This is a genomic window from Streptomyces sp. NPDC046831 (assembly GCF_040645305.1).
In the GTDB taxonomy this organism is placed as follows: Bacteria; Actinomycetota; Actinomycetes; order Streptomycetales; family Streptomycetaceae; genus Streptomyces.
The window spans coordinates 63,356-111,631 of record NZ_JBEYXZ010000025.1 but is presented as its reverse complement, the minus strand read 5'-3'; the positions used below and the strand labels follow the sequence as shown (position 1 = coordinate 111,631).

The 48,276-nt window shown below is 71.3% G+C and carries 36 protein-coding genes, 1 tRNA gene and 4 pseudogenes (1 of these 41 running past the window's edge); 14 read left to right on the top strand and 27 right to left on the bottom strand.

Features of this window, described 5'->3' with window-relative positions; all coding sequences use genetic code 11:
* Positions 1 to 83: 83 nt before the first annotated feature.
* Positions 84 to 182, bottom strand: a pseudogene (locus ABZ920_RS21435) (WXG100 family type VII secretion target); the annotation flags it as partial.
* A 295-nt stretch (positions 183 to 477) separates the two neighbouring features.
* Positions 478 to 1,638: a S1 family peptidase gene (locus ABZ920_RS21430; RefSeq protein ID WP_361507165.1), complete on the bottom strand. Its 1,161-nt coding sequence runs from the start codon at positions 1,636 to 1,638 to the stop codon at positions 478 to 480.
* 555 nt (positions 1,639 to 2,193) lie between these two features.
* On the opposite strand from ABZ920_RS21430, the gene ABZ920_RS21425 reads away from it, so the two are divergent.
* Entirely contained in the window at positions 2,194 to 3,435 is a 1,242-nt protein-coding gene (locus ABZ920_RS21425; RefSeq protein WP_361507183.1) for a serine/threonine-protein kinase, read from the top strand.
* A 190-nt stretch (positions 3,436 to 3,625) separates the two neighbouring features.
* On the opposite strand, the gene ABZ920_RS21420 is transcribed toward ABZ920_RS21425, so the two are convergent.
* On the bottom strand, positions 3,626 to 4,867 hold the full coding sequence (locus ABZ920_RS21420) for an Ig-like domain-containing protein (protein WP_361507162.1): 1,242 nt from the start codon (positions 4,865 to 4,867) through the stop codon (positions 3,626 to 3,628).
* Between the two features lie 1,284 nt (positions 4,868 to 6,151).
* Here ABZ920_RS21420 and ABZ920_RS21415 point away from each other — a divergent pair.
* The 3 genes from ABZ920_RS21415 to ABZ920_RS21405 are packed head-to-tail and all read left to right on the top strand — an operon-like array spanning position 6,152 to position 9,562.
* Entirely contained in the window at positions 6,152 to 6,661 is a 510-nt protein-coding gene (locus tag ABZ920_RS21415) for a hypothetical protein (protein WP_361507159.1), read from the top strand.
* A 22-nt stretch (positions 6,662 to 6,683) separates the two neighbouring features.
* Positions 6,684 to 8,972, top strand: a complete 2,289-nt coding sequence (locus ABZ920_RS21410; RefSeq protein ID WP_361507157.1) for a DUF6571 family protein — start codon at positions 6,684 to 6,686, stop codon at positions 8,970 to 8,972.
* The gene (locus ABZ920_RS21405; RefSeq protein WP_361507154.1) at positions 8,969 to 9,562 is read left to right on the top strand and encodes a hypothetical protein; all 594 of its coding nucleotides are present in this window, start codon (positions 8,969 to 8,971) and stop codon (positions 9,560 to 9,562) included. Before ABZ920_RS21410 ends, ABZ920_RS21405 begins: the two co-directional genes overlap by 4 nt.
* 29 nt (positions 9,563 to 9,591) lie before the next feature.
* On the opposite strand, the gene ABZ920_RS21400 is transcribed toward ABZ920_RS21405, so the two are convergent.
* From ABZ920_RS21400 to ABZ920_RS21390, 3 genes are all read right to left on the bottom strand, one after another.
* On the bottom strand, positions 9,592 to 10,035 hold the full coding sequence (locus ABZ920_RS21400; protein WP_361507151.1) for a hypothetical protein: 444 nt from the start codon (positions 10,033 to 10,035) through the stop codon (positions 9,592 to 9,594).
* Between the two features lie 486 nt (positions 10,036 to 10,521).
* A complete protein-coding gene (locus ABZ920_RS21395; protein ID WP_361507180.1) occupies positions 10,522 to 10,707 on the bottom strand; it encodes a DUF397 domain-containing protein in 186 nt (61 codons plus the stop codon).
* A gap of 17 nt (positions 10,708 to 10,724) precedes the next feature.
* Positions 10,725 to 11,579: a helix-turn-helix transcriptional regulator gene (locus ABZ920_RS21390; protein WP_361507177.1), complete on the bottom strand. Its 855-nt coding sequence runs from the start codon at positions 11,577 to 11,579 to the stop codon at positions 10,725 to 10,727.
* A 119-nt stretch (positions 11,580 to 11,698) separates the two neighbouring features.
* Between ABZ920_RS21390 and ABZ920_RS21385 the strand changes: the two genes are divergently transcribed.
* The 3 genes and pseudogenes from ABZ920_RS21385 to ABZ920_RS21375 all read left to right on the top strand — a co-directional run bounded on the left by ABZ920_RS21385 (position 11,699) and on the right by ABZ920_RS21375 (position 14,439).
* Positions 11,699 to 12,169, top strand: a complete 471-nt coding sequence (locus ABZ920_RS21385) for an ATP-binding protein (RefSeq protein ID WP_361507149.1) — start codon at positions 11,699 to 11,701, stop codon at positions 12,167 to 12,169.
* Positions 12,170 to 12,422: 253 nt separating this feature from the next.
* The gene (locus ABZ920_RS21380) at positions 12,423 to 13,409 is read left to right on the top strand and encodes an NAD-dependent epimerase/dehydratase family protein (protein WP_361507146.1); all 987 of its coding nucleotides are present in this window, start codon (positions 12,423 to 12,425) and stop codon (positions 13,407 to 13,409) included.
* 100 nt (positions 13,410 to 13,509) lie between these two features.
* A pseudogene (locus tag ABZ920_RS21375) lies at positions 13,510 to 14,439 on the top strand (tetratricopeptide repeat-containing protein kinase family protein).
* A 78-nt stretch (positions 14,440 to 14,517) separates the two neighbouring features.
* On the opposite strand, the gene ABZ920_RS21370 reads toward ABZ920_RS21375, so the two are convergent.
* Complete coding sequence (locus tag ABZ920_RS21370) at positions 14,518 to 14,916, bottom strand: hypothetical protein (protein WP_361507143.1); 399 nt, start codon at positions 14,914 to 14,916, stop codon at positions 14,518 to 14,520.
* 361 nt (positions 14,917 to 15,277) lie between these two features.
* On the opposite strand from ABZ920_RS21370, the pseudogene ABZ920_RS21365 reads away from it, so the two are divergent.
* Positions 15,278 to 16,190 (top strand): annotated as a pseudogene (locus tag ABZ920_RS21365) (DNA helicase UvrD); the annotation flags it as partial.
* A gap of 202 nt (positions 16,191 to 16,392) precedes the next feature.
* On the opposite strand, the gene ABZ920_RS21360 reads toward ABZ920_RS21365, so the two are convergent.
* The 5 genes from ABZ920_RS21360 to ABZ920_RS21340 all read right to left on the bottom strand — a co-directional run bounded on the left by ABZ920_RS21360 (position 16,393) and on the right by ABZ920_RS21340 (position 19,897).
* Complete coding sequence (locus ABZ920_RS21360) at positions 16,393 to 17,007, bottom strand: GAF domain-containing protein (RefSeq protein ID WP_361507140.1); 615 nt, start codon at positions 17,005 to 17,007, stop codon at positions 16,393 to 16,395.
* Positions 16,970 to 17,593 (bottom strand): ATP/GTP-binding protein, encoded by a 624-nt coding sequence (locus ABZ920_RS21355; protein WP_361507137.1) that lies wholly within the window; start codon positions 17,591 to 17,593, stop codon positions 16,970 to 16,972. Before ABZ920_RS21355 ends, ABZ920_RS21360 begins: the two co-directional genes overlap by 38 nt.
* Entirely contained in the window at positions 17,571 to 17,957 is a 387-nt protein-coding gene (locus ABZ920_RS21350) for a DUF742 domain-containing protein (protein WP_361507134.1), read from the bottom strand. Before ABZ920_RS21350 ends, ABZ920_RS21355 begins: the two co-directional genes overlap by 23 nt.
* A gap of 3 nt (positions 17,958 to 17,960) precedes the next feature.
* Positions 17,961 to 18,353, bottom strand: coding sequence for a roadblock/LC7 domain-containing protein (locus tag ABZ920_RS21345; RefSeq protein ID WP_361507131.1), 393 nt, complete (start codon positions 18,351 to 18,353; stop codon positions 17,961 to 17,963).
* A 77-nt stretch (positions 18,354 to 18,430) separates the two neighbouring features.
* On the bottom strand, positions 18,431 to 19,897 hold the full coding sequence (locus tag ABZ920_RS21340; RefSeq protein WP_361507128.1) for an ATP-binding protein: 1,467 nt from the start codon (positions 19,895 to 19,897) through the stop codon (positions 18,431 to 18,433).
* A gap of 591 nt (positions 19,898 to 20,488) precedes the next feature.
* Here ABZ920_RS21340 and ABZ920_RS21335 point away from each other — a divergent pair.
* From ABZ920_RS21335 to ABZ920_RS21310, 6 genes are all read left to right on the top strand, one after another.
* Positions 20,489 to 21,586 (top strand): vWA domain-containing protein, encoded by a 1,098-nt coding sequence (locus ABZ920_RS21335; protein WP_361507125.1) that lies wholly within the window; start codon positions 20,489 to 20,491, stop codon positions 21,584 to 21,586.
* 320 nt (positions 21,587 to 21,906) lie between these two features.
* Positions 21,907 to 23,277, top strand: coding sequence for an SMI1/KNR4 family protein (locus ABZ920_RS21330; protein ID WP_361507122.1), 1,371 nt, complete (start codon positions 21,907 to 21,909; stop codon positions 23,275 to 23,277).
* A 263-nt stretch (positions 23,278 to 23,540) separates the two neighbouring features.
* Positions 23,541 to 23,960, top strand: a complete 420-nt coding sequence (locus tag ABZ920_RS21325) for an SseB family protein (protein ID WP_361507119.1) — start codon at positions 23,541 to 23,543, stop codon at positions 23,958 to 23,960.
* Positions 23,950 to 24,606, top strand: coding sequence for a hypothetical protein (locus ABZ920_RS21320; protein ID WP_361507116.1), 657 nt, complete (start codon positions 23,950 to 23,952; stop codon positions 24,604 to 24,606). Before ABZ920_RS21325 ends, ABZ920_RS21320 begins: the two co-directional genes overlap by 11 nt.
* A 2-nt stretch (positions 24,607 to 24,608) precedes the next feature.
* Positions 24,609 to 29,321 carry a putative T7SS-secreted protein gene (locus tag ABZ920_RS21315; RefSeq protein ID WP_361507113.1) on the top strand — a complete coding sequence of 1,571 codons (4,713 nt, stop codon included), beginning with the start codon at positions 24,609 to 24,611 and terminating at the stop codon, positions 29,319 to 29,321.
* Positions 29,322 to 29,427: 106 nt separating this feature from the next.
* Positions 29,428 to 29,763, top strand: coding sequence for a hypothetical protein (locus ABZ920_RS21310; protein ID WP_361507110.1), 336 nt, complete (start codon positions 29,428 to 29,430; stop codon positions 29,761 to 29,763).
* A gap of 229 nt (positions 29,764 to 29,992) precedes the next feature.
* Here the strand turns inward: ABZ920_RS21310 and ABZ920_RS21305 are convergent.
* The 15 genes and pseudogenes from ABZ920_RS21305 to ABZ920_RS21235 form a co-directional block, all read right to left on the bottom strand.
* A tRNA-Leu gene (locus ABZ920_RS21305) sits at positions 29,993 to 30,077 on the bottom strand.
* Positions 30,078 to 30,214: 137 nt separating this feature from the next.
* Positions 30,215 to 30,408 (bottom strand): annotated as a pseudogene (locus ABZ920_RS21300) (aldehyde dehydrogenase); the annotation flags it as partial.
* A gap of 69 nt (positions 30,409 to 30,477) precedes the next feature.
* Entirely contained in the window at positions 30,478 to 31,677 is a 1,200-nt protein-coding gene (locus ABZ920_RS21295; RefSeq protein ID WP_361507107.1) for a sugar phosphate isomerase/epimerase family protein, read from the bottom strand.
* A 114-nt stretch (positions 31,678 to 31,791) separates the two neighbouring features.
* Entirely contained in the window at positions 31,792 to 33,204 is a 1,413-nt protein-coding gene (locus ABZ920_RS21290; protein WP_361507104.1) for a nucleotide pyrophosphatase/phosphodiesterase family protein, read from the bottom strand.
* On the bottom strand, positions 33,201 to 34,370 hold the full coding sequence (gene eboE / locus ABZ920_RS21285; protein WP_361507101.1) for a metabolite traffic protein EboE: 1,170 nt from the start codon (positions 34,368 to 34,370) through the stop codon (positions 33,201 to 33,203). Before eboE ends, ABZ920_RS21290 begins: the two co-directional genes overlap by 4 nt.
* A gap of 3 nt (positions 34,371 to 34,373) precedes the next feature.
* A complete protein-coding gene (locus ABZ920_RS21280) occupies positions 34,374 to 35,357 on the bottom strand; it encodes a TatD family hydrolase (protein WP_361507099.1) in 984 nt (327 codons plus the stop codon).
* Positions 35,357 to 36,091, bottom strand: coding sequence for an EboA domain-containing protein (locus ABZ920_RS21275; RefSeq protein WP_361507097.1), 735 nt, complete (start codon positions 36,089 to 36,091; stop codon positions 35,357 to 35,359). The genes ABZ920_RS21280 and ABZ920_RS21275 overlap by 1 nt, the downstream gene beginning before the upstream one ends.
* Entirely contained in the window at positions 36,088 to 37,299 is a 1,212-nt protein-coding gene (locus ABZ920_RS21270) for a sugar phosphate isomerase/epimerase family protein (RefSeq protein ID WP_361507094.1), read from the bottom strand. The genes ABZ920_RS21275 and ABZ920_RS21270 overlap by 4 nt, the downstream gene beginning before the upstream one ends.
* Positions 37,296 to 38,429: an SCO3242 family prenyltransferase gene (locus ABZ920_RS21265; protein ID WP_361507091.1), complete on the bottom strand. Its 1,134-nt coding sequence runs from the start codon at positions 38,427 to 38,429 to the stop codon at positions 37,296 to 37,298. The genes ABZ920_RS21270 and ABZ920_RS21265 overlap by 4 nt, the downstream gene beginning before the upstream one ends.
* Positions 38,426 to 39,589, bottom strand: coding sequence for an inositol-3-phosphate synthase (locus ABZ920_RS21260; protein WP_361507088.1), 1,164 nt, complete (start codon positions 39,587 to 39,589; stop codon positions 38,426 to 38,428). Before ABZ920_RS21260 ends, ABZ920_RS21265 begins: the two co-directional genes overlap by 4 nt.
* Positions 39,590 to 39,973: 384 nt before the next feature.
* Positions 39,974 to 43,690: a ThuA domain-containing protein gene (locus tag ABZ920_RS21255; protein ID WP_361507085.1), complete on the bottom strand. Its 3,717-nt coding sequence runs from the start codon at positions 43,688 to 43,690 to the stop codon at positions 39,974 to 39,976.
* A 278-nt stretch (positions 43,691 to 43,968) separates the two neighbouring features.
* Positions 43,969 to 44,967 carry a sugar phosphate isomerase/epimerase family protein gene (locus ABZ920_RS21250; RefSeq protein WP_361507082.1) on the bottom strand — a complete coding sequence of 333 codons (999 nt, stop codon included), beginning with the start codon at positions 44,965 to 44,967 and terminating at the stop codon, positions 43,969 to 43,971.
* Between the two features lie 14 nt (positions 44,968 to 44,981).
* Positions 44,982 to 46,235: a Gfo/Idh/MocA family oxidoreductase gene (locus ABZ920_RS21245; protein WP_361507079.1), complete on the bottom strand. Its 1,254-nt coding sequence runs from the start codon at positions 46,233 to 46,235 to the stop codon at positions 44,982 to 44,984.
* Between the two features lie 71 nt (positions 46,236 to 46,306).
* Positions 46,307 to 47,356, bottom strand: a complete 1,050-nt coding sequence (locus ABZ920_RS21240; protein WP_361507076.1) for a substrate-binding domain-containing protein — start codon at positions 47,354 to 47,356, stop codon at positions 46,307 to 46,309.
* A 17-nt stretch (positions 47,357 to 47,373) separates the two neighbouring features.
* On the bottom strand, positions 47,374 to 48,276 hold the 3' portion of the coding sequence (locus ABZ920_RS21235; protein WP_361507073.1) for an ABC transporter permease. Its footprint extends 117 nt past the window's final position; the window shows 903 of its 1,020 coding nt (coding positions 118-1,020); the start codon falls outside the window, past its right edge; it ends in the stop codon at positions 47,374 to 47,376.

Sequence of the window (48,276 nt, the reverse complement as noted above, 5' to 3'; positions counted from 1 at the left end):
CATCAGCGTCCTGTTCGCCATGCTCCGCGACGGAACCTTCTACGAACCCAGAACCCCACAGCCTGCTTGACGAAAGACATAGAGGCACCCCCCCAGCCGCGCAGCACGGCCTGGTGCGTCGCCGCGTAGTTGATGTGGCTCTCGGTCACGCACTCGCGCAGCCACTTCTGGGCCGCCTGGAGCATCGGGTCCGGCAAGACCGAGTCGTTCCCGATCCCCGTGCTCGGCGAGGAGAAGTCAACCAGCCTCGCACACCGGGGAGCTCCGCACTGAGCAGGCACCCTCGCCGACCCGACACGACAGAACCCACGTCGTCGCGGTGGGTCACAGGACGCTTGGGTACCGTATCGATCATCCTGAGCGCGCTCGCCCGGCTCTCTCCTACCGGTGGTCAGTCAGGCACGAACGGGCGAGCGGAACGTAGTACCGGCGCAGCTGCGCCGGTACTACGGGTCACCGCCGGGCAGGACGTCCGCGTCAGGCCGTGTGCAGCGTCAGCCCGTAGCGGCTGAGGATCTCGTTCACCGGCTGGTACCACGTCTCGCCGCCGGAGCTGCAGTTCCCCCAGCCCCCCGAGGTGACGCCCTGGGCCTGGTCGCCGCTGATGAAGGAGCCTCCGGAGTCGCCGGGTTCGGCGCAGACGCTGGTCTTCGTCATCTGGTGCACCGCGCCCTGGCTGTAGTTGACGGTCTCGTTCTTGGCGAGCACCGTTCCGCAGTGCCAGTGGGACGTCGACCCCGAGCGGCAGATCGACGCGCCGATCGGTGCCTCGGCCGAGCCGCGCACCAGTTGGTCGGAGACGGTGCCCCAGCCGAGTACGACGGGCACGGTCCACCAGCCGCTGCTGACGTTGACCCAGGCGTAGTCGTTGTCGGGGAACGAGGAGCCCTGGAAGTTGCCGATGTAGGAGCGGTCCCAGCCGCTCACGCCCATGCCCGGCTGCCCGCAGTGCCCGGCGGTGACGAATCCGCCGTAGACGGAGAAGCCGATGGAACAGCGGACGTTGCCCGTGTAGTACGGGTCGCCGCCCACCGTTCCCGCGGCGAACGTGCGCGGCGCCTGCGGTGCTTCGGTCACCGTCACCGGGCCGGCCTTGCGCGCCCGGGCGAGGAACTCGCTGACATCGTTGTCGTCCTTGCTGGACGCCACCACGGTGATGGCGACCGAGCTGGACCGGGGATCCACGTGCCAGCCGCTGACACCGCTCGGCGCCCGCATCGCGTCCAGTTTCGCCTTCGTCGCGTTCAACTGCCGCTCGGTGTGGGCCACGCGCGCGATCTCGGCTCCGGTGGCCTCGACGGCCGCGCGGTGCGATGCGTCGGCGAGGGCGACGACGAGCGCGCCGCGTTCCGCGTCGAACCACGCGCCGCCGTACGACGCCCCGGCGGCCTTACGAGCGGCGCCCTCCACCTCACGCGCCGCGCTCTCCGCCGCGAGGCGGGCGGTGGCCTGCGACTTCGTCAGGTGCAGGTCGCGTTGCATGGCTGCGATCAGGGCCGCCGACGCCGGGGCCTCGGCGGCGGACGCCGAGCCGGACGGGACCGGCGCAGCGGACGCCTGTCCGCTCAGGCCTGCGACGGCGGAGGCGAGCAGCAGTGCCGCGGACAGGCCGGCACGCAGAACTGTGGTGCGTCTCATGGGGGTTGCCTTTCTTCGTTCCGGTCACGGTGGGGGTGGAGCGGAAGGGCATACGTACTGAGAGCGCTCTCATGAGTGCCGCGAGAAAACGGTAGCGGCGTCTTCACGGTCAGGTCCATGCCAATGCAGGGTCTTTTCGCGTCGGGGCGCGGCTCCGGGAGGAGGCCAACCGGAAAGCGGTGAACGTCATTTGAGAACCTGCAGCCCGGAGCGCCGGCGCGGACGTGGACCGCCGTCCGTTCTCCCGGGCGGCGGACCACGGGCGCCTGGACGACGAGGACAGCGCCGTTCATCGCCTCCGCCGCGTGCCCAACAGGGCGCAGGGGCCCGGCCTTGACGCCCCGTCCGGGCGGGGGACGATCCGAGGAGCGGGATCGGTGCCGGGACCGGGACCGGCACCGGGACCGGGCCGAAATCGGGGCCGAGGACCAGGACCGGGACCGGGCGGGCCGGGCCGAAAGGACACCGGCTGCCCACCCGCCTCCCGAGCTGCTCTAGGGTGGCGTGGAGGGAAGCACAGGGGGAGGAATCGGCGTGCAGCAGATCGGCGCCTACATGGTCGAGCGGGTGCTCGGCGAAGGCGGCATGGGCACCGTCTATCTGGCGAGATCGCGCGGCGGTCGGAGTGTGGCCGTGAAGGTCGCCAAACCGGAACTGGCCCGGGACCCGGAGTTCCGCGAGCGCTTCCGCGCCGAGATCACCGCCGCCCGCGCGGTGGGCGGTTTCCACACGGCACCGGTCGTGGACGCGGACCCGGACGCTCCCGCGCCCTGGCTCGCCACCGCGTACGTGCCCGGTCCCACCCTCGCCGGCCTCCTCACCGCCCGGGGGCCGATGGACGAGGGGTCGCTGCGCCGGCTGGGCCTGGCGCTGGCAGAGGCACTGCAGGCCATTCACGCCTGCGGCCTGGTCCACCGCGACCTGAAACCCGGCAACATCATCATGGCCGACGACGGGCCCAGGGTCGTCGACTTCGGCATCGCCCGTGCGCTCGAAGAATCACGGCTCACGGTCACGGGAGCGGCGCTCGGCACCCCGGGGTTCCTCGCGCCGGAGCAGGCGGAGGGACTGCCCGTCACCGCCGCCGCGGACATCTTCGCGCTGGGCGCCGTCCTCGTCGCAGCGGCCGGCGGCAGCGCCTTCGGCGAAGGCACGCCGATGATGCTGATGTACCGCTCGGTCCACCACGAGGCCGACATGACGGCGGTGCCCGCGGGACTGCGGCCGACGGTGGCCGCGTGCATGGCCAAGGAGCCGGAACAGCGCCCCACCGCCGGGCAGTTGCTCGACCTGCTGGCCCCCGCGCAGACCAGTGTCCCGCCCGCCGCCTACACCCCGACCATGTTCGCTCCGCCTTCCTCCCCCACGGCGCCGCCCGTCGCGCCCTCCCCCACGGCGCCGCCGGTCGCACAGCTGCCGACGGTCTCCGCGGCTTCCCCGTACCCGCCGGTGCCCGCTGTTCCGCCGCCGTCCACGCCGCCAGGCGGTTTCGGCCCGCCCGAGCCGGTGGCGGCGGCCGAGGAGCACGAGTTCCTCGCCATGGACCGCAAGAACGCCGTCGTCGCCGACGCGCACGGCATCTCCCTTGGTATCAACGGCCGCCCCTTCGATGTCCCCTGGCACGCCGTCCGCGCCCTCACCCACACCGAGTCCGGACGCGGCCTCACCGTCACCGTCTACCTCCACGACGGCACCTCGCAGTCGTGCCGGGTCACCACCCGCGACCAGGGCGAACTCGGCGACTGGATCACCCAGCTGACCGCCGTGCTGGGGCGGTTCCTGCCACCACGTTTCTGAGACCGGCCCGCCTCATCGACCAACTCGACGGTGAAGGCGTGGAGAGGGGGCTCGGGAAGGAAACGGACGACGGGGACGTCCCGGTCCGGAGGCTGCTCGAGCGCCCTGACGCGGCAGGCGGCGGCCGACATGGTGTCGGCCGCCGCCTGGCGGAAGGGACTCACGTTCAGGTGTGGGACACGACCTGGCGTCAGCCGGTCGCGCTGCCCGCGACCCACTCGCTCCACGGCATGTTCCAGTCGCTGAGACCGTTGTCCGGGGCCAGCTTCGTGGCGTCCTGGGAGTTCTTGACGATCACGACGTCACCGATCATCGAGTGGTCGAAGAACCACGCGGCGGGCTGCTCGGCGTCGCCGCCGCCCTTGACGTCCTTCAGGCCCACGCAGCCGTGGCTGGTGTTGACCTTGCCGAAGACCGAGTCCGCACCCCAGTAGTTGCCGTGGAGGAACGTGCCCGAGTCGGACAGGCGCATGGCGTGCGGTACGGCCGCGATGTTGTACGAGGGCTTGCCGTCCTTCTCCGTGAGGTCGACGCTCGCAGCGTTCATACGAATGTGCCGGAACTTCTCGGAGATGACCATCTGACCGTTGTACGTCGGGTGCTCGGGGCTGCCGGACGAGATCGGGATGGTCCTGATCGTCTTGCCGTTCCGTACGACGGTCATCTGCTTCGTCTTGGCGTCGACCGTGCTGATCTGGCTCCGGCCGATCTTGAAGGTGACCGTCTTCTGGATGCCATGGGGGTCGAGCCTGACGGTGACGGTGGAGCCGGGCTTCCAGTAGTTCTCGGGGCGGAAGTCCAGGCGGGCGTCGTTGAGCCAGTGACCGACGACCCGCTGGCCACTGCTGGAGCTGACCTGGATCTTCGACTGCACGGCGGCCTTGTCGGCGATCGCCTTGTCGAAGTTGACCGTCACCGGCATGCCCACGCCGACGGTCGAGCCGTCCTCGGGTGAGAGGTGCCCGATGAAGTCGCTGGCCGGGGAGACCGTGGCGATCGTGGCGTCTTCGGTGGTGGAGCGCCCCTTGGCGTCCTCGGCCTCTGCGGCGACCTGGTACTTGGTGGCCCGATCCAGCGGGCCGTCCGGCTTCCAGGACGTGCCGTCCGCGGACAGGGTGCCCCGAATCTCAGCGCCGGTCGCGACGGCGGTCATGGTCACCTTGGTGAGGTTTCCGTTACTGACCGTGACCTCGACGGGGGCGTTGATCGCGACGCCGTGGGCGCCTTGCCCGGGCGTGATCTTTATTCGGGCATCGGAAGCGTCCTGGGCGGCCGCCGGACCCGCTGAAGCCGGCGTTTTCGGGGGGTTCCCGGCGTCATTGCCGCCGGTGGCGGCCTTGCTGGTGCCACCGAAGGCCGTGACTGCGAGCACGCCGCCGAGTACGCCGGTCGCGGCCGCCAGCCTGGTGCGTCGTTTGCGTGCCGTGATCAAACGCCTCTCCCTGCCCTTGGTCCCTGCATCTCTGGTCGCTGGTTGCCTGAGGAGCGCAACCACCTTTCACATCACTTATACGCACTCATCCGCTGCAAATGGACACTTTGTGGCGAATCCCACCCACTGTCGGGCATGCTGTCGAGGCTCTCCCCGAGGCCGGACGGCTCCTAGCGGTCTGCACTTTCCGCCCGATGCCGGCCAGCCGCGTTCAAGGCCGGGATTTCCGGTGGGCCCTCCACTTCGACCGGCGGCCGGCCTGCTGCGGATCGCCCTGACCGACGCGCGGTGTGATCGCCTCCCCCGACCCGCCACGGACTTCACCACGCCCCCGGACGCGGAGTCGGGCCGCGGCCTGCTCATGGTGACCGCCCTTGCCGACCGCTGGAGAACAGAGCCGTGCCCGCCCGGCGGCAAGACCGTTCGGGCGGAACCGGACACGCCCACCCCGCCCTCGAAGCGAATCGCCCCTGTCGACGATCCCCGTCCCGGTCGGCCGGCTCCGGCACGGCGCCGGATGTGTCAGACGAGGGGTGGAGCTGTGAGCTGCGTCTATAGGTAGCGGTACCCCAGGTGGCGTTCACCACAGCACTGATGCAAAGCACCACGGTCAAGGGGTGGCTGCAGGGCCCGCAGATGCGCTTAATTGCAGTGAATACCCCAGCAGGGAGATCCCTGACCTGCGCTGGTGCCGGTGAAGGCCCACTCCACGTCGTCTGTCTATGATCGTTGACGAGCTGACGCCCGCATGCCCGCATTCCGTTCTCGGGGATCTCTTGGCGACCGCGAACGAATCCGGTGGTGCGGGCCGTGCCACGGCGACACGTGCGAAGCGTCACCCGTGGAGGCGGGGGCCGTGCGCGCACATCTCACCGAGGTCCTCGCCGCTCCGGCCGTTCCCGCCGCCCTCTCGGTCGTCGACCGGCTGGACCTGACCGGCCTCAAGCCCGCCGCCCCCGGCACCGGATCGGCAGCCGTGCCTTCCAGCGGATCCCCCACGCCGCTCGACGCCCGGCTCCACGACACCGCGGCGGCGATACTCGACCGCCCCGTCCCCGCCGCGGCCAACTTCTTCGACGTCCCTTCTGGCGCCGTCAACTCGACTCACTCGTCCACCTCGACGTCTTCAGACGCGACCGTCCGGGCTGATCCCGGCAACACGCAACTGACATCGGCGGGTTCGCGTCTCGTAGAGAGTTCGCGCAGAAAGCCTGTGCATCGGTTCGAGTGGCTACCATCGGCGCGGTCGGTAGTGGATGTGGTCCGGGGGAAGGAAGCGGGACGGTGGCGTGGGATGAGTGGGAGCAGCTCAAGACCGAGGCGCTGGAGCGCCGACAGGGTGACACCCGGATGCAGCTCAACCAGTATCCGGCCGATGAGGGGCCGACCGGAGCGCCCCCGTTGCCCAGCCAGACAGGTGACCTGAAGGTCACGCAGCGGGACCTGGCCAAGATCGGCAGTCACGCCCACACCCTCCACAACCAGTTGTGGGACCGGGCCAGGCTCGACAACACCAGTGTCGGCAAGGCTGCGGATGACCTGACCACTCAGGGCTTCGCCCTGGGGTCCGGGCTGCGGGAGGTGTACAACCAGTGGTCCACGCAACTGGACTCGGTTCTCGACGCCTGCGCTCAGATAGCCAACCACATGCAGGTCACCAAGAAGATCCATGCCGGGGACGAGGCGTACATCCACCGGCAGATGAGCAGCATCGACACCTTGGACGCCGGCTTCGACGAGCGGACCGGCCCGCCCGGCAAGCACAATCCGATCTACGGCGACAAGAAGAAGTAACACGTCACGGGGGCACCGACCGATGGATCTCGACGCACTGCGATTCGCCAACTTCAAACTTCTCGACGACGCGGTCGAGGACTGGTCCTTGATCGTCCGCAGTCTCAAGGACCTCGCCGAGGATGCCGACAAGGGCCTGCACCAAGCGGCCGCCAAGGCCGACTGGGCGGGCGAGAACCACAAGGTGACCAAGGCCTTCATCCACAAGACGTCCGGCGAGATCCAGGACGCGCACACCCAGGCCAAGTCGATACACGCCATCCTGAGCGACACGGCCGCGGAGCTGCGGTCCAGCCAGACGAAGTTGAAGACGGCGATAGACAACGGCCTGAAGAAGAACCTGACCGTGACGGACACCGGGGACGGCACCTTCACCGTCACCATGAACGTCCACCCCGACCGGGCCGCGGAGGGGTACACGCCACCTTCCCACAGCGAGAGCGACGTCGCCGCGCTGTGCAAGGAGGTCACGGACATCCTCTCCGCCGCCACCGAGAGCGACAACTCCGCGAGCAAGGTCCTCAGCGCCCTCGCCAAGCAGACCACCTACGGCTTCTCCGACGCCACCTACAAGGACCGTGACGCCGCCGCCGCGGCCCTGAAGGAGGCCGAGGAACTCGCCGCCATCGCGAAGAAGAAACCGACCGACCTCACCACCGCCGACATCGACCGGCTCAACAGGAGCCTCGCCTGGTACTCCGACGACCCGCTCTTCGCCGAACGGTTCACCACCTCGCTCGGTCCCAAGGGACTGATGGACTTCTGGACCGGTCTCCACGACTTCAACCAGACCGGCCAGCTGCTGTACGAACGTGAGGACAAGCTCGACGACCTGCAGCGCAACCTCGGTATGACTCTGGCGGAGGCCACCCAGAGCCAGTCGGCCGACATGGCGTCCTGGAAGGGCCGCATGGTCGCCATGGGCAGCGACTTCGTCGGCCCGGGCCAGCAGTACATGGGCTTCCAGGTCATGGGAAACCTGCTGCGCACGGGCGACTACGACGACGACTTCCTGAAGAGCTACGGCACCGCCCTGATGCGGACCGAGCGCGAGCGGTCCGGGAACGGGGAACATCCCGAAATGGCCTGGGCGCACGTCGGTGACGGGCCCTGGCTCAACCACCTCGGCGAGGAGAGCGGCCGCGACCCGCTCTCCGGCTACCTCAAGGCCCTCTCCAACAGCCCGGACGCGGCGACGGACTTCTTCCACCAGGAGTTCGTCTCCAAGGAGGACTCCCCGTTCGAGAAGGAGGGTGAGAACGGCAAGAAGAGCAACGTCGCGCTCTCCAACTTCGAGTACCTCTTCGAGGAGCGGTGGCCCGAGGACAGCACCGACAACAAGGAGATCGTCGGCGCCAGGAACAACCTGGGCCTGGCCCTGGAGGCCGCGACCACGGGGCACCCGGCGGGCGAACTGCCCGAGGCCACGGAGGCTTCTCCGCACACCGCCGATCAGGCAAGGCTGATGGAGAAGCTGGTCGCCTCCATCGCGGAGAAGCCGGAGCTGCTGACCAATCACCAGGTCATGGGCGACAGCATCGGGCAGATCACCTCGGAATACCTGCCGGACATCAACCGCGCGGTCGCCGACGACTCGGACGGGGACATCGACAAGCTCTTCCCCGTCGCCGGTACGGCGGCCGACCTCAAGCACGCGGACGTGGCGGCGCTCATGGTCTCGGTGGGCCAGAACCCGGAGGGCTACGCGGCCGTCGAAGTGGCCAACAAGACCTACATGGCCAACCTGATGGACTACCACCTGAATCCGAACACCCCACCGGAGTACTCCAAGAATCTCGAACAGACCGTCACCAACATCGCCCACGGTTCCGGCCAGATATCGGGCATGCTCGCCGTCGGCCAGCAGGAGGCCATCGTGGGCCCCGCCCACCAGAAGGCCGAGGACTTCAAGAACTCGGTGGACGTGTGGAAGGGCGTGACCGGCGGTGTGATCGGTACGGGCATCGGGGTCGGCACTTCGTTCGTCGCCACCCCGGCCGGCGGCGCGGCGGCCGGAGGCGCCGCGGGCACCGTCAGCGGGGCGATCGTGGAAATGTTCTTCCAGCAGTTCGAGCCTTCCGACATGGAGGAGGCCGGTCCCAAGTCCGGCGCGGCCTGGGAGGACGGACTGGAGAAGAACTCCGCCTACACGGAGAAGGCCGCGGAACTCGCCGCCGAAGCGCACCACCGCAAGGACCTCCAGGACCGGGGCATCGACGAGACCGCCCGCACGGCCTCCCAGCAGGGGTTCAGGAACGGGGGCAACGACGTCCTCTTCATGGCCCCCCATCTCAAGACCGAGGTCGAGTGATCTTTCCTTCCGGCCTTTCTCCGCTCTCCGACCGCCCCGTACTGGAGGACTTCCCCGTGTACCGCTCCCCCGCTCTGTCCGCAGTGACCGTCCTTCTCGGCGGCCTCGCCCTCACAGGCTGCTCCGGTGGGGACGGCGGTGGTGAGGAGCGGGCGTACGACGTTCCGGGTGTTCTGTGCGGGATACCGCTCGACCCCGGGTTCGTGGAGCCCTTCCTGCCCGGTGGCAAGACGCTGAGCACGAAGGAGTCGGCACCGAGCGGCGGGGCGAAGCGGTGCGACGTGCTCGTCGACGGCGACCTCGCTCTGCGCCAGACCCGCACCTGGTGGGCTCGCGGGGAGTCCGCCTCGTCGGTGGCAGCCGGCTACTCGGGGATGGAGGGCGCCAAGGTCTCCGCCGACGCCCGCTTCGTCCACTCGGGCACCGGCGCAGTCGGCAAGACATCCTCCTGCACATCCGACGACCACCCGCGGCAGAACCTCTACGCGGTGATCCAGGTACTGGCGCCCGACCGGGAGGATCCGGCCGCCATGCAGAAACTGATCACCGCGTTCACCGAAGCGGTCGAGGAATCCAAGGACTGCGGCTGACCGACGCGCCCCCGGCGCCCCGGTCCGCGCTACCGCACCTGGCCGGTGAAGATGGCCGTGCGGTACCAGCCGGAGCTGGAGGTGTCGGTCGGCGTGATCTCGATCTGGGCGTCCCGGGCTGTCCTGGGGAACACGCAGGCCGCCTTCCAGGTCTGCGACTTGCCCGGCAGCAGGTGGGTGTCCGGCATGCCGGCGAAGCCGGCGTCCGTGTCGAAGACCTCCTCGGCGCCTTCCGGGCAGGACAGGCTGACCATGCTCAGGTCGATCGAGGTCTTGGAGCCGTTCTGCATGGTCACGGAGAAGGCCAGGTAGGCCTTGCCGGACGGGCTGGCGTACTCGCCGGAAGTGCCCCGGCTGAAGCCGCTCAGCTGCGCCTTGACGCCGTTGTTCCAGGTGGCGGTCTTGTCCAGCGCGACGGTGAAGGTGTCGCTGTCTAGGCGGAGGCCGGTGCCCTGCTGGGGGCCGGCGTCCACCTGTTCCGACCGGATCCGGCGCGGCTGGACCCCTGGTTCCTCCTCGGTTTCCTCAGCTCGGAGGCCAACCTGGCCGGCGCCTCGGCGGGCAGCTCGTCACTCCACCTCAGCCCGGGGCGGCTGCGCGTACCGCTGCTGCCACTGGCGGAGCAGCGGCGGTACGGCGAGGCCTTCCGCCGTGTCGAGGCGCTGCGTGAACAGGCGCGGCGCGCACAGGACTTGGCCGAGGAGACGGCACGGCTCGTGAGCGGGGGGCTCAGAGGCGGGCAGTTGGTGCCGGAGCCGACCTAGGCTCCGGAGCTACCCCCACTCGTGAAGCGGACGGATGAGGAACCCCCTCCCGCCTTCAAGTCCAACCTCGACCGCAGTGCGCGCCGCGCGGCCTGGCGGATGATCCGCCGGGAGGAAGGGCTGGACGACTTCTGAGGCGAGTGGGGCCCGGTGCGGCGCGCCCACCGGGCCCCATTTCCTCGTACGTCCGCTGCCTCAGCGCTCGACGGCCATCCGGACGAAGCTGCCCCATGCCCTGGGGCCGAACGCGATTTTGGCCGCTGTGGGTTGCTTGGAGTCCCGGACGAGGACTGCTTCGGAGGCCGCAGCGACCTCAACGCACTCCCCGCCCTCGCCACTGCTGTAGCTGCTCTTGAACCACGCTGACTCCGGAACGGTCAGCTCGCTCACTCGGTGGGTCATCTCTCTCCCAGAAGTCCCTCGATGAAGGCCAGCGACTCGCGTGGAGTCAGGGCCTGAGCCCGCAGAATGCCGTATTGCTCCTCAGCATCCCGCACTTCTGCACGGTCGGTGTAGAGGCGGCTGGTCCGCTGTACCTCCACGTACGCCATCCTCCGTCCGTCCCTGTTCTCGATCAAGGTGAACGGCCCACCCAGGCCACAGTGCTCCGCTGCCTCAGTAGGCATGACCTGAATCTCCACGTTCCTGAGCTGTCCATACCGCAGGATTTGCTCCAACTGCCCGCGCAGCACCGATCGCCCGCCGATCGGCCGACGCAGAGCGGTCTCCTCGATCACGAAGCTCAGCGTGGGAAGTGGTCGGCGTGAGAAGATCTCCTGCCTCTCCAGCCGAGCCCCGATTCGTTGCTCGACTACTTCGTCATCAAGAAGCGGGCGCCGCATGGTGAAGACCGCACGCGCGTAGTCCTCCGTCTGCAACAGGCCTGGCACAGCCAAGGCCCCGTAGACATGGAGAGTGATCGCTCCCGCTTCGAGGCGAGCCATGTCCCGAAAGAACGCCGGATACTGAGCCCTCCCCACCTCCTCCTTCAGCGCCCTAAGCACCCCACCCGCCCCCAGCACCTCATCCGCCTTCTCGATGAACTGGGCTTGCGGGATCCGCCTCCCCTGCTCGATCGAAGCCACGGTGTCCGCCGAGTACCCCAGCCGCTTCCCGAACTCCGCGCGCTCCAGCCCCGCCCGCGTCCGCAGCAGCTTCAACTGCCGCCCGAACGCCGTCACCACGCCCGTCCCCGGCTCGTCCTCCGGCCGCCGCTGTGGCCGTACCGTCTCCTCGCCCCGCACCTCGGTCACCGCCTTGCACCTCTCCCCGCGTACCGTCCCGTACAGCGCCCGCACCCGCCTCGTACGAACCCTCGGAAGCAGCGCGTCACCGCTGGTCACGCTATGCCACACCGCGCCACCGTGAGTGCATGACCGCAACACAATCACCCGTCACGGTGCACCAGTTCACGATGCGCTTCAGCTCCAGTCCGCGCGGCGCCCGTCTCGCCCGGCGCATGTGCGAGCACTGCCTCGACGCCTGGGGCGTTCCGTACGACAGTGACGCGCACGACGTCGTCACGCTCGTGGCCGCGGAGCTGTGCGCCAACGCCGTGCAGCACGGGCACGTGGCGGGCCGGGACTTCCGCGTACGCCTGACCGTCACCGCGTCCACACCGACCACCCGCGCCGTACGCATCGAGGTCACCGACACGAGGGGCGAAAGCGTCCCCCGCCTCCCCGCCACCCTGACGGACGACGGCGAGGGCGGTCGCGGTCTGCTCCTCGTCGAGGCCCTTGCCGATCGCTGGGGCTGCGCACCGCGCCCGGACGGCCCCGGCAAGATGGTCTGGGCGGAGTACACGGTGGCGGGATACGCCCCGTCAGCCGCGCCCTCGTAGGACGCGCCTGGACGAACAGATCGCAGAGGGGGCGGCACTCGTCGGCGTCCCCGACGCGGTGCACCGGCCCGGCCTGGCTGTTTCCTTTGTCACCCGGTGAGCGTGAGGGCGTGGATGCGGGCGAAGGCGTGCTCGACGCGGGCGCGGACGTGGCGGTGCAGGCGATCGGGTTCCTCTCGCCAGGCCGGGAGTGACCATCTGCTGTCAGCGAATCCGCCTGGCCGGGCGGTGATCCCGGTGCTTGTGTGTCGGCATGGAGATCCTGGTTCTGGGCGGAACGGCATGGGTGGGTCGGGAGCTGTCGCGGCAGGCGGTCGAACGCGGCCATCGGGTGACCTGCCTCGCGCGCGGCGAGAGCGGAGAGGTCGCGGACGGAGCGACACTGGTCGCCGCCGACCGGCGCGATCCGTCGGCGTACGAGCCCCTGCTCGACCGCGTGTGGGACGCGGTCGTCGAGGTGTCATGGCAGCCGGGCTTCGTTCGTGGAGCACTCGAGGTGCTGAGCGGCAAGGCCGGGCACTGGATGTACGTCTCGTCCGTCAGCGCCTACGCCTCCCACGCCACGCCGGGGGCGGACGAGTCCGCGGCCCTGCTCGCCCCGACCGACCGGAGCGACGTCGACAGGGAGTTGTACGGCGAGGCGAAGGTCGCGTGCGAGCAGGCGTCGACGGCCGCTGTGGGCGACCGCCTCCTCATCGCACGAGCCGGGCTCATCGGCGGTCCGGGCGACCACAGCGGGCGCTCCGGCTACTGGGTCGCCCGCTCCGCACGCGATCCGCGAGGGCCGATGCTGGTCCCCGACACACCGGCCATGCCCACCCAGGTGGTCGACGTGCGGGACCTCGCTTCCTGGCTGCTCGACTCCGCGGAGACGGGAACCACCGGCACATACGACGCCGTCGGCCCGGTCGTTCCGTTCGGAGAGTGGATCGAGCTGTCCCGCGCCGTCGGCGGGCACACCGGTCCGGTCGTCACGGCCGAGTCGGCGTGGCTGCTCGCCCACGGCGTGGCCCAGTACATGGGGCCCGAATCGCTGGCGATGTGGCTGGTCGAGCCGGGCTCGGAAGGGTGGTCGGCCCGGGACGGGTCCTCGGCGCGTGCCGCGGGGCTGCGGCACCGGCCCCGGGCGGAGATGCTGGCCGACACGCTGCGCTGGGAACGCGAGCAGGGGCTGGACCGGACACGGCGCGCAGGCCTCAGCGCGCAGCGCGAGCGCGAGTTGCTCGACGCCCTCGGCTGACGGGCCTGGATGCAGTGATCCCTCTCCGGGGAAACTGGCCGCGTACCAACGGGGCTCGGGGGCGAGCGGGCGCGAGGGCAGGACGCGGGGCGGGGATCAGGTGCCGGACAGACCGATCGCGGGCCGCTACGAGCTGCTGGAGCGGCTCGGCAACGGCGGCACGGGTGACGTGTGGCGGGGCTACGACGCGGTGCTCGACCGGCCCGTCGCCGTGAAGCGGATCCGGCCGCAGGTCGTCGCCGCCACGCCCCGGCTGGCCGAGGAGCTGGAGCGGCGCTTCCGCCGCGAGGCCCGGATCACCGCCCGCATCCAGCACCCGGGCGTGCCGCAGGTGTACGACGCGGTCCTCGACAGCGGCTACGAGCACCTGTTCCTCGTCATGGAGCTGGTGGAGGGCGTCCCCTTCACCCGGTACGTGCACGAGGAGCGGCCCCTCCCTGTCACCTGGGCGGTGGCGGTGGCCGCGCAGGTCGCCACCGTGCTGTCGTACGCGCACGACGTGCCCGTGGTGCACCGCGACCTCAAGCCGGGCCGCCGAGGTCGCCGGGGAGATGATCGAGCCGCTGGCTCGGGCCCTGGGCGCCGAGAACAAGGCCGTCCTGCGCCTGCGGCAGCGCCGGGCGGTCAGCCGGCAGCTGGCGGGCGACCACCGGGCGGCCCTGCCCGAGTTCGAGGCACTGGCCGAGGCGTTCGCCCGCATCAACGGGCCGGCCGGCGAGGCCGCCCGCGACTGCCGCGCCCAGGCCGCCCGCTGCCGCGGCGAACTCGGCCAGGTGACCGAGGCGCTGGCGGAGCTTCGGGGGGCTTCGAGGTGGAACGGGCCGTCGAGAGCGATGTCAGCGACGCGGCCGTGGAGCTGCGCCGCGACATCGGCATGCTGCTGCTCAGCCAGGGCAACCCGGAGGAGGCCCGGGCCTGTCTGGAGGCCCTGTACGAGGATGTCGTGCTCGTCCACGGTCCGCGCCACGACGTGGCCGTCGAGGCCGCGGAGGTCCTGGCCATGCTCCGCCGGGAACTCGGCGACGAGTGACGGCGTTGCCCGAACCGGGGGGCGGATGACAGACACCCCCGGCCTGGCTCGCACTCCTCAGCTGCCGCGGGAAACGGATCAGTAGGCGACCTGTCCGGAGCTGGGATTGTCGAACACCAGGTAGAACTTGGTGCCGTCCAGAACGGTAGTGGCTGCTGTGCCCCAGGTATTGGCGGAGATCGTGCGGTAACTGTTGCACGTGACCTCGTTGGTGCTGGACTTGAGGAGGCAGGCGCTCACTCTCACCGTACGGCTGGGCTTGACGTTGATGTCCGCGCAGTTGGACGTGGTGGTCGCCCACGCCGTGGCAGTGGGCCAGGCGTAGGTAGTGCCGGTGCTGTAGCTCTTGGCACTGCCGTAGCAGGACAGGGCGGCAGCAGGTGCCGCCACCGCAGAGGTGCTGGTGGCGGCGGTGAGGCCACCAGCGGCCAGGACGGCGGCAGCCGCGACGGTCATGGCGCGTGAACGGATTCGCACGTTGTTCCCTCCCTTGGGTACGCCGGTAAGGCCCGTGCCCCCTCGCTGTCAGCCAGCTGTGTACCGGCGTCAAGCAGTGTGGCAGTCATCAACCACCGGGTAAATAGGGGATGTTGAGGCAGCCTGGGCCCCGGGGCCCCGCGTCTGCCCGGCGAGGATGAGCTCGTGCATCCGGGCGGTGCCCAGCATGGCGTGATGGACTTCGTCGCCTTGGAGTGGCAGTCGCGGAGGCTCGGCGCGGGCGTGGACTTGCACGGGAGGAGGTTGTTGTGTGCTTTCCGGCCAGGAAGGTCGTCCCCTTGCGACGGCGGTGGGGGCATGACGCGGCCGCGGCCACACCGTGACGGCCTAAAATCCCGTCATGCCGCACCTCGCCCTCGACAGAGCCTTCTGCCAGCAGTTGGAGAAGCTCGAGAAGCACGTCAGGAACGGCGTGTTCGACGCCTGGGAGAAGTGCGAGCGGCTCACCCTCGACCAGCTCTTCAAGGACCCGGGCCTGAAGCTGGAATCCCTCAAGGGCGCCAAGGACCGGCAGATCCGGACCATCCGGATCACCCAGGGGTATCGCGGTGTGGTCCTCGCGCCCGAGACGGGCGACACCTTCGTGCTCCTCCGGGTCGGCCCGCACGACGAGGCCACCGAGTGGGCGGTGCGGCAGAAGGCGACCATCAACGCCGTCACCGGTGCCGTGGAACTCCGCGAGATCGCCCCCCTGGAGGAGCTGACCCCCACCTACGAGCGCATCGCCCCCGCCGAGGAGCAGCGGCTCTTCGCGAAGATGTCAGACGGGGAGATGGCGGCGCTCGGCATCGACGCCACCACCCTCGCGCAGGCTCGCGTGCTGACCAGCCTGTAGCAGCTCGACGTCTTCGGGCGGTTCTTCCCGTCGGACCAGTACAAGGTGCTGGAGCACCTGGCCCTCGGCGCGAGTGTCGAGCAGACGTGGCAGGAGGTCGTCGTGCCGGCCCTGGCCGACGCGGCTTCGCAGGAGCCCGTCGACACCACCGACTACGCGGCCGCCATCGCCCACACCCGCGCCCGCACCCGGATCGCCGTCGTCGCGGACGCCGACGAACTGCGCGGCATCCTCGACAAGCCGTTCGCCGCCTGGCGGATCTTCCTGCACTCCGCCCAGCTACAAGGTCGCCTACCGTCCGTCGTACTCCGGCCCGGCGCAGGTGACCGGCGGGCCCGGCACCGGGAAGTCCGTCGTCGCCCTCCACCGGGTGCGGCACCTGCTGCGGCACCTGCGCGACGGCGACCGCATCCTCCTCTTGGACACGATCTCCGTCACGTTCCAGGACGGCCCGGACCCTGTACGGCGGAGCGGCCGCCCGATCACACCCTGCAGTCCCACGCCGTTCGACGTCGAACGACATGGGGTGTCCGACCCGCCCGCCCGCTGGTCGACGGCCGTTCCCCAGAACCTGCCGCTCACAGACCATGGACGGGTCGTGCGAGTCCGGCGGCCGCCGGTCAGCTGCGACGGCGCGCCGACTCCTCCAGCCGTTCGACCAGTTCCGCAGCCATGGTCTTGATGGTTTCCAGCCCCTTGCGCCCCCATGGCTGCGGGTCATGGTCGACCACGCAGATGGTGCCGAGCACCTCGCCGGTGCTGTCTATCAGCGGTGCGCCCAGGTAGGAGTGGATGCCGATCGCGTCGACCACCCGGTTTCCGGCGAACCGCGGGAAATCCCGGATGTCCTCCAGCACCAGCGCCCGGCGGCGCTTGACCACGTGCGGGCAGATGCCCATGTCGATGTCGCGGGGCATGACACGGCCGGGCACCGGCTCCTCCAGCAACGGCGATCCCACGTGCACCGGGGTGTCCTGTGCGGCGCTGTACAGCCCTGCGAAGTATTGGCGGTCGGCGTCGAGGAAGAAGTTGACCCCGGCATAGCAGCCGCCGGTGCGCTGTGCCAGCTCCCGTGCGAAGGCGTCGAGTTCCGCATCCGGACGGGCTTCGATGCCCAGCGCGCGCAGCCGCTCGGATCGGGTACGCACCTGTGGGTCCTCCGGGGGGAGGAGCAGATGGCGCACGGCGATCCCGGACTCAGGCCCGGAGGAGGGGTGGGGCGGTGTCGCTGCCATGGGAACTCCTTGTCGTGATCAGGTGCTGGATCAGTTCGAGCAGCACGCGGATGCCCGAGCTCTGGACGCGGGCGTCGCACAGCGCCACCGGCACCTCCTGCCTGAGGTCGAGCGCGGTCCGCACCTCCTCCGCGTGGTAGCGGTGCGCGCCGTCGAACTCGTTGACGGCGACGACGAAGGGGATGCCGCGCCGCTCGAAGAAGTCCACCGCGGCGAAGGAGTGCTCCAGCCTGCGGGTGTCGGCGAGGACCACCGCCCCGAGCGCCCCCTCGGAGAGTTCGTCCCACATGAACCAGAAGCGCTCCTGTCCGGGTGCGCCGAACAGGTACAGGACATGGGACGCACTGAGGGTGATCCGGCCGAAGTCCAGGGCCACGGTGGTGGTGGCCTTGTTCTCCACTCCGTCCAGTCGGTCCGTGGCCGCGCTGACGGCGGTCAGCATCTCCTCGGTGCTCAGCGGCTCGATCTCGCTGAGCGCGTTGACGAAGGTGGTCTTTCCCACGCCGAACCCGCCGGCGACGAGCACCTTGATTCCCGTCGGCAGGCCTTCGGCGGGCAGCGGGTCACAGTCGTTTGAGGAGGGCATCGCGTACCGCTTCCAGGAGGTCTCGATCAGGTCGTGCGTAGTGGTCCGGGGAGGGCGGGGGCGCGTGGCCTGCGACCACCGCGCCCCCCTCGGCCAGATCGGACAGCAGCACCTTGACCACGGCGGCCGGCACCTGCATCCGGGCCGCGACCTCGGCGACGCTCACAGGGCTCTCGCACAGCGCCAGCACCTGCGCATGCTCCAGGCCGAAGGTGCCCTGCGTCTGGGCACCCGTGGCCCGCACCACGGTCACGAGCGTGAAGTGGGACGTGGCCCTGGTCCGGCCGTCGCTCGCGGTGTAGGGACGGACCAGCCGCCCGACCGCTTCGTTGGTCAGCGGTCCGTCGGGGAGGACCGGCGTCATCGGTTACCCCACCACGTGCCGCGGCGGCGTGGCCAGGTGCGGGCGCACGCTCTTCACCATCATGGCCATCTCGTAGCCCAGCACCGCCGCGTCCGCCTCGCGTCCGGCCAGCACCGCCAGCACCGCGCCGTGCCCGGCGGTCGAGACGAACAGCAGCGAGGTGCTGAGCTCCGTCACTATCTGCCGCACGTCGCCGCCGTCGTCGAAGTGCCGGCCCGCGCTGCGCGCCAATGAGTACAGCCCGCTGGCGAGCGCGGCCAACTGGTCGGCGGCGTCCGTGTCGAGCCCCTCCGCTGCCTTCACCAGTCCGTCCGAGGACAGCAACAAGGCGCTTCGGGTGTGCGGCACCCGGTTCACCAGACCTGTCAACAGCCAGGAAAGGTCTTCGCTCGCCACGATCGTGGCCTCCTCTTTCGGCAGAAGGAAATGGGCTTGCTGGACGGGGCCCCGGGCCTTCAGGGTGGCCTCGGGTGTCAGGGCGTCTCCGCTTCCTCGGCCCTGCGTAGTCCGGTCTGGAACGCGGCCATCAGGCCCGGGTCGTGCGCGATGTCCTCGGAACTGCCGGCGCTGGGGACCGGGCGCGGCTGTTCGGCGGCGTGGTCCCGGCGTCGCCGGGGCAGCCGCGGACGGTCGTCGTCGCCGTCGGAGGGCATCGGGGCGGACTGCGGTTCGGGATCGGACACGAGCGGATCCTCGCCGACGGTCATCCCTGTCGCCGGAAGGTCCGTCGCATCGGGCTCCCCCGGGTCTTGCGGCACCGCGTCAGAGGTCGCGACAGCGGGGTGCTCGGGCGCGGGAGTTGCCGGCTGCGGGCCGAGCAGTGCCGTGGGCAACACCATGACGGCCTGAGTGCCGCCGTACACGTTGCTCTGCAACTGCACGGCGATGTCGTGCCGCTGGGCCAGGACCGAGACCACGTACAGGCCGATCCGGCCGTCCTGCAGCAGCTCGCCGAGGGCGACCTTGCCGGGTTCACCCAACACCGTGTTCATCTGGTTGCGCTCGGCTGCTGACATGCCGAGGCCCCGGTCCTCCACCTCGATCGCCACTCCGGCAGCGACGGGCTCGACCCGCACGTGCACGGTGGTCTGGGGCGGTGAGAAGACCGTCGCGTTCTCCAGCAGCTCGGCCAGCAAATGGACGACGTCGACCACGGCGTGGCCGCTGACCGTTCCATCGATGGGTGGAACCAGCTTGACCCGGGCATACTGGTCGATCTCGGCGACGGCGGACCGCAGCACGTCGGTCAGACCGACGGGACGGGTCCACTGGCGGTGGGTGTTCGCGCCGCCGAGCACGGCCAGGTTCTCGGCGTAGCGGCGGATCCGGGTGGACAGATGGTCCACCCGGAACAGCCCCTTGAGCAGGTCGGGGTCCTCGACCTCGTTCTCCAGGCTGTCCAGCAGTCCTATCTCGCGGTGCACCAGTGACTCGAGCCGGCGCGCCAGGTTGGCGAACACCTCGAACTGCTCCAGCTTGGCACTGTGTTCCGCACCGAGCGCACCGGCGGCGGTCTCCAGCAGGGCTGCCTCCGCCTCGTGCCGGGCCGCAGCGATCTCGAATCCGAGCCGGGAGAGTTCGTCCGGGCCGGTCTGCGGGGGCAGTTCCGGCCGGCGCCGCACAGGGGGCTCCCCGGACTTCAGCCGACGGAACAGCGATTGCAGTTCGGCTCTGCCCTCGGCTGTGGTACGGATCAGCTCGGCCAGCTCGGCACGGTCCCGGTCGGCCGCACGGGACAGCTCCGTCCAGCGCTTGGTGACTGCTCGTGCCTCCGCCGAAGCCCTCACACCCGCGATTCCTGCCGCCAGGGCGCCGATGAGGACCACGCTGCCGGACGTCGCCACCTGGTCTGTCCGGTCCAGGTGGCCATCACTGACCAGCGCGGTGGCCACCGCACCGGCCACGGCGACCACGCCCGGTGGCAGCACGGACCACAGCATCTGACGCCGCCTCGAGGACCCGGCTCGCGACTCGGCCGTCCCACGGGAGGTCACGGGCGCTGCCGGCCGGTCGTCCGGCGGCGTGAAAGGATCGGGCATGACAGTCCCTGGACAGTGCGATGATCAGGTTGAGCGCGCACGTTACCGCGCACCAGGGCTCCGGTGTCAGTCTCTGGCACGCACAGTGATCGAACCGTTGCCCTTATCTTCACACCCCGGGCACCGAACCCGGCCCGGCCGCCCTCCCGGCATCCCTCAGCGCGTCTTCTGATCCACCGCGGGTGCGACCGCTTCCAGCGGGTGTCCCTCGCGCTGAACCGCAGCTCAGCATGCGTTGTCAGTGCTCCTCCATAAGGTGGAGCCATCATCTGGACGGACCAGGGTCCTGCCGGGGGTTCACCCTCGGTAGGAGACATCTGCCTGCGGAAAAGGGCGTCGGGGGGGCTCCCCTGACGGCTTTTCGCGGCCGGGTCCCGTGACGCTCGAGGACAGGGACGGGCCGAACGGCGACGGACAGGTCCGCGCCGGGAGGCCGTGTCTCCGCAAGGCGCCGTTGTGGTCCGGGGGCACCATGGGAAGGGGATGGACACGATGAGCGCAACGGTGAAGGACCGGCTCAAGAAGCACTTCGTGAACCACGTCGCTCTCGTCATCGACAAGTCCGGCTCGATGCGAGGCCACTCGGAGCAACTCGTCCGCGTGGTGGATGAGTTCGTGAAGGGGCTGAAGGAGGAGTCCGACCGGCTCGGCCACGAGACCCGGATCAGCCTCTACGCCTTCGACCACCTGGTGGAGAACCTGGTGTGGGACATGGACGTCAAGCACCTGCCGTCCATGCGGGGCCTGTACACCGTCGAGAACGGCGCTACGGCGCTGATTCAGGCGTCGGTGAAGGCGCTCGACGACCTCGGCCACATATGGGAGGAGTACGGCGAGCACAGCTTCCTCCAGGTCGTCGTCACCGACGGCGAGGAGAACGCCTCCGGCGCCGACACGACGGGCGCGCGCCACGACCACCTTCCCGACGGCCGTGCCCTCCTGGACGAGTGGCTGAGCAGGATCGCGGACAAGATGGACAACCTGCCGGACCACTGGACCTCGGCCATCATGGTGCCCAACTCCCTGGCCAAGCGCACCGCCCAGCAGTACGGCTTCCCCACGGGCAACATCTCGATCTGGGACGCGGACTCGGACCAGGGCGTCGAGGAGGCGATCGGCGCCGTCAAGACGGCCGCCACGAAGTTCCTGCGGGACCGCGAGCAGGGCGTGCGCGGCACCAGGAACCTCTTCGCGATGGGCCAGGACCTCAGCACGGCGGACGTGAAGTCCAGCCTCCGGGCCCTGGACGCCGGCAAGTACGTCCTGATCCCGGTGGACGGGCGGACGTCCATCCGCGACTTCGTCACCAGCGCCGGGCATCCGTACAGGACCGGCTGCGCCTTCTACGAGCTGTCCAAGCGCGAGAAGATCCAGGCCAACAAGCAGATCGCCGTGGCGGAGAAGGACCCGGCCACCGGCCGGACGACCGGAAAGGTGTTCACAGGTCCCGCCGCCCGGCAGCTCCTGGGCCTGCCGTCGACGGAGGTCACGGTGACGCCGGGGAGCAACGAGGCCTACACCGTGTTCGTCCAGTCCACCTCGGTCAACCGGAAGCTGGTCCCGGGGACCAGGCTGCTCGTCCTGCTGTAGCCGGTCCGGCCGGCGCCGGCACCCCGACCGCCGCGTACGCCGGGCGGCTCCGGCGAAGGGACAGTCCCGCACGGGTCGTCGTCGCATAGTCGTGCGCCGTGCGTGGTCGCTGTTGATGAAGCCTCCGAGCCGTCCGCCCGTCGACGCACGGGCGGTCCGGGATCCGGGGGCCGGGGCAAGATCCGCCGGTGCCGGCGCCGAACCGCAGACCGAGAGCGGGTCTCCTTCCCCCGGACCGCTTCCGCCCGGAGGGCGCCCCGTGTTGTCGGCGCCCGACCCGTGATCCAAAATCGGCGAGCACACCTTCCGGAGGTCTTCTCGTGCCCTCGCTTCATGACTTCACCACCTGGCAACCTTTGCTGCGTCTCCTGCACGTCGCCCACGCGGAAACGCTCTCCGCGCCCGGCGGGCATGTGGCGGGGCAGATCAGTCCTGGGGCATGGAGTGTTCCGCTGCCGCACCGGCCGCCGCAGCCGGGTCGCACCTCACAGGTCTCCGACAACCAGGATCAGTTCGACGCCGTGGGCCGGATCGTCGACGCGCTCAAGGAGAGCGGGAGCAACGGTGTCTCCTTCGTCGTGGAGGCGTCTTCCGCTCCCGGCGGTGTCCGGCTGTATCTGATCAGTCCGGGCTCTTCCGCGGAGCAGGGTGTCGCGACCCCGCACCCGGGCACGCTTCTCCTCGCGGACGGGGCACTGCCCGAGCCGGTACGCCGCCTGCCCGATCCGGTGCCGGGCGCGGTACCGGCTCCGTCCGCGGATGTGGGACTGCTGCAGCGCACTCTTCGCGAACGGCTCCCGGACGCGGTGGGCGCCTCCGAGGAGGAGATCGCAGCGGCCGAGGCGCGCCTGGGCGTGCCGCTGCCTCCCGAGCTGAGAGCCCTGTACCGGATTGCCCGGGGCCGGTACGAGGACTGGGACGACTACCAGGAGCCGTACGACACCATCGGCTGCGAGCTCCTCCCCCTCGACGAGGTGTACGTTGCCGACGCGGCTTCCCGGCACGTGCTGTGGCAGTTCGGCGCCATGGAGGCGGTCGAGACGGGGCCGGAGGACGCGGTGCAGGGGCTCGTCGGATCGCCGGGCTGGATCGTCTTCGGTGACAACGGCGGCGGGGACCGTATCGCCGTCGACCTCACGCCGGGTCCGCAGGGGCACGTCGGGCAGGTGATCATCATCGGCCACGAGGAGAACATCGGCGCCGGGCTGGTCGCCGATTCCCTCACCGACATGGTGGTCCACCGTCACTTCGACGGGCGGCCCGTCCGAAGGGCCGAACGGCCGCCACTCGTCGCCCACGTCAATCGCGTCTCCCTCCCCAGCATCGAGGCCGCCGCCCATGCCGGCCTGGAGGTCCTCAGCATCGGGGTGTGGGAGAAGGAGCCCCTCAGCCTCGCCCCCGTCTTCGGCCTGCCGCGCCTGCGGACCCTCTGCGCCTGTCCCGGTACTCTCGCCGATCCCTGTGAGATCTCCCGGCTCACCCACCTCGAGTATCTGGAACTCCCGCCCGCGGAGTGGCGCGTCCTCCTCGATGCGGAGGCTGTGCCCACCGGGCTCCTCGCCGCAGGCATCGAGGCCCACCGGCAACGGGACAACCCGTTGCGGACCATCGCCCTCGCCAACGAGATCCTCGCCCTGTACGGCCGGCCGCTCATCACCGGCATCACGGTGCTGGAGGGAAAGGCCTCATGAGTCACCTCGCCGACGGGGCCCGCCGTCCCACGGCCCTCCCGGCCACGTCGAGCCAGTGGGGCGACACCCCCGGTTCACCGGGAGTTTGTACCGGCTCCGGGTTCCCGGCCGCTGGGCGGAACGGCCGCCCTCATCCCGGTAGCCCGTCTCTTCCACGCCGGAGCAAGCTCGACTGAGGCAACTCCGGCCGTGAGAAACCGTCTCTTCCGAACGTGCGTCCTGTTCAAGGGTGCCAGCAGTGACCCAAGAACGTGGGAGGGGCCATGGAACAGGCGAGGACGGCGCTCGCCGAGCGGATCGCGGGGCGGAGGGCGGGAGCCGGGGACCCCCGGGCGTTGGTCGGTGAGATGCGGCGGTCGGTTCTTCTGGTGCCGTCGGACGACGCCGGTGGTCTGTGGTCGGCGCATTCGGGTGGTGTGCGGTGGATCTGCGCGTTCACGGACGAGGAGGCGCTGGCGCGCTTCGCACTGCAACGCGGGACGAGTAACCGGCCGTTGGAGTACGTGGCGTTGCTGGGTGCGCGGATCGTGGACGAGATCGTGCCGGGTCTGGGTGAGCCGGCCGGGCTCGCGGTCGACATCGCGACGGAGGACGGGTCGATGTTCTTCCCGCCGGTGACCGGGATCGTCCCCGACGCCGCAGCCTTGGACGCCGAGGTGGAGGGAGCCGGCCGTGGGCGGTGACGGGACGGACCTCGACTTCGACAAGGCGTCGGTGGCCAAGTTCACGCAGGGCGTGGGCGCGACCATCGACCAGCTCGGTGACCTCGGCGGTGCCACCGGCTCGGTGATGGGCAAGGGCTTCTCGTCGCTGGCGATGACCGCGATGGAGGCGGGTCATCACGGCCTGTCCGTCGACTTCGAGGACTTCTGCGAGCGCTGGGAATGGGGCGTGCGCGCCCTGGTGAGCGACGCGAGCGCGATCGCCGACCGCCTCGGTCTGGCGGCGGGCACCCAGTGGGAGCACGACCAGTACGTCGAGGGCGCCCTGAAGGTGGGCGTGAACGCGCTGGCGGGCGGCAACCCGCACGCCACCGAGGAGGAGATCGCCCAGCAGGGCTGGGGCGAGGTCTTCAAGCCCGACTACCTGGACCCCGACTGGAGCCCGGAATCGTTCCAGCAGGCAGGCGAGGACATCGAGCAGACCTGGAAGGACACAGGCCGCACGGTGATGACCGAGGGTCAGGGCGGCCGCCAGGCGGACATGCTCAACGAGGCCTTGGGGATCACCGACGACCAGTGGAACCAGGCACTCGACGACACGTTCGGGCCGTCACCCGAGGAACGCGCCCAGCAGGCGCAGCAGAACGGTGACAACGGGGGGAACTGAGCATGGGTATCGGCGACTTCATCAGCGACATCACGCCGGACTCGGTGGAGGACGTTGTCGAGGACGGCGTCGAGTGGGTCGGCAACAGGGTCGAGACCGCGGGCAACTGGACCGCGGACCGGCTCGATGACGTCGGCTGGGAGTCCGGTGCGGACTGGGTGCGCGAGCAGTCGCGTTCGGTGGCGAACCGGATGGGCGCCGAGGTCGACGAGATGGACCTCGGGCAGACCGAGGACAAGACCGAGCTCATCTACGGCAGCGCGGAGAAGATCCGCGCCACGGCCGAGAAGCTGCGCGGCTTCCAGGCCGCGTTCGACAACGCCGGCGAGGGCCTGCGCGGCCTGGACTCCTCGAAGCTGAAGGGTGAGGCGGCCGAGGCGCTACGCACGGCGGTCAGCACGCAGCCGCCGAAGTGGTTCACCGGCGCGGACGCCTGCGAGAAGGCAGCCGCCGCGCTCGACGCGTTCGCCGGCACCGTCACCTGGGCCCAAGGACAGGCACAGACCGCGATCGACAAGTGGAAGGAAGGTGTCAAGGCCTCCGAGGACGCGGCCGACGCGCACCGCAAGAAGATCGACGACTACAACAAGGCCGTCGACCGCCACAACGCCGACCCCGACCAGTACCCGGCCGGCAGCCTGCCGCCACGCCCCTCCCCGACGTTCACGGATCCGGGCAAGAAGCTGATGCAGGACGCGCAGGACATCCTCGCCGACGCCCGCAAGCAGCGGAACACCGCGGCCGAGACGGCGCGTTCGGCGGTGCGCGCGGCCCGGGACACCGCCCCGAAGAAACCCTCCTACGCCGAACAGGCGCTCAGCGGTCTGCAGGAGATGCAGATCACGGGCGACCACGTCGGCGGCGGCATCATCAAGGGCACCGCCGGGCTGCTGAACTTCGTCCGCGGCATCAACCCGCTGGATCCGTACAACATCACCCACCCCGCCGAGTACACGACCAACCTCAACAGCCTCGCCGCCGGCCTCGTCCTCGCCGCCAACGACCCCGTCGGCACCGGCAAGCAGATGGTCAGCGACTTCATGAAGGACCCCGCCGAGGGCTTCGGCCGGCTCATACCCGACCTGGCACTCACCGCGGCGACCGGTGGTGGAGGAGCCGCCGTCAAGGGCGTGAGGCTCGCCGCGGACGCCGCCAAGGCCGCCCGGCTGCGCAGACTGCTCGACGACGTCCCCGACGGCACCCACAACCGCCCGGACGGCTCCCGCACCACCGACGGCACCGACCCCGTCGACCTCGCCTCGGGCCGCATGTTCCTCTCGCAGACCGACGTCGAACTGCCCGGCATCCTGCCCCTGACGTTCACCCGCCGCACCGAGTCCGGCAACGCCACCGGTCGGTTCCTCGGCCCGTCCTGGACGTCAACGGTCGACGAGCATCTGCAGGTCGACGCGATCGGCGTCGTCCACGTCACCGCGGACGGCCTCCTGATCACCTACCCGCACCCGGTCCCCGGCTCCCCCACCCGGCCCGAGTCCGGGACAGCCCGCACGCTGCTGGAGCGCGAGGGCGACGGCGACTACACCGTCACCGACCCCGACACCGGCCTGGTCCGCCGCTTCACCGCCCCGCACGACAGCGAACCCGGCGAGGACGGCACCGCCTGGCTGACCTCGCTCACCGACCGCAACGGCCACGCCGTCACCGTCGACCGCACCGACGACGGCCTCCCGCTGGCCCTGGTCCACTCCGGCGGCTACCACGTCAAGCCGGCCCTCGCGGACGGCCGGATCACCACCCTCACCCTGGCCGGCGCCGGCGCCGGCGGCGCCGACCTGCCGCTGATGTCCTACGGCTACGACCACGACGGCAACCTCACCACCGTCACCAAGCCCTCCGGCGCCACCACCACCTTCCTCTACGACGACCGCCGCCGCGTCACCGCCTGGATCGACTCCAACAACAGCCGCTACGACTACACCTACGACGACCAGGACCGCGTCGTGGCAGAAGGCGGCGAAGCAGGCCACGTACAGATCGCCCTCAGCTACACCGGGCCCGACCCGGAGACCGGCCACCGCACCACCACCCTCACCACCGCCGAGGGCCACAGCACCCGCCACCTGATCGACGGTCACTGCCGGGTCGTCGCCACGACCGACCCCCTCGGCCACACCACGCGCTACACCCACGACGACCGCGGCAACCTGCTCACCCGCACGGACCCACTCGGCCGCACCACCGCCTTCACGTACGACGAAGCCGGCCGGCTGAGCGTGCTCACTCGGCCCGACGGCAGTGAGCTACGGGCCGAACGCGGCCCGGCGGGCCTGCCGACCGTGCTCCACGGTCCGGACGGCGCCCGCTGGCTGCAGGAGTTCGACGGACGAGGCAACCGGACCGCGGTCACCGATCCGGCCGGCAACACCACGCGGTGGGCCTACGACGGCGCGGGCCGCCTGGTCTCCTTCACCGACGCACTCGGCGCGGCCACCACCGTGGCCTGCGACAGCGCCGGTCTCCCGGTGACGGTGACCGACCCCGCGGGCGGGGTGACACATCTCCGGCGCGACGCCCTGGGAAGGCTCGTACGGATCACCGACCCGGTCGGCGGAGTCACCCGGCTCACCTGGACGGCGGACGGCAGGCTCGCGGAACGGGTCGCACCGGACGGCGCGACCGCGTCGTGGACCTATGACGGCGAGGGCAACTGCCTCACCCACACCGATCCGGCCGGCGGTGTCTCCCGGTTCGAGTACACCCATTTCGATCTGCTCACCGCACGCGTTCTTCCTGACGGCGCCCGCTACGAGTTCGAGCACGATTCCGGTCTGCGGCTCACCCAGGTCACCAACCCGGCTGGTATGACATGGAGTTACCACTACGACGCGGCAGGCCGTCTCGTCTCGGAGACCGACTTCGACGGCCGCACCGTCACGTGCCGTCCGGACGCCGCCGGACAGCTCACCGCCAGGACGGACCATCTCGGTCACACCACCTCGTACACCCATGACGAGCAGGGCAGGATCATCCGTAAGGAGCTGGCCGGCCGGGTCACCTCCTACGCCTACGACCGCGCCGGGCGTCTGCTCCACGCCTCGGGACCCGACGGAGAAGTGGTCCGCCGCTACGACCGGCGAGGTCTTCTCAAGACCGAACTCGTCGACGGGCACGCCATGGAGCACGCCTACGACGCCGTCGGGCGCCGGACACGCCGCATCACACCCACCGGCCTGGTCACCCGTTACTCGTACGACGCAGCCGGGCGGCCCACAGGGATGACGGCCGGGGACCGTGAGATCACCTTCGCCTACGACGCCGCGGGCCGGGAGCTGGAGCGAGTGTTCGGCAGCGGCCTCACCGTCTCCTCCGCTTGGGACCAGGCGGGCCGCCTGTCCGAACAGCAACTGGCCGTGGGGGCTCACCACCTCAACACCCGCGCCTACACCTACCGCGCCGACGGCCACCTCACGGGGGTCTCCGACCAGCTGTCCGGCGTGCGCAGCTTCGAGCTCGACGCGGTCGGCCGGGTGACGGCCGTACAGGCCCACGGCTGGACCGAGCGGTACGCCTACGACTCCTCCGGGAACCAGACCGAAGGCTCCTGGCCTGCCTCCCACCATGCTCACGAGGCCACCGGATCTCGCACGTACGCAGGCACCGCTCTGACCCGAGCCGGTGATGTCCGCTTCGAGCACGACGCCCTCGGGCGCGTCGTACTACGGCAGAAGACCCGTCTCTCCCGTAAGCCCGACACCTGGCGTTACGAGTGGGACGCCGAGAGCCGTCTCACCTCCGTCGTCACACCCGACGGCACCCGCTGGCGCTACCGCTACGACCCCTTGGGCCGGCGCACCGCCAAACTACGCCTGGACCCGGACGACACCGTCGTCGAGGAGATCCGTTTCGCCTGGGACGGCACGACCCTCTGCGAGCAGGTCACCGTCTCCGCCGACCTGCCCAACCCTGTGGTTCTCACCTGGGACCACCGCGGGCTGGTCCCGTTGTCCCAGACGGAGCGCCTGCTCTCCCCGGACTCCCGGCAGGAGGAGATCGACCGACGCTTCTTCGCGATCGCGACCGACCTCGTCGGCAGCCCCACGGAACTGATCGACGAGACCGGTGCCATCGCCTGGCGGACTCGCACGACGCTGTGGGGCGCGACCGCCTGGAAGCGCGCCGGAACCGCCTACACTCCGCTGCGCTTCCCGGGCCAGTACTACGACCCGGAGACGGGCCTCCACTACAACCTCCACCGCCATTACGACCCGGAGACCGGCCGCTACACGTCCCCGGACCCGTTGGGCCTCGCCCCTGCGCCGAACCCGCTCGGCTACACCCACAACCCGCACACCGTCTGTGACCCCCTCGGCCTGTCGCCCTACGCGCAGGGCGAGGGACCCACCATCGGTGAGTACACGTCCCAGGGCGAGGGGCAGGATCTCAAGCGCGCGGCCACGGTCGGCGACGATCACTGGCACTTCAACACGGGTCACGGCTACGACCGGGTGCACACCGGCCGCGACGGGGTCCAGAACGATCTACGCACCACCGGTCTGAAGCCGGACCAGATCGAGCAGGCAATCGTGTCGGACGTGTACAAGTACATGGAGGGCGGTGGGACGGTGCCAACACCGGGCCCCGGCTTCACCGGCCCCCTCGAGAGGTCTGTGGTGATCGAGGGTCACGATGTGGGGTATCGCGTCATCCATCGCCCTGACGGCGCCTATCAGTTGTCCACCTACTGGCTCAACTGACGGAAACGGGGGCGGCGGCCGGCACGACCGGCGCGGACCGCCGCCCGGTGCTACGGTCTGGCCGGAGGGCCCCAGGCCGCTCACACCCGCACAAAAGAGGGAAGAGATGTCCGATCTGACCCGCGCGGCGAAGGATCTCGGCAGGGCGATCGACGCCGCGGACGCCAGTAGCCGCCCACTCCGGGATGCCGTCCGGGATTTCACGGAGAAGGTGACCTTCGCGTCGGCGGACGAGATCCTCAGCATGCTCAGGCAGGTTCTGGCGGAGGACTGGATGGCCCTGCCGCCCTGGGCGCGGAATCTCGCCTACCGCCTGGCCTGCCTCAAGCGTCCGGACGATCCGGACCTGCTCCGCGAGGCCGCTGCCGACCTGCTGTGCTTCGGCCCGGACTGGGACGACGAGGCGGAGGCCCTCAAGCGCCGTGCGGCAGAACTGGAGTGACCGCGCGGCGATGACCATGCAGGCCCGGGACCAGGGACGACTCCGTGGCCAGGACCCTGACCGCGGACACACCCCGAGCAGAAAGGATCACCATCGATCGACGAGGAGGAGAACGCCAGGGAGAAGAGACCGGAACGCAGAACACCCGCCCCGGCCGGGAGCCGATGCGGGTGCCGATCGCCCCTGCCCGGAAACCGGGCCCCGTGGGGCAACTGTGCTGTGTGCTGTGTGTCCGAGGGGGGACTTGAACCCCCACGCCCGATAAAGGGCACTAGCACCTCAAGCTAGCGCGTCTGCCATTCCGCCACCCGGACCAGGTGTCTGTCGCCGCGGCGGGGTGTTCCCCCGTGGCGACACGGACCACCATACCAAGGTTTCGCAGTGCCTTTCACCTGCGTTTTCCGTGCTCCCGGGCGGTGGCGGGCGGGGTGCACGGTGTGTGTCCGGTAGGTCACGCGCACCTGGCCCCGAGCCGGTACTCCGGGAGGTCGCCGGGCGGTCTCTCCCCCGTCGGTCCGCGGGTCACCGCGCGGACCAGCGGCCGCCGCCGACGAACGCGCCGTGCCAGGACGCGCCGGAGCCGCCGAACGGTTCGTCGCGGTCACCCCGGGAGCTCGGGGCGCCGTGGCCGGCCTCGAAGGTGCGGCAGTGCGGCGGCGGCCCCTCCCGCGGGTGGTGCGGGAAGGACCGCCGTCGTTCGGCCGGGCGGCGCGGTCAGCGGCGCCGCGCGCGCAGGGCCGCCAGGTTGTCGTAGCTGATCTTGGCCTCGCGCAGCGACTGCGCCGGGTCGGTGGCGCTCGGCGAGTTGTCGTCCTCGACCATCGGGTTGTGGTAGTTCCGCTGACCGACGCGGGAGAAGAACGTCGTGTAGTCGATGACGCCCGTTCCGAAGGGCACCATGTCGTAGCCCATGCCGTTGGTCGTGCTGACGACACCGTCCTTGGCGTGGAACAGCGGGTAGCGCCTGTTGTGGCGGACGACCAGGCCGGCCGGATCGAAGACGTTCCTCCGGGTGGAGCCGTCGTGGGCGGTGTACGTGTGGAACTTGTACTGGGCGACGTGCGCCCAGAAGACGTCCATCTCCAGCCAGACGAGCCGGGGGTCGGTGATCTTCAGGAAGTACTCCAGCTTCCGGATGCCGGAGCTGCGGGTCGGCCGGCCCTGGTCGTCCAGCGGGCCGCCGTCGAGCAGGAAGCCGTACGCCGCGTCGTGGTTGTGGGTGTAGAGCTTGATGCCCTCGCGGCGGGCGATCTCTCCGAGGGCGTTCCACTTGTCGGCGGCCACGTCCCAGTCGGCGCGGTAGGAGCTGCCCGTGGGGTCGCCGCCGGTGCCCATGTGGTCCATGCCGAGGATGTTGGCGATCTCCAGGTGCTTCTTGAAGGTGTCCAGGTCGGCCGTGGTGAGCGGCCAGGAGGACGGGATGAAGCCGTGGTTGCCCTGGGCGCGCAGCCCGTACTCGTCGAGCCAGGAGCGCAGCATCCTGGCGCCCGCCACGGATTCCAGGCCGGCCCCGCCGGGGGCGTTGGCGTGCTGGTTGTAGCCGGCGAACTCCACCTGGCGGTAGCCGTGCCGGGCCAGTTGCCTGAACACCTCGCGGAAGCCGGAGGGCAGGTCGCTCGCGAGGGGGTCGCGGGCGGTGGCGTCACGGACGGTGTAGAGGATGATGCCGCGCTTGTCCGGCGGGACGAGCACCTGCCCACGTCCGGGTCCGTGGTCGTGGTTCCTGTCCCGGTCGTGGGCCAGTGCGGGGGCGGCGCCGAAGACGGGGGCGGCGACGGCTCCGGCCGCCACGGCGGTGCAGGTGCTGAGGAAGCGGCGCCGGTCCACACCGAGGGTGCGGCGCAGTCCCTCGTCCGGGGCGTCGGCGGCGGAGGCGGCGGCCTCGGTGCGGGAGCGGTCGGAGTACGGGGTCACGAGTGGCCTGCCTTCTCGGTCGTGGCCGGCTCCGGTCCCGCCGGGACCGGCCGTTGTCAGTGTCGTGTGTTTCACTCTCAGTAGTCGGATCTCGGGTGCCGTGCCGGTGGTGCGTCAGCCGAGTCCGGCCAGGTGGAGCAGGAGTGGTTTGACATCGGTGGCCGCGACGCGGTCGCCGACGGCGTGGGGGGTGGAGCAGATGAGGAGCGGACCTTCGTCGTCGCTCGCGGGGAGGCGGCCGTGGCTGCCGCGGATGGGTGAGGCGTCCAGAGGCACGACCGCCATGCGGTAGCGCAGGCCGAGTTTCTTGCGGGCCAGGGCCGTGGCCGCCTTGACCTTGACGTAGGGGTCGAGCGGGTCCATGAACAGTTCGACCGGGTCGTAGCCGGGTTTGCGGTGGATCTCGACGAGCTGGGCGAAGTCGGGCGCGCGGGCGTCGTCGAGCCAGTAGTAGTACGTGAACCAGGCGTCGGGTTCGGCGACGGCGACGAGTTCGCCGGAGCGCGGGTGGTCGAGGTGGTGGGCCTTCTTGCCCTCGTCGTCGAGGAGTTGCTCGATGCCGGGCAGTCCGTCGAGGGCGGCCCGGGTGGCGGCGAGGTCCCCGGGGCGGCGCACGTAGACGTGGGCGATCTGGTGGTCGGCGACGGCGAAGGCGCGCGACGCCATCGGGTCGAGGTACTCCATGCCGTCCTGGGTGTGGACCTCGAGGAGGCCGGCGCGGCGCAGGGCGCGGTTGATGTCCACGGGCCGGTCGGCGCGGGTGATGCCGTACTCGGACAGGGCGACGACGGTGCGGCCCTCGGCGCGGGCGTCGTCCAGCAGCGGGGCGAGGGCCGCGTCGAGGTCGGCGGCCGCCTTCAGGGAGCGCGGGTCGTCGGGGCCGAAGCGCTGCAGGTCGTAGTCGAGGTGAGGGAGGTAGCACAGGGCGAGGTCGGGGTGGCGGGTGCGCAGGATGTGGCGGGTGGCGTCGATGATCCACCGGCTGGAGACGAGGTCGGCGCCGGGGCCCCAGAAGTGGAAGAGGGGGAACGTGCCGAGTTCGCCGGTGAGTTCGTCGTGCAGGCCGGGCGGGCGGGTGTAGCAGTCGGGTTCCTTGCGGCCGTCGGCGTAGTAGACCGGGCGGGGGGTGACGGTGATGTCGGTGTCGGCGCCCATGGCGTACCACCAGCAGATGTTGGCGACCGTGTAGCCGGGGTGGGCGCGGCGGGCGGCGTCCCACAGCTTGTCGCCGGCGACGAGGCCGTTGTGCTGCCGCCACAGCAGCACCTCGCCGAGTTCGCGGAAGTACCAGCCGTTGCCGACGATGCCGTGCTGGGACGGGGTGGCGCCGGTCAGGAAGGTGGACTGGGCGGCGCAGGTGACGGCGGGCAGGACGGCGCCGAGCGGCGCGCTGCTGCCGGTGCGGGCGAGGGCCGTCAGGCGGGGCATGTGGGCGAGGAGCCGGGGGGTGAGGCCGACGACGTCCAGGACCAGGAGCGGGGTGGGGCGTTCGGCGGACGGCGGTGCGGGTGCCGGTGGCCGGGTCACGGCAGCTCCTTCAGGCCGAGGTCGGTCAGCAGGTCGCGGGCGAGGGTGAGTTCGGCGGCGATGCCGTCGGCGAGCCGGCCCCGGGTGGCCGGGCGCAGCGCGGGTGGCAGGGCCTGCCAGGTGTAGGTCTCGACCTCGAGGTGGCGGGTCAGCGGGTGCGGGCCGCCGACGAGCCGGGCCAGGGCGTCCTTGAGGACCGGGAGGGTGGAGGTGAGGGGCGCGGCGGGGGCCGCGTGCAGCGGGACGTGGAAGTGGGCGCGCCAGGGGGCCGCGTCGGGCAGGGCGTCACCGGTCAGGGCCTCGGTCAGGTCGTCCGTGCCCCGCAGGCCGGCGCGGGTGGCGGTGCGGGTCTGGTGCAGGAAGCGGGGTTCGGCGAAGGCGGCCAGGGCCTCGCGGACCTCGGGGAGGTGGGGTTGTCCGGCGTGCAGGGCGGCGGAGAGCTGGGACTTGACCACGGGCACACCGGCCCGGGTGAGGTCGTCCAGGGCGGTGTGCGGGTCTTCGAAGGAGGTGGCGAGATGGCAGGTGTCGACGCAGATGCCGACGCGGTCGTGGGCGATCGCGGTGAGCGGGGCGATGGCGTCATGAGCGGTCTCGACGACGCAGCCGGGCTCCGGTTCCAGGCCGACGCGGACGGAGCGTCCGGTCAGTTCCTGGAGGGCGTCGAGGCGTTCGGCGAGGGTGCGCAGGGCGGTGCGGGCGGTCTTCGCCCGCTGCTCGTCGTAGGCGGTGCGCCAGGCGAGGGGCAGGGTGGAGATGCTGCCGTCGGTGACGTCGTCGGGGAGCAGTCCGGCGAGGACGCGGGCCAGGGAGGTGGTGTGTTCCAGGCGCTCGGAGTCGGCCCAGTCCGGTGTGTAGACGCGGTACTTGACCTCCTCGGCGCCGAATCCCTCGTAGGGGAAGCCGTTGAGGGTGACGACCTCCAGGCCGCGCCGGTCGAGTTCCATGCGCAGGCCCCGCAGCGCGGACGGGTCGCCGACGAGGGTCCGAGCGGCGTCCGCGGCCAGCCACAGGCCGATGCCCAGCCGGTCGCGGCCGAGGCGGCGGCGGACCGGCTCGCAGTGGTGGCGGAGCTGGGCGAGGACGCCGTCGAGGGTCTCGGCGGGGTGGACGTTGGTGCAGTAGGCGAGGTGGACGGTGGAGCCGTCGGGGTGGCGGAAGCGCATGCGTCACGCCCTCCGCGCGGGCTCGCCGGCGTCCGCGGCGGCGGTGTGGGGACCTGCGCCGGGCTCCGGCGAGCCGGGTCCGTCGTGGCGGAGGGCGGGGTCCTCGGGGGCGGCGCCGTCCTGCGGGCCGGTGGCGTCCTTGGGCGCGCCGCGCAGGATGGAGTTGCCCTCGTGGGTGGCGCCGGGGGCGGCGACGTCGAGGTTCAGGCGGCCGCTGAGACCGTAGAAGGCGACGGGGTTGCGCCACAGCACCCGGTCGACGTCGTCCTCGGTGAAGCCCTGGGCGAGCATCAGGTCGGCGACCTTGCGGGTCTTGAGGGGGTCGCTCCTGCCCCAGTCGGCGGCGGAGTTCACCAGGACCCGCTCGGGGCCGTAGGCGCGCAGGATCGCCACCATCCGCTCCTCGTCCATCTTGGTGTCCGGGTAGACGGAGAAGCCGAGCCAGGCGCCGCTGTCCTTGGCCTCCTTGACGGTGGTCTCGTTGAGGTGGTCGACCAGGACCCGGTCGACGGCAAGCGCGGAGTCCTTGACGACGTCCAGGGTGCGGCGCAGCCCCGCGAGCTTGTCGCGGTGCGGGGTGTGGACCAGGGCGGGCAGGCCGTGGTCGGCGGCGAGCTGGAGCTGGGCGGCGAGGGCGGTGTCCTCGGCCGGGGTCATGGAGTCGTAGCCGATCTCGCCGACGGCCACCACGTTGTCCTTGACGAGATACCGGGGCAGCGCGTCGAGGACGGGTGTGCAGCGCGGGTCGCCCGCCTCCTTGGGGTTGAGGGCGAGGGTGCAGTGGTGGGCGATGCCGTACTGGGCGGCGCGGAAGGGCTCCCAGCCGAGGAGGGCGTCGAAGTAGTCGAAGAAGGAGGCCGGGGAGGTGCGGGGCTGGCCGAGCCAGAAGGACGGTTCGACGACGGCACGGACGCCTGCGGCGTACATGGCCTCGTAGTCGTCGGTGGTGCGCGACGTCATGTGGATGTGGGGGTCGAAGATGCGCATCAGGACTCCTTGCCGTGGGGGTCGACCGGGCCGCCGGACGGGGGCGCGGACTCGGTCAGGGCCAGGACGCGGTGCAGGTCCGCGGGGACGGGGCGGCCCGCGGCGGTGCGTTCCGCGGCGTAGTCGCCGAGCATGCGGGCGAGTTCGGCGTCGCCCCGGGCGCGCCGGTCCAGGTCCGCCACGTGGTCGAGGGCGACGCCCGTGAACAGGCACTTCAGGACCGCGTGCCGCCAGGCGTGGGCGTCCAGGTGCCGGGCGGCGTAGGGGCCGAGCGCGGCGGCGACCAGCCGGGTGTCATTGGTGCGCAGGGCGTCCTCGACGAGCGGGAGGGCGTCGGGGCCGTCGGGCACGAGGTGGGGCAGGGCGTGCAGGACGGCGCGGCGTTCGTCGGCGGTGCCCTGGAAGTAGACGCGGGTCAGGGCGTCGGCGTCGGCGCGGGCCGCGTGCAGGATGAGCACGCGGGCGGCGTCGGCGTGGGCGGGGCCGCAGCGGCGGCCGGCTTCGGCCAGCCGCAGCTCCCACACGGAGATGGGCCCGTGGGTGCCGGGGCGGGTGGCGGCCTCGTCCAGGGCCTGGTCGAGCCAGGCGCGGGCGGCTCCGCCGAGCCGGTCGTCGAGGCGGCGGCGCAGTTCGGCGGGCGGGGTGAGGGCGGGGGTGGTGCCGTCACCGCGGGTCGCCGGTCCGCCGGTGGTGGCTGCCTCCGGGGTGGCCGGTGCGGCATGGGGGCGGGTCATGGGGTTCTGCTCCCTTCGGAGGTGGCGGAGGGATCGCCGTGCGGTGGGACGGGGGCGGATGGGGCGGGGGCGGAAGGGGCGGCGTGGCGTAGGAACGGGAGGGAGTGGGCGGCGAAGTGGGGGCCCGCGTGGGAGTGGCGGGGCAGTTCGACGACCGTCAGGCCCTGGTAGCCGGTGGCGGCGAGGGCCGCGAGGACGGGCGGGAAGTCGATCTCTCCGTCTCCGAGGGGGAGGTGTTCGTGGACGCCGCGGCGCATGTCCTCGATCTGGACGTGGCGCAGCCAGGGGGCGGCGTCGCGTACGCAGTCGGCGGGCGGGAGGGGTTCGAGGCACTGGCAGTGGCCGAGGTCCAGGGTGAGACCGAGCGGCTCGGGGTCGCCGAGCGTGCGGCGCAGGTGGTGGAAGTCGGCGAGGGTGGCGAGAAGGTGGCCGGGTTCGGGTTCGACGGCGAGCGGGACGCCGGTGGCGGTCGCGGCGTCCAGGACGGGGGTGAGGGTCTCGGCGAGGCGTTTCCAGGCGGTGTCCTCGTCGGTGCCGTCGGGGACGCTGCCGCTGAAGCAGTGCACGGCGTGCGCGCCGAGGTCGGCGGCGACGCGGACCGCCCGCAGGAGGAGGTCGACCCGGCGCGCGCGGTCCTCCGGGTCGGCGTCCAGCAGCGAGGGGCCGTGCTTGCGGCGGGGGTCGAGCACATAGCGGGCGCCGGTCTCCACGGTCACGCCGAGCCCGAGCTCGTCCAGCCGGTGCGCCACCCGGCGGGTGCGGGCGGCGAGGTCCGGGGCGAGCGGGTCGAGGTGCATGTGGTCCAGGGTCAGGCCGACACCGTCGTAGCCGAGGTCGGCGAGGAGGGCGAGGGCGTCGTCGAGACGGAGGTCGGCGAGGCCGTTGGTGCCGTAGCCGAAGCGGAGGGGGGTGGGTGCGCACGGGTTCGCGTCCCGGCGGACGTCCCGGGCAGGGCGGCCGTCTGCGCCCCGGCTCGCGTCCCGGGCCAGGCCGGAACCGTCCCCGCCGACGCCCCGGCGCACGTCCCCGGCAGCGCGGCCACCCGCACCCCGACTCGCCTCCCGGGCCAGGCCGGAACCGTCCCCGCCGACGCCCCGGCGCACGTCCCCGGCAGCGCGGCCACCCGCATCCCGACTCGCCTCCCGGGCCAGGCCGGAACCGTCCCCGCCGGCGTCCCGGTTCGCGGTCCGGTTCGGGTGCGGGCTCATGTGATGCTCACCTTCCTCATGGCGGCCCTCCTCGCGAACATGCGGCCGGCCGGGGCGAGAGCCGCGACCAGGAGGGAGGTGGCGGTCGCGCCGGAGCGGGCGGCCAGCGCGGCCTGGAGCGGGACGGTGGCGCGGATGCCGCCGCCGACCGCGCGCTGGGTGAGCGGGGGTGACGGGTTCAGCGCGGCGTGGGCGTAGGGGCGGGCGGCCGTGGCGGCGTAGGCGGCGGCCAGGACGGTGACGAGGGCCCGCCGGGTGGTCCCGGGCGGGCGCCCGGCCGGGCCGGAGCCCGGCAGGCCGGGGGCGGCTGCTGCCCGCCGGCCTGCCGGGGGTCGGGTGCGGCGGTGGGTGACCAGCCGGGTCAGCGCCCCCGTCGTCGCGAGGGCCGCCAGCGGAGCCAGGGCCGAGCCGCCGGTGGTCTCCCGGCGGGAGACGGCCGTGACCGCGAGGGTGTGGCCGGCGAGCAGCGCGGCGGAGGGCAGTGCGGCCCGGGTGCCGCCGCCGGTGGCCGTGGCGCCCAGGAGCAGATCGAGTCCGCGGGCGGTCGCCATGGCCGCGGGACCGGCGGGTGTGTGCTTCAGGGCGAGGTCGTAGGCCCAGACGGTGGCCGCCAGCGGCGCGGCCACCGCGAGGGCGCGGCGTCCCGCGCCGGCGGCGAGCGCGAGGCCGGCGCCGGTGAGGGCCGCGGCGGCGGTGAGGGCGGCGGCCGGGCGGACGCGGCCGGACGGCAGCGGGCGGTGCGGCCGCTCCACGGCGTCCTCGGCGCGGTCCGCCCAGTCGTTCAGGGCCATGCCGGCCTCGTACAGGCACAGGGAGGAGCCGATGGCGAGCAGGGTGCGGGGCCCGGGACGCGCGCCGGCCGCCGCGGCGCCGGCCAGGGCATCACCGGGGACGGTGAACAGCGCGGGCAGCCGCAGCAGTTCGGCCCAGGCGCCCGCGCGGTCCGGTCGCGGGCCGCGGTCGCAGGACGCCGCACCGTCCCCGCGGTCGCCGGACGCCCCACCGTCCCCGCGGTCGCCGGACGCCCCACCATCCCTACGGTCGCAGGACGCCGCACCATCCCCGCGGGCCGGGCCGGCTGCCGGCGTCACAGCGGGTTCGGGCTTCGCCGCGGCGGTCGTGCGGCTCATCGCCGCGTCCCGCGGTCCTCGGCGTCGTCCCGCAGCCGCTCGGCCAGGCGCATCAGCTCCGTGTACTGCTCGGCCAGTGACGACGGTCCGTCGCCGACCGGGTCCTTGAAGTAGAAGCCCAGTCCGGTCAGCGGGCCGGTCAGCCCCTTCTCCCGGGCGCGGAGGGTCAGCCGGGCCAGGTCGAGGACGAGGGGGGCGGCGAGGGCCGAGTCGCAGCCCTGCCAGGTGGTCTGCAGGACCATGCGGGCGCCGAGGAAGCCGTCGAAGGCGATGTGGTCCCAGGCGGTCTTCCAGTCGCCGAGGGCCGGCACGTCGTCGATGTGGACCTGGCCCTCGGGGGTGGTGCCGAGGGTGTCGGCGAGGACGCGTTCCTTGCCGGCGTTCTTGGCGGCGGCGGCCGCGGGGTCGGCGAGGGCGGCGCCGTCGCCGCCGCCCAGGAGGTTGGTGCCCGACCAGGCCCGTACGGCGAGGGCGCGCTGCAGGAACATCGGGCCGAGGACGGAGCGCAGCAGGGTCTGCCCGGTCTTGCCGTCACGGCCCGCGTACGGCAGGCCCGAGGAGGCGGCGAGCGGCGCCAGGGCGGGGTGGTGCAGGCCGGTGGAGGGGGTGAAGTTGACGTAGGGGCAGCCGGCGCGCAGGGCGGCCGCCGCGTAGAGGGAGCTGGGCGGCAGGGTGCCGTCGGTGGGGGCCGGCTCGGTGGAGGCCACGTTGATCACGACGGCGCCCGCGAGGTCCTGGCGGTGCACGAAGTCGCGGATGTCGGCTGCGAACACCTCGATCCACTGGTCCTGGGTGCGTCCGGTGTCGCCGGGCAGCGGACCGCCGGGCCTGATCTCCCGGTCGGCGGCGACGAGTTCGGCGTGCACGGCGGACGGCAGGCCGTGCGGCAGGACACCGCCGGCGGCGAGGTGCTCGGCGCGTTTGGGCAGCGGGCAGTCGAGGGTGTCGTGGCCGCCGAGGACGAGGGACGGCAGCGGGGGCAGACCGCAGGAGGTGAAGTCGGGGGTCTCGGTGACCATGCCGGTCGGCGGGTGGAGCCCGGCGGCGACGGCGGCGCAGCCCGCGATCGCGGTCGTGGCGACGGATCCGCGCGCGCCGATGAGCCAGACGCCGAAGCGGGGGGCCGGGGAAGGGGTGGGGAGGGACGGTTCGGCGGACATGGGCAGCCTCCTTGTCGTACGCGAACCTGGTGCGAGCGCCGCAGGGGGACGAGCGGGGTGCCGGGCGCGGGCCCGGCGGGACGGCGGGCGGAGGTCCGGCGTCCTCCGCCCGCCGCCGTTCCGGTGGCCCTCAAGGGCCTGTGCGGGCCTGTGCGGGCCTGTGCCGGCCTGTTTCGAGTTCCGCGCCTGCGCCCCGGCGCCCGGCACGCACGCACGCTCGCACGCACGCACGCACGCACGCACGCACGCACGCACCCTCGCCGCACGGTGCGCAGGACAGGTGGCTCCGCCACGTGACCTGCCGCACCGGCACGCCGGTCGCACGCACCGAACGCCGCGGGCGCCCGTGCTCCGCGCGGACGGCGCGGAACTCGGAACAGGCCATTAGGAGGGCAGTTCCTTCAGCTGGATGTTGCGGAAGGAGACCTGGTCGTCGGCGCCGTGGTTCTGCAGGCCGAGGTAGCCGTCGGTCAGGCTCCGCTCGGGGTCCTTGTTGGTGAAGTCGTTGATCCTGACTCCGTTGAGGAACACCTGGAGGCGTTCGCCCTGGACCTTGATCTCGTAGGAGTTCCACTGGCCGGGCGGGCGCAGGACCTGGTCACGGGCCTTGGTGTTCGCCGCCTTGAACGTGTAGATCGCACCCGTGGTGCGGTCGACGGCGTCCGTGGCGTCGATCTGGATCTCGTAGCCCTTGTTCACCGCGGACCAGGGGTCGTCGGACGCCGGGAAGCCCACGAAGACACCGGAGTTGTCGTCGCCCCGCATCTTCCAGTCGAGCTTGAGCGAGTACGACTTCAGCTCCCTGGCCTGGTACCAGAGCAGCCCCATGCCGCCCTCGGTCTCCAGGGTGCCGTCCTTGACGTTGAACTTCCCGGGGCCGGCCTGCTTCCAGCCGTCCAGGGTGCGGCCGTTGAAGATCTCCCGGTAGCCCGTGTCCGGCTTGCAGTCCGCCTTCACCTGGCCGGTGGCGTACCGCAGGCCGCCGAGCAGGTGGGCGCGGAAGGCCTCGTCGGCGTACGACTCCTTGGTGTGGCCGCCGCCGGTGTAGAAGGAGCGGCCGCCGCCGTAGCTCTGGCACCAGGCGATCGGGTGGTCGCCCTTCATGGTGCCGCCCTGGTAGGTGGTCTCGTCGAGGCTGGCGAGGACCTTGGCCTGCTCACGCGGGTTGGTGCGGTAGTTGTACCACTCGTCGGTGCGCTCCCAGGTGTCGCCCAGGTGCGCGGTGGCCGGGTGGTCGTGGTCCTCGACGCGCACGGTGCCCTTCTGGATGGCCGGGTGCGAGTCGAACCAGGCGCCGACGAGACCGCCGTAGAACTGCCAGTCGTACTCGGTGTCGGCGGCAGCGTGGACGCCCATGTAGCCGCCGCCGTTCTGCACGTAGTTCTCGAACGCCTTCTGCTGGTCGGCGTCGAGGACGTCACCCGTGGTGGACAGGAAGGCCACCGCGTCGTACTTGGCGAGGTTGGCGGTGGTGAACTGGCCGGCCTCCTCGGTCGCGGTGACCGAGATGCCCGCGGTGGCGCCCAGCTCCTTCAGGGCGGCGACGCCCGCCGGGATGGAGTCGTGGCGGAAGCCGCCGGTCCTCGAGAAGACCAGGACCTTCTTGCCGCCCTTGAAGGGCTGATCGGAGAACTCGAAGTCGTCCACGTCGAACAGCGCGCCCTCGCCGCCCTTGAACACCAGGTAGATGTCGGTGGTCTTCTTGGGCAGCGACCGCAGGGGCACGTCGACGTTCTGGAACGTCTCCCAGCTGCCGGTCGGCGGGATGTACGCCGAGCCGTGCAGCGTGCCGGTGGGCGAGCCGGTGCGCAGCTCGATGAAGCCGCCGGCACCGCCGGAGGAGGCCCGTACGGTCATCTTCTTCTGTCCGTCGAACGTGTAGGGGCTGAAGGAGATCCAGTCGCCGTCGTGGATGTCGCCGGCGGTCTTGCCGCCGTTGGCGCCGGTCTTGTCGATCACCGACACGCCCTGCTGGGCGCCGAAGTGCTCGGCCTGGCGGTGCAGCGGCTGGACCACGGCGCGCGCGGTGCCGGTCAGGGCCTCCTGGCCGTTGGCCCCGCTGTCGGTGTAGCCGGCGCCCACCACACCGTAGATGTTGGCGTTGGGGTCGTGTCCGCCGTCCCCGGCGGGCGGCAGGAGGGTGCCCTCACAGCCCGTCTCGCTGGTCAGCTCGTGGGCGTGGGAGTCGTGGCCGAGGCTGTAGACGACCTTGACCCTGGAGCAGTCGACGGTCTCCTCGGGGTCGGTCACCGTCACCTTGAAGGGCACGGGTTCGCCGAACGCGGCCATGGTGCCGTTGCCCGGGACGTCGATCCTCACCGTGGGCTCGGTGTTGCCGACCACGATGCGGACGCTGGCGCTGCCGGTGTTGCCCTCGGGGTCCTTCGCGGTGAAGGTCGCGGTGTAGGTGCCGGCCTTCTTGTACTTGTGGGTGGGGGTGAGGCCCTCGCCCCTGGTGCCGTCGCCGAAGTCCCAGCCGTAGGTGAGGTCCGGGGAGTCCGCGTCCTTGGCGGTGGCGGTGAACTGCACCTTCAGGCCGGCCGCGCCGGAGGTCCTGTCCGCGCTGACCTCGGCGATCGGGGAGAAGCCGTCCTCGGCGTTCTCGATCCGGTACAGGGCGGAGTCCTTGTCGCCCTGGAACCAGGACAGTCCGTAGTCGAGGACGTAGAGCGCGCCGTCGGGGCCGAACTCCATGTCCATGATCTGGGTGCCGGTCCACGGGAAGTCGTTGATCTTCGCGACCGTGCCGTCGTCGTTCTGCTCGATCCGCTTGATCCAGCGGCGGCCGAACTCTCCGGCGAAGAAGTCGCCGTCGTACTCCTCGGGGAACTTCACCTTGGAGTCGAGGTCCGGGTCGTAGCGGTAGACCGGGCCGCCCATCGGGGACTCGGAGCCGCTGCCGAACTCGGGCACGGAGTCGTCGTCGTACGGGATCCAGGCGGCCTGGGCGGGCGGCAGGTCGACGAGGCCGGTGTTGTGCGGGGAGGTGTTCTTCGGGGCGGCGCAGTCGAAGGTCTCACCGGAGGTGCGGGTGGCGAAGTCGTAGTCGGCGTACGGGTCGTTGTCGCCGGTGCAGAAGGGCCAGCCGAAGTTGGCGGCCTTGGTGACCTTGGCGAACTCGACCTGCCCGGCCGGGCCCCGCTCGGGGTCGGCGGCACCGGCGTCGGGGCCGTAGTCGCCGACGTAGACCGTGCCGGTCTTCTTGTCGACGCTGATCCGGAAGGGGTTGCGGAAGCCCATCGCGTAGATCTCGGGGCGGGTCTTCTCGGTGCCGGGCGCGAAGAGGTTGCCCTCCGGGACGGTGTACGAGCCGTCCTCGGCGACCTTGATGCGCAGGATCTTGCCGCGCAGGTCGTTGGTGTTGCCGGCGCTGCGGCGGGCGTCGAAGGCCGGGTTGCGGTCCGGTCGCTCGTCGATCGGCGTGTAGCCGTCGGAGGCGAAGGGGTTGGTGTCGTCGCCGGTCGACAGGTAGAGGTTGCCCTCGGCGTCGAAGGCGATGTCGCCGCCGACGTGGCAGCAGGTGCCGCGGGAGGCCGCGACGTCCAGGACCTTCTTCTCGCTGGCCAGGTCCAGTGTGCCGTTGGGGTTGAGGACGAAGCGGGAGAGGCGGTTGACGCCGTCGAACTTCTTGAAGTCCTCGGCGGTGCCGTTCTCCGGGGCGTCGCCCGCGGGGGTGTCGAGCGGCGGGGCGTAGTACAGGTAGATCGCCCGGTTGTTCTTGAAGTCCGGGTCGATGCCGACGCCCTGCAGGCCCTCCTCGTCGTGGTTGTAGACGGGGATCCTGGCGGCGACCTTGGTGACGCCGCCCTGGTCGGTCAGGCGCAGTGTGCCGTCGCGGGCGGTGTGCAGGACGCTGCGGTCGGGGAGCACGGCGAGCGACATGGGCTCGCCCATCTCGGGTGCGCCCTTGGCGAGCGGCACCTGCTGGAACTGCCCCTCGGCAGCCGCCGGTTCCGCGTGTTCCGGGTGGCCGGGGCGGGCGCCGGCCACCGTCGCCGGGGCGCCCACGGCCAGCAGCAGGCCGGTGAACAGGGCGAGGCCGGCGCGTAGTCCGGGACGACGCCTCGCGACGTCGGTGGATGTGAGTCTGCTTCTGTGCACGAAGTCCCTCCGGGAACGGGGTGGGGCCGTACGGAACAGGTGCGAGGACATGTGGTGCGTACGGTTGCGTGCGGGCGCCGGGGTGCGCCGTCACCCCGGAGGCGTGGGGGGCCTGACCACTTCAGGGACGGTAACCGCGTTATTCCGGGGCGAACACCCCTTGGGCCAGGACCGGTTGGACTTTCTCCCAGTACAGGACAAAGCGGGGTCCGGGCAGCCCGGGCCGGGGACCGGCGGATGCTCCGGCCCCCTTCCCGGGCTGCCGCCGGGCATGCGGGTCAGCTGTTGAAGGCGGCGTCGAAGGAGGCGCTGGGCGGTTCGAAGTCGTAGGCCTTCAGCCGGGCCAGCGCCTCGGGGGCGCCCTGGAGCCGGTCCATGCCGGCGTCCTCCCACTCGACGGAGACCGGGCCCTGGTAGCCGATGGACCGCAGCATCCGGAAGACGTCCTCCCAGGGGACGTCGCCGTGGCCGGCGGAGACGAAGTCCCAGCCGCGGCGCGGGTCGCCCCACGGCAGGTGGGAGCCGAGGCGGCCGTTGCGGCCGTCGAGCCGGGTGCGGGCCTCCTTGCAGTCGACGTGGTAGATCCGGTCGCGGAAGTCCCACAGGAAGCCGACCGGGTCCAGGTCCTGCCACACGAAGTGCGAGGGGTCGAAGTTGAGGCCGAAGGCCGGGCGGTGCCCGACCGCCTCCAGGGCGCGCTGCGTCGTCCAGTAGTCGTAGGCGATCTCGCTGGGGTGGACCTCGTGCGCGAACCGCACGCCCTCGGCGTCGAAGACGTCCAGGACGGGGTTCCAGCGCTCGGCGAAGTCCTCGTAGCCGCGTTCGATCATCGATTCGGGCGCGGGCGGGAACATGGCGACCAGGTGCCAGATCGCGGAGCCGGTGAACCCGATGACGGTGTCCACGCCGAAGGCGGCCGCGGCGCGGGCGGTGTCGGCCATCTCGGCGGCCGCCCGCCGCCGTACGCCCTCGGCGTCGCCGTCGCCCCAGATGCGATCCGGCAGGATCGCGCGGTGGCGTTCGTCGATGATGGCGTCGCACACCGCCTGGCCCACCAGGTGGTTGGAGACGGCCCAGCACTTCAGGCCGTACTTGTCGAGGAGCTGGTGGCGGGAGGCGACGTAGGACGGGTCGGCGAGGGCCTTGTCGACCTCGAAGTGGTCGCCCCAGCAGGCGAGTTCGAGGCCGTCGTAGCCGAACTCGCGGGCCAGGCGGCAGACCTCCTCCAGCGGGAGGTCGGCCCACTGGCCGGTGAAGAGAGTGAAGGTGCGCGGCATCTGGCGGGGCCTCCTCAGACCGCGATCGGGGTGTAGACGGAGTTCTTCTCGGCGCTCTCCTCCACCGCCGCGAGCACGCGCTGCACCCGCAGCCCGTCGGCGAAGGAGGGTTCGGGCGCGCGTCCCTCGGCGATCGCGTGCACGAGGTCGCGGGCCTGGTGCACGAAGGTGTGCTCGTAGCCGAGGCCGTGGCCGGGCGGCCACCAGGCGTCGAGGTAGGGGTGGTCGGGTTCGGTGACGAGGATGCGGCGGAAGCCGGCGTGGGTGCCCGCATCGGTGCCGTCGTGGTACGACAGCTCGTTCAGGCGCTCCAGGTCGAAGGCCAGCGAGCCGCGCTCGCCGTTCAGTTCGATGCGCAGGGCGTTCTTGCGGCCGGTGGCGTAGCGGGTGGCCTCGAAGGAGGCGAGGGCACCGGAGGCGAAGCGGCCGGTGAACACGGCGGCGTCGTCGACCGTGACCTGGCCGGTGCCGGCGGCCGCGACGCCGGACAGTCCGCTGGTCGCGCCGCTGGGCAGGGGCCGCTCCCGGACGAAGGTCTCGGTGAGCGCGGAGACGCCGGCGAGCGGTTCGCCCGCCAGGTACTGGGCGAGGTCGACGATGTGCGCGCCGAGGTCGCCGAGCGAGCCCGACCCGGCGGACTCCCTGCGCAGCCGCCAGGTCAGCGGGAAGGACGGGTCCACCAGCCAGTCCTGCAGGTAGGTCACGCGGACGTGGCGCAGGGTGCCGACGCGGCCCTCGGCGACCATCCGGCGGGCCAGCGCCGTGGCGGGTACCCGGCGGTAGTTGAAGCCGACCATCGCCATCTGGCCGCGTGCGGCGGCCTCTTCGGCGGCCCGTGTCATGGCCTCCGCCTCGGCGACGGAGTTGGCGAGCGGCTTCTCGCACAGGACGTGCTTGCCGGCGGCGAGCGCGGCCAGCGCGATCTCGGCGTGGCTGTCGCCGGGGGTGCAGATGTCGACGACGTCGACGTCGTCCCGGGCGATCAGGTCGCGCCAGTCCGTCTCGGCCGACGTCCAGCCGTGCCGGTCGGCGGCCGCCCGCACGGCCGCCGCGTCCCGGCCGCAGATCGCGGTGAGCACCGGACGCCGGGGCAGGTCGAAGACGCGGCCCGCGGTGCGCCAGCCCTGGGAGTGGGCGGCGCCCATGAAGGCGTAGCCCACCATGCCGACGCGCAGGGGTGGTGTGCGGTCGCCGCCGGGGGTGTCCGGCCGCCCGGATCGCCGCGGTGTCCCGCCGTCCGCTGGCTCTGACTGCTGGGGCTGTCCCATGCGGATGTCCTCCTCGTCCTGGTCGTCGCGGCTCGACGGCGTGCGCCGTGTGGGGGGTGCGGGCGGCGGCGTCACCGGAAGCCGGTGGGCATGTACTGGTCGACGTTGTCCTTGTCGACGACGGCCGAGTAGAGCGTGATCGACGACGGGATCTCGTACTCGGCGAGGCCGCCGACGCCCTTGCCCTGGCCGAGGGCGCGGGCGAGGTCGATCGCGGAGGCGGCCATGGTCGGCGGGTACAGGACGGTCGCCTTCAGCACGCCGTCGTCCCGCTTGATGGCCTGGAACGCGGAGAGGGCGCCGGCCCCGCCGACCATGAGGAAGTCGTCCCGGCCGGCCTGCTCGACGGCGCGCAGGGCGCCCACGCCCTGGTCGTCGTCGTGGTTCCACAGGGCGTCGAAGGCGGACTGGGCCTGCAGGAGCTGGGCCATCTTGGCCTGGCCGGACTCGACGGTGAACTCGGCGGCCTGGCGGGCCACCTTCTTGATGTTGGGGTAGTTTTTGAGCGCGTCGTCGAACCCCTGCGTGCGCTGCTTGGTCAGCTCCAGGTTGTCCAGGCCCGCGAGTTCGACAACACGGGCGTTCGGCTTGCCCTTGAGCTTCTCCCCGATGTAGTGGCCGGCGCTGAGGCCCATGCCGTAGTTGTCGCCGCCGATCCAGCAGCGGTAGGCCTGCGGGGTGTTGAAGATGCGGTCGAGGTTGACGACGGGGATGCCCGCGCGCATCGCCTTCAGGCCGACCTGGGTGAGCGCCTTGCCGTCGGCGGGCAGGACGACGAGGACGTCGACCTTCTTGTTGATCAGGGTCTCGATCTGGCCGATCTGCGCGGCGGTGTCGTTGGAGCCCTCGGTGATCTCCAGGGTGACGTCGGAGTACTTCTCGGCGCGGCTCTTGGCGTTGTCGTTGATCGCGTTCAGCCAGCCGTGGTCGGCCTGGGGGCCGGCGAAGCCGATGGTGACGTGCTTGCCGGGCTTGTCGTCGGCGGCGGGCCGGTCGGCGGCGGCGGGCTCGGCGTCCTTGGGCTCGTTGCTCGTGCACCCGGTGAGGAGGACACCGGCGGAGACGGCCGCGGTCCCGAAGAGCAGTCCTCTGCGACTGGTGACAGGTGTCGGCTGTGGCATGGCGGTGAACCCTTTCCTCAGGTGGTGCGCGCGGTACGGCGCTGGACGAGGACGGCGGCGACGATGATCGCGCCCTTGGCGATCTGCTGGACGTCGCTCTGGAGGTTGTTCAGGGCGAAGATGTTGGTGATCGTGGTGAAGATCAGGACGCCGAGCACGGAGCCGGTGATGGTGCCGCGTCCGCCGCTGAGCAGGGTGCCGCCGATGATCGCGGCGGCGATGGCGTCCAGTTCGTAGAGGTTGCCGTTGGTGTTCTGGCCCGAGCCGGACAGGACGATCAGCAGGAAGGCGGCGATGCCGCAGCACAGTCCGGACAGCAGGTACAGGTACAGCCGCTGGCGGCGGACGTCGATGCCGGCGAGGCGGGCGGCCTCCGCGTTGCCGCCGACGGCGACGGTGCGGCGGCCGAAGGTGGTCCGGTTGAGCACGAGCCAGCCGATGACCGTGACGAGGGCGAAGACCAGGACGAGCGGCGGGACGCCGAGCACGTAGGCGTCGCGCTCGCCGAGGTCCAGGATGCCGTCGACGGTGACGATCTGGGTCTTGCCGTCGGTGATCTGCAGGGCCAGGCCGCGTGCCGAGGCCAGCATGGCGAGAGTGGCGATGAAGGGGACCATGCCGCCGTAGGCGATGAGCAGTCCGTTCACCAGGCCGCAGCCGAGGCCGACGAGGACCGAGGTGAGCAGGATGCCGCCGAAGCCGTAGTCCTGCGTGGCGAGGGTGGTCGCCCAGACCGAGGCGAGGGCGACGATGGCGCCGACGGAGAGGTCGATGCCGCCGGAGGTGATGACGAAGGTCATGCCGACGGTGACGACGCCGATCACGGAGGCCTGGGTGAGGACGAGCTGGACGTTGCGGGTGTCGAGGAACTCGTCCGGCTTGGTGATGCCCCCGATGACGACCAGTGCGGCGAGCACGCC

Excerpts from the sequence above, each read along its gene's own strand:
- ABZ920_RS21430 (WP_361507165.1), bottom strand. The coding sequence starts at position 1,638 with ATGAGACGCACCACAGTTCTGCGTGCCGGCCTGTCCGCGGCACTGCTG.
- ABZ920_RS21425 (WP_361507183.1), top strand. The coding sequence starts at position 2,194 with ATGGTCGAGCGGGTGCTCGGCGAAGGCGGCATGGGCACCGTCTATCTG.
- ABZ920_RS21410 (WP_361507157.1), top strand. The coding sequence starts at position 6,684 with ATGGATCTCGACGCACTGCGATTCGCCAACTTCAAACTTCTCGACGAC.
- ABZ920_RS21385 (WP_361507149.1), top strand. The coding sequence starts at position 11,699 with ATGACCGCAACACAATCACCCGTCACGGTGCACCAGTTCACGATGCGC.
- ABZ920_RS21380 (WP_361507146.1), top strand. The coding sequence starts at position 12,423 with ATGGAGATCCTGGTTCTGGGCGGAACGGCATGGGTGGGTCGGGAGCTG.
- ABZ920_RS21360 (WP_361507140.1), bottom strand. The coding sequence starts at position 17,007 with ATGGCAGCGACACCGCCCCACCCCTCCTCCGGGCCTGAGTCCGGGATC.
- ABZ920_RS21355 (WP_361507137.1), bottom strand. The coding sequence starts at position 17,593 with ATGCCCTCCTCAAACGACTGTGACCCGCTGCCCGCCGAAGGCCTGCCG.
- ABZ920_RS21350 (WP_361507134.1), bottom strand. The coding sequence starts at position 17,957 with ATGACGCCGGTCCTCCCCGACGGACCGCTGACCAACGAAGCGGTCGGG.
- ABZ920_RS21340 (WP_361507128.1), bottom strand. The coding sequence starts at position 19,897 with ATGCTGTGGTCCGTGCTGCCACCGGGCGTGGTCGCCGTGGCCGGTGCG.
- ABZ920_RS21335 (WP_361507125.1), top strand. The coding sequence starts at position 20,489 with ATGAGCGCAACGGTGAAGGACCGGCTCAAGAAGCACTTCGTGAACCAC.
- ABZ920_RS21325 (WP_361507119.1), top strand. The coding sequence starts at position 23,541 with ATGGAACAGGCGAGGACGGCGCTCGCCGAGCGGATCGCGGGGCGGAGG.
- ABZ920_RS21315 (WP_361507113.1), top strand. The coding sequence starts at position 24,609 with ATGGGTATCGGCGACTTCATCAGCGACATCACGCCGGACTCGGTGGAG.
- ABZ920_RS21310 (WP_361507110.1), top strand. The coding sequence starts at position 29,428 with ATGTCCGATCTGACCCGCGCGGCGAAGGATCTCGGCAGGGCGATCGAC.
- eboE (WP_361507101.1), bottom strand. The coding sequence starts at position 34,370 with ATGCGCTTCCGCCACCCCGACGGCTCCACCGTCCACCTCGCCTACTGC.
- ABZ920_RS21280 (WP_361507099.1), bottom strand. The coding sequence starts at position 35,357 with ATGCGCATCTTCGACCCCCACATCCACATGACGTCGCGCACCACCGAC.
- ABZ920_RS21275 (WP_361507097.1), bottom strand. The coding sequence starts at position 36,091 with ATGACCCGCCCCCATGCCGCACCGGCCACCCCGGAGGCAGCCACCACC.
- ABZ920_RS21270 (WP_361507094.1), bottom strand. The coding sequence starts at position 37,299 with ATGAGCCCGCACCCGAACCGGACCGCGAACCGGGACGCCGGCGGGGAC.
- ABZ920_RS21265 (WP_361507091.1), bottom strand. The coding sequence starts at position 38,429 with ATGAGCCGCACGACCGCCGCGGCGAAGCCCGAACCCGCTGTGACGCCG.
- ABZ920_RS21260 (WP_361507088.1), bottom strand. The coding sequence starts at position 39,589 with ATGTCCGCCGAACCGTCCCTCCCCACCCCTTCCCCGGCCCCCCGCTTC.
- ABZ920_RS21250 (WP_361507082.1), bottom strand. The coding sequence starts at position 44,967 with ATGCCGCGCACCTTCACTCTCTTCACCGGCCAGTGGGCCGACCTCCCG.
- ABZ920_RS21245 (WP_361507079.1), bottom strand. The coding sequence starts at position 46,235 with ATGGGACAGCCCCAGCAGTCAGAGCCAGCGGACGGCGGGACACCGCGG.
- ABZ920_RS21240 (WP_361507076.1), bottom strand. The coding sequence starts at position 47,356 with ATGCCACAGCCGACACCTGTCACCAGTCGCAGAGGACTGCTCTTCGGG.